Origin of the sequence: Alcaligenes sp. SMD-FA (assembly GCF_025960365.1) — a bacterium.
Classification (GTDB): Bacteria; Pseudomonadota; Gammaproteobacteria; order Burkholderiales; family Burkholderiaceae_B; genus Alcaligenes; species Alcaligenes aquatilis.
Genome location: NZ_CP110108.1, coordinates 2627735 through 2685405 on the forward strand (window position 1 = coordinate 2627735; position 57671 = coordinate 2685405).

Annotated in this window: 55 protein-coding genes (1 of these 55 cut by a window edge); 29 read left to right on the top strand and 26 right to left on the bottom strand. The window is 55.8% G+C overall.

The window, feature by feature from the left end:
- Positions 1–63: 63 nt before the first annotated feature.
- The 4 genes from OKX01_RS12140 to OKX01_RS12155 all read right to left on the bottom strand — a co-directional run bounded on the left by OKX01_RS12140 (position 64) and on the right by OKX01_RS12155 (position 5411).
- Positions 64–1485, bottom strand: coding sequence for an FAD-binding oxidoreductase (locus tag OKX01_RS12140; RefSeq protein WP_108727708.1), 1422 nt, complete (start codon positions 1483–1485; stop codon positions 64–66).
- 26 nt (positions 1486–1511) lie between these two features.
- Entirely contained in the window at positions 1512–2606 is a 1095-nt protein-coding gene (aroG, locus tag OKX01_RS12145; RefSeq protein ID WP_269467009.1) for a 3-deoxy-7-phosphoheptulonate synthase AroG, read from the bottom strand.
- Positions 2607–3091: 485 nt separating this feature from the next.
- The gene (locus tag OKX01_RS12150) at positions 3092–3322 is read right to left on the bottom strand and encodes a YbdD/YjiX family protein (RefSeq protein ID WP_009456207.1); all 231 of its coding nucleotides are present in this window, start codon (positions 3320–3322) and stop codon (positions 3092–3094) included.
- A 1-nt stretch (position 3323) separates the two neighbouring features.
- A complete protein-coding gene (locus OKX01_RS12155; RefSeq protein ID WP_094197224.1) occupies positions 3324–5411 on the bottom strand; it encodes a carbon starvation CstA family protein in 2088 nt (695 codons plus the stop codon).
- Between the two features lie 518 nt (positions 5412–5929).
- On the opposite strand from OKX01_RS12155, the gene ehuB reads away from it, so the two are divergent.
- The 4 genes from ehuB to ehuA all read left to right on the top strand — a co-directional run bounded on the left by ehuB (position 5930) and on the right by ehuA (position 9047).
- Positions 5930–6796 (top strand): ectoine/hydroxyectoine ABC transporter substrate-binding protein EhuB, encoded by an 867-nt coding sequence (gene ehuB / locus OKX01_RS12160; RefSeq protein WP_094197225.1) that lies wholly within the window; start codon positions 5930–5932, stop codon positions 6794–6796.
- Between the two features lie 102 nt (positions 6797–6898).
- Complete coding sequence (ehuC, locus tag OKX01_RS12165) at positions 6899–7570, top strand: ectoine/hydroxyectoine ABC transporter permease subunit EhuC (protein ID WP_094197226.1); 672 nt, start codon at positions 6899–6901, stop codon at positions 7568–7570.
- A gap of 2 nt (positions 7571–7572) precedes the next feature.
- On the top strand, positions 7573–8265 hold the full coding sequence (gene ehuD / locus OKX01_RS12170) for an ectoine/hydroxyectoine ABC transporter permease subunit EhuD (RefSeq protein WP_083053302.1): 693 nt from the start codon (positions 7573–7575) through the stop codon (positions 8263–8265).
- Positions 8262–9047, top strand: coding sequence for an ectoine/hydroxyectoine ABC transporter ATP-binding protein EhuA (ehuA, locus tag OKX01_RS12175; protein WP_094197227.1), 786 nt, complete (start codon positions 8262–8264; stop codon positions 9045–9047). The genes ehuD and ehuA overlap by 4 nt, the downstream gene beginning before the upstream one ends.
- A 373-nt stretch (positions 9048–9420) precedes the next feature.
- Here ehuA and OKX01_RS12180 read toward each other — a convergent pair whose 3' ends face one another.
- From OKX01_RS12180 to OKX01_RS12205, 6 genes are all read right to left on the bottom strand, one after another.
- On the bottom strand, positions 9421–10032 hold the full coding sequence (locus OKX01_RS12180; RefSeq protein ID WP_264671794.1) for a DUF2239 family protein: 612 nt from the start codon (positions 10030–10032) through the stop codon (positions 9421–9423).
- Positions 10033–10403: 371 nt separating this feature from the next.
- The gene (gene thpD / locus OKX01_RS12185; RefSeq protein ID WP_094197230.1) at positions 10404–11327 is read right to left on the bottom strand and encodes an ectoine hydroxylase; all 924 of its coding nucleotides are present in this window, start codon (positions 11325–11327) and stop codon (positions 10404–10406) included.
- Between the two features lie 18 nt (positions 11328–11345).
- Positions 11346–11738 carry an ectoine synthase gene (locus tag OKX01_RS12190; RefSeq protein ID WP_094197231.1) on the bottom strand — a complete coding sequence of 131 codons (393 nt, stop codon included), beginning with the start codon at positions 11736–11738 and terminating at the stop codon, positions 11346–11348.
- A complete protein-coding gene (gene ectB, locus OKX01_RS12195) occupies positions 11738–13045 on the bottom strand; it encodes a diaminobutyrate--2-oxoglutarate transaminase (RefSeq protein WP_094197232.1) in 1308 nt (435 codons plus the stop codon). The genes OKX01_RS12190 and ectB overlap by 1 nt, the downstream gene beginning before the upstream one ends.
- A 97-nt stretch (positions 13046–13142) precedes the next feature.
- Positions 13143–13700, bottom strand: a complete 558-nt coding sequence (gene ectA / locus OKX01_RS12200) for a diaminobutyrate acetyltransferase (protein WP_376913960.1) — start codon at positions 13698–13700, stop codon at positions 13143–13145.
- Positions 13697–14224, bottom strand: a complete 528-nt coding sequence (locus OKX01_RS12205; protein WP_042481944.1) for a MarR family winged helix-turn-helix transcriptional regulator — start codon at positions 14222–14224, stop codon at positions 13697–13699. Before OKX01_RS12205 ends, ectA begins: the two co-directional genes overlap by 4 nt.
- Before the next feature lie 426 nt (positions 14225–14650).
- On the opposite strand from OKX01_RS12205, the gene yddG reads away from it, so the two are divergent.
- Positions 14651–15562 carry an aromatic amino acid DMT transporter YddG gene (gene yddG / locus OKX01_RS12210; protein WP_264671795.1) on the top strand — a complete coding sequence of 304 codons (912 nt, stop codon included), beginning with the start codon at positions 14651–14653 and terminating at the stop codon, positions 15560–15562.
- 163 nt (positions 15563–15725) lie between these two features.
- Here yddG and tldD read toward each other — a convergent pair whose 3' ends face one another.
- Positions 15726–17186 (bottom strand): metalloprotease TldD, encoded by a 1461-nt coding sequence (gene tldD / locus OKX01_RS12215; protein ID WP_094197236.1) that lies wholly within the window; start codon positions 17184–17186, stop codon positions 15726–15728.
- Positions 17187–17713: 527 nt separating this feature from the next.
- On the opposite strand from tldD, the gene OKX01_RS12220 reads away from it, so the two are divergent.
- Positions 17714–18061, top strand: coding sequence for an H-NS family nucleoid-associated regulatory protein (locus tag OKX01_RS12220; protein ID WP_094197237.1), 348 nt, complete (start codon positions 17714–17716; stop codon positions 18059–18061).
- A gap of 93 nt (positions 18062–18154) precedes the next feature.
- Here the strand turns inward: OKX01_RS12220 and OKX01_RS12225 are convergent, their stop codons facing one another.
- Entirely contained in the window at positions 18155–18802 is a 648-nt protein-coding gene (locus OKX01_RS12225) for a DUF4136 domain-containing protein (RefSeq protein ID WP_094197238.1), read from the bottom strand.
- A gap of 163 nt (positions 18803–18965) precedes the next feature.
- On the opposite strand from OKX01_RS12225, the gene pepN reads away from it, so the two are divergent.
- Together pepN and OKX01_RS12235 are read left to right on the top strand one after the other, a co-directional pair.
- Positions 18966–21644, top strand: coding sequence for an aminopeptidase N (pepN, locus tag OKX01_RS12230; RefSeq protein ID WP_094197239.1), 2679 nt, complete (start codon positions 18966–18968; stop codon positions 21642–21644).
- Complete coding sequence (locus OKX01_RS12235) at positions 21641–22666, top strand: class 1 fructose-bisphosphatase (RefSeq protein WP_094197240.1); 1026 nt, start codon at positions 21641–21643, stop codon at positions 22664–22666. The genes pepN and OKX01_RS12235 overlap by 4 nt, the downstream gene beginning before the upstream one ends.
- Before the next feature lie 258 nt (positions 22667–22924).
- On the opposite strand, the gene OKX01_RS12240 is transcribed toward OKX01_RS12235, so the two are convergent.
- Positions 22925–23911: a quinone oxidoreductase family protein gene (locus OKX01_RS12240; protein WP_162496897.1), complete on the bottom strand. Its 987-nt coding sequence runs from the start codon at positions 23909–23911 to the stop codon at positions 22925–22927.
- 149 nt (positions 23912–24060) lie between these two features.
- On the opposite strand from OKX01_RS12240, the gene OKX01_RS12245 reads away from it, so the two are divergent.
- The 3 genes from OKX01_RS12245 (at position 24061) to OKX01_RS12255 (ending at position 26337) form a co-directional block, all read left to right on the top strand.
- On the top strand, positions 24061–24921 hold the full coding sequence (locus OKX01_RS12245) for a DMT family transporter (RefSeq protein WP_094197241.1): 861 nt from the start codon (positions 24061–24063) through the stop codon (positions 24919–24921).
- 325 nt (positions 24922–25246) lie between these two features.
- Positions 25247–25705: a hypothetical protein gene (locus tag OKX01_RS12250; RefSeq protein WP_249459744.1), complete on the top strand. Its 459-nt coding sequence runs from the start codon at positions 25247–25249 to the stop codon at positions 25703–25705.
- 140 nt (positions 25706–25845) lie between these two features.
- On the top strand, positions 25846–26337 hold the full coding sequence (locus tag OKX01_RS12255; protein WP_125276573.1) for a MarR family winged helix-turn-helix transcriptional regulator: 492 nt from the start codon (positions 25846–25848) through the stop codon (positions 26335–26337).
- 127 nt (positions 26338–26464) lie between these two features.
- Here OKX01_RS12255 and OKX01_RS12260 read toward each other — a convergent pair whose 3' ends face one another.
- The 3 genes from OKX01_RS12260 to OKX01_RS12270 form a co-directional block, all read right to left on the bottom strand.
- Complete coding sequence (locus OKX01_RS12260) at positions 26465–27535, bottom strand: tartrate dehydrogenase (RefSeq protein ID WP_264671796.1); 1071 nt, start codon at positions 27533–27535, stop codon at positions 26465–26467.
- Positions 27536–27664: 129 nt separating this feature from the next.
- Positions 27665–28603, bottom strand: a complete 939-nt coding sequence (locus OKX01_RS12265; RefSeq protein WP_264671797.1) for a 2-hydroxyacid dehydrogenase — start codon at positions 28601–28603, stop codon at positions 27665–27667.
- Entirely contained in the window at positions 28603–30105 is a 1503-nt protein-coding gene (locus OKX01_RS12270; RefSeq protein WP_108727719.1) for a helicase HerA-like domain-containing protein, read from the bottom strand. The genes OKX01_RS12265 and OKX01_RS12270 overlap by 1 nt, the downstream gene beginning before the upstream one ends.
- Positions 30106–30244: 139 nt before the next feature.
- On the opposite strand from OKX01_RS12270, the gene OKX01_RS12275 reads away from it, so the two are divergent.
- The 10 genes from OKX01_RS12275 (at position 30245) to OKX01_RS12320 (ending at position 37762) form a co-directional block, all read left to right on the top strand.
- Positions 30245–30976 (top strand): YebC/PmpR family DNA-binding transcriptional regulator, encoded by a 732-nt coding sequence (locus OKX01_RS12275; RefSeq protein ID WP_026483044.1) that lies wholly within the window; start codon positions 30245–30247, stop codon positions 30974–30976.
- A 48-nt stretch (positions 30977–31024) separates the two neighbouring features.
- Positions 31025–32314, top strand: coding sequence for a phosphoribosylamine--glycine ligase (purD, locus tag OKX01_RS12280; protein ID WP_094197245.1), 1290 nt, complete (start codon positions 31025–31027; stop codon positions 32312–32314).
- A 21-nt stretch (positions 32315–32335) separates the two neighbouring features.
- Positions 32336–33241, top strand: coding sequence for an oxygen-dependent coproporphyrinogen oxidase (gene hemF / locus OKX01_RS12285; RefSeq protein ID WP_264671798.1), 906 nt, complete (start codon positions 32336–32338; stop codon positions 33239–33241).
- Entirely contained in the window at positions 33232–33849 is a 618-nt protein-coding gene (gene nadD / locus OKX01_RS12290) for a nicotinate (nicotinamide) nucleotide adenylyltransferase (RefSeq protein ID WP_108727721.1), read from the top strand. Before hemF ends, nadD begins: the two co-directional genes overlap by 10 nt.
- Positions 33850–33857: 8 nt before the next feature.
- Entirely contained in the window at positions 33858–34262 is a 405-nt protein-coding gene (gene rsfS / locus OKX01_RS12295) for a ribosome silencing factor (RefSeq protein WP_094197247.1), read from the top strand.
- A 244-nt stretch (positions 34263–34506) separates the two neighbouring features.
- Positions 34507–34977 (top strand): 23S rRNA (pseudouridine(1915)-N(3))-methyltransferase RlmH, encoded by a 471-nt coding sequence (rlmH, locus tag OKX01_RS12300; protein WP_094197248.1) that lies wholly within the window; start codon positions 34507–34509, stop codon positions 34975–34977.
- A 23-nt stretch (positions 34978–35000) separates the two neighbouring features.
- Positions 35001–35618, top strand: coding sequence for a Maf family protein (locus tag OKX01_RS12305; RefSeq protein WP_264671799.1), 618 nt, complete (start codon positions 35001–35003; stop codon positions 35616–35618).
- A gap of 139 nt (positions 35619–35757) precedes the next feature.
- Positions 35758–36531, top strand: a complete 774-nt coding sequence (gene dsbG / locus OKX01_RS12310) for a thiol:disulfide interchange protein DsbG (protein ID WP_264671800.1) — start codon at positions 35758–35760, stop codon at positions 36529–36531.
- 21 nt (positions 36532–36552) lie between these two features.
- The gene (locus OKX01_RS12315) at positions 36553–36855 is read left to right on the top strand and encodes a hypothetical protein (protein ID WP_264671801.1); all 303 of its coding nucleotides are present in this window, start codon (positions 36553–36555) and stop codon (positions 36853–36855) included.
- A gap of 133 nt (positions 36856–36988) precedes the next feature.
- The gene (locus tag OKX01_RS12320; RefSeq protein ID WP_108727726.1) at positions 36989–37762 is read left to right on the top strand and encodes a MipA/OmpV family protein; all 774 of its coding nucleotides are present in this window, start codon (positions 36989–36991) and stop codon (positions 37760–37762) included.
- A gap of 7 nt (positions 37763–37769) precedes the next feature.
- Here the strand turns inward: OKX01_RS12320 and OKX01_RS12325 are convergent, their stop codons facing one another.
- The 6 genes from OKX01_RS12325 to OKX01_RS12350 all read right to left on the bottom strand — a co-directional run bounded on the left by OKX01_RS12325 (position 37770) and on the right by OKX01_RS12350 (position 43040).
- Positions 37770–38147, bottom strand: a complete 378-nt coding sequence (locus tag OKX01_RS12325; RefSeq protein ID WP_094197253.1) for a translation initiation factor — start codon at positions 38145–38147, stop codon at positions 37770–37772.
- Between the two features lie 238 nt (positions 38148–38385).
- Complete coding sequence (locus tag OKX01_RS12330; protein ID WP_094197254.1) at positions 38386–39840, bottom strand: YdgA family protein; 1455 nt, start codon at positions 39838–39840, stop codon at positions 38386–38388.
- Positions 39841–39918: 78 nt separating this feature from the next.
- The gene (locus OKX01_RS12335; RefSeq protein ID WP_264671802.1) at positions 39919–40824 is read right to left on the bottom strand and encodes an NAD(P)-dependent oxidoreductase; all 906 of its coding nucleotides are present in this window, start codon (positions 40822–40824) and stop codon (positions 39919–39921) included.
- Between the two features lie 86 nt (positions 40825–40910).
- Positions 40911–41558, bottom strand: coding sequence for a maleylacetoacetate isomerase (maiA, locus tag OKX01_RS12340; protein WP_094197256.1), 648 nt, complete (start codon positions 41556–41558; stop codon positions 40911–40913).
- Between the two features lie 34 nt (positions 41559–41592).
- A complete protein-coding gene (gene ispH / locus OKX01_RS12345) occupies positions 41593–42564 on the bottom strand; it encodes a 4-hydroxy-3-methylbut-2-enyl diphosphate reductase (protein ID WP_108727729.1) in 972 nt (323 codons plus the stop codon).
- Positions 42564–43040 carry an FKBP-type peptidyl-prolyl cis-trans isomerase gene (locus OKX01_RS12350; protein WP_223254057.1) on the bottom strand — a complete coding sequence of 159 codons (477 nt, stop codon included), beginning with the start codon at positions 43038–43040 and terminating at the stop codon, positions 42564–42566. Before OKX01_RS12350 ends, ispH begins: the two co-directional genes overlap by 1 nt.
- A gap of 49 nt (positions 43041–43089) precedes the next feature.
- Here OKX01_RS12350 and radC point away from each other — a divergent pair, with 49 nt between their 5' ends.
- From radC to OKX01_RS12390, 8 genes are all read left to right on the top strand, one after another.
- A complete protein-coding gene (gene radC, locus OKX01_RS12355; RefSeq protein ID WP_230017730.1) occupies positions 43090–43761 on the top strand; it encodes a RadC family protein in 672 nt (223 codons plus the stop codon).
- 93 nt (positions 43762–43854) lie between these two features.
- Positions 43855–44697 (top strand): MurR/RpiR family transcriptional regulator, encoded by an 843-nt coding sequence (locus OKX01_RS12360; RefSeq protein ID WP_264671803.1) that lies wholly within the window; start codon positions 43855–43857, stop codon positions 44695–44697.
- A gap of 302 nt (positions 44698–44999) precedes the next feature.
- Positions 45000–46418, top strand: coding sequence for an MFS transporter (locus OKX01_RS12365; protein ID WP_264671804.1), 1419 nt, complete (start codon positions 45000–45002; stop codon positions 46416–46418).
- A gap of 38 nt (positions 46419–46456) precedes the next feature.
- The gene (locus OKX01_RS12370; RefSeq protein WP_108727732.1) at positions 46457–47134 is read left to right on the top strand and encodes an aspartate/glutamate racemase family protein; all 678 of its coding nucleotides are present in this window, start codon (positions 46457–46459) and stop codon (positions 47132–47134) included.
- 29 nt (positions 47135–47163) lie between these two features.
- A complete protein-coding gene (locus tag OKX01_RS12375; protein ID WP_108727733.1) occupies positions 47164–48489 on the top strand; it encodes an MFS transporter in 1326 nt (441 codons plus the stop codon).
- 357 nt (positions 48490–48846) lie between these two features.
- The gene (locus tag OKX01_RS12380; protein WP_009456467.1) at positions 48847–49113 is read left to right on the top strand and encodes a type B 50S ribosomal protein L31; all 267 of its coding nucleotides are present in this window, start codon (positions 48847–48849) and stop codon (positions 49111–49113) included.
- A 302-nt stretch (positions 49114–49415) separates the two neighbouring features.
- Entirely contained in the window at positions 49416–51176 is a 1761-nt protein-coding gene (locus OKX01_RS12385; RefSeq protein ID WP_121739228.1) for an ArnT family glycosyltransferase, read from the top strand.
- Between the two features lie 9 nt (positions 51177–51185).
- Positions 51186–52607: an MATE family efflux transporter gene (locus OKX01_RS12390; protein ID WP_125276559.1), complete on the top strand. Its 1422-nt coding sequence runs from the start codon at positions 51186–51188 to the stop codon at positions 52605–52607.
- 208 nt (positions 52608–52815) lie between these two features.
- Here the strand turns inward: OKX01_RS12390 and OKX01_RS12395 are convergent, their stop codons facing one another.
- The 4 genes from OKX01_RS12395 to OKX01_RS12410 all read right to left on the bottom strand — a co-directional run.
- Complete coding sequence (locus tag OKX01_RS12395) at positions 52816–54105, bottom strand: quaternary amine ABC transporter ATP-binding protein (RefSeq protein ID WP_108727735.1); 1290 nt, start codon at positions 54103–54105, stop codon at positions 52816–52818.
- Positions 54102–54959, bottom strand: coding sequence for an ABC transporter permease (locus OKX01_RS12400; protein ID WP_094197262.1), 858 nt, complete (start codon positions 54957–54959; stop codon positions 54102–54104). Before OKX01_RS12400 ends, OKX01_RS12395 begins: the two co-directional genes overlap by 4 nt.
- Positions 54960–55123: 164 nt before the next feature.
- A complete protein-coding gene (locus tag OKX01_RS12405) occupies positions 55124–56167 on the bottom strand; it encodes an ABC transporter substrate-binding protein (RefSeq protein WP_264671805.1) in 1044 nt (347 codons plus the stop codon).
- A 538-nt stretch (positions 56168–56705) separates the two neighbouring features.
- Positions 56706–57671 carry the 3' portion of a class I SAM-dependent methyltransferase gene (locus OKX01_RS12410; protein WP_094197263.1) on the bottom strand. The gene runs 273 nt beyond the window's last position, so 966 of the gene's 1239 nt are visible here — the last part of the coding sequence; its start codon lies off the right edge, out of view; the stop codon is at positions 56706–56708.

The following is a 57671-nucleotide window of genomic DNA, read 5'->3' on the forward strand; positions in this document are numbered from 1 at the left end:
GACACGAAAGCCCAGACACAAGGTCCGGGCTTTCAGGCCAACTCAAGTGTGACTCAAGCGCGATCAGCCCAGAGGACGCGCAGGCAACATCTTGCCAGGGTTCATGATGTTATGAGGATCCAGCGCATGCTTGATGCTGCTCATCACATCCAGGGCATCCTGACCGTGCTCGGCCAGCATGAACTCCATCTTGTGCAGACCTACGCCGTGCTCACCCGTGCAGGTGCCTTGCATGGCAATGGCACGCTCTACCAGACGATGATTCAGGCGCTCGGACTCGTCCCACTCTTCCTGGCTATCGGCATCGAGCAGCATCAGGACGTGGAAGTTGCCATCGCCCACGTGGCCCACGATGGTGTACGGGAACGGAGCCTGATCCATATCGGCCGCGGTTTGCGCCACACATTCTGCCAGGGCGGAAATAGGCACACAAACATCTGTGGTGCTGGAGCGGCAGCCAGGGCGCAGTTGCAAACCGGCAAAGTAGGCATTGTGTCGAGCCGTCCACAAACGCGAACGGTCCTCGGCCTTATCGGCCCATTCAAAGTCCATCCCGCCGTTCTCGCGGGTAATTTCCTGAACCACCTGAGCCTGCTCCTGCACACCGCTGGGGCTGCCGTGAAATTCAAACAGCAGCAGGGGCGACTCTTTCAGCGTTAGCTTGCTGTAGGCATTGGTGGCTCGCACTGCTGCGGCATCCATGAACTCGACACGCGCAATTGGGATACCCATTTGAATGACCTCGATCACGCTTTGCACGGCAGAGCGCAGATCGGGGAAATTACAGATGGCGGCGGAAATGGCTTCGGGCTGCGGGTACAGGCGGACCGTCACTTCGGTAATGATGCCCAGCGTGCCTTCGCTACCAATGAACAAGCGAGTCAGGTCGTAACCGGCCGAGGATTTCTTGGCGCGATTAGCCGTATCGATAATGCGGCCGTCTGCCGTCACGACCTTCAGAGTCAGGACGTTTTCACGCATGGTGCCGTAGCGTACGGCATTAGTACCTGAAGCGCGGGTTGCAGCCATCCCACCCAGGCTGGCATCCGCACCGGGATCGATGGGGAAGAACAAACCTGTGTCACGGATATGCTCATTCAGGGCCATGCGTGTCACGCCAGCCTGCACTGTCGCGGTGAAGTCCTCGGCATTGATCGCCACGATCTCGTCCATGCCGGACAAGTCCAGACTGACGCCACCTTGAATCGCCAGAAAATGCCCTTCCAGCGAGGAACCAGCCCCGTAAGGAATCAGGGGCACATGGTGCTCATGGCAATGCCGCGCCACCCAGGCGACTTCTTCTGTGCTGCGAGCAAAAACAACCACATCAGGCAGCATGGGTGGATACGGCGATTCATCCCGTCCATGGTGTTCACGCACAGCGTGAGAAAGCGAGCACCGCTCTTGGAACTGAGCCTGCAAGGCTTCTACAAAACCTTCAGGTAAAGGGCGCCGCGCTAGATCGGCATGACCGGGAGCATTCATGAGCATTCCAAAAAGGCAAAACCCTATTATGAGTGGCTAAGTGCCCCCTCTTCAAGAGCGACTCGCGCCTGGCGACGCTGACGTACCGCTTGGGCCAGTTTTTCCAGAACCACCACAGTGTCATCCCAATCGATGCAACCATCGGTAATGCTTTGGCCGTAGGTCAAGGGCTTGCCTTCCACCACGTCCTGACGACCACCGACCAGATGGCTTTCGATCATCACGCCGCAAATACGCATATCGCCGCCTGAAATCTGACCAGCCACATCGGCCAGCACTTCGGGCTGACGGCGGTAGTCTTTATTGCTGTTGGCGTGGCTGGCATCAACCATGACACGTGGCACCATACCGGCCTTGATCATGGCCTGGCTGGTTGCCTCGACGTTTTCAGCATCGTAGTTCGGCGTCTTGCCACCGCGCAGAATCACGTGGCAATCGTTATTGCCCACGGTGGACACAATGGCGGAGTGACCACCCTTGGTGACCGACAGGAAATGGTGCGGCTGCGAAGCGGCCTTGATCGCGTCCAGAGCAATACGAATATTGCCATCCGTGCCATTTTTGAAGCCCACGGGGCAGGACAATCCGGAGGACAGCTCGCGGTGAACCTGGCTTTCCGTCGTACGAGCACCAATGGCGCCCCAGGACACCAGATCGGCAATGTACTGGGGGGTAATCATGTCCAGGAACTCGCAGCCTGCAGGCAAATCCAACTGGTTGACGGCCAGCAGCAATTCACGCGCCGTACGCAAACCCTGATTGATGTTGAAACTGCCATCCATGAAGGGGTCGTTGATCAGCCCTTTCCAGCCTACTGTGGTACGTGGTTTTTCGAAGTACACACGCATCACAATTTCCAGCTCGGGCGCAAAACGCTTGCGCTCCACCGTCAAACGGCGGGCGTAGTCCATTGCAGCTTCAGTATCGTGAATGGAACAAGGGCCCACCACGACCACCAGACGATCATCGCGTTCGTGAAGAATCTTGTGAATGCTGCGACGTGCCTTGTGAACCGTGGTCGAGACAGCAGAGGTACACGGGAACTCGCGCATCACATGGGATGGGGGAGACAGCTCCTTAATTTCACGAATCCGTAAATCATCAGTATTGTGCGACACGATTGAACTCCAGTTGGTTTGCCAGGTCCGGGGGCAAACGAAAAAAAAGCCGCCCGGACAATGCTGGCGGCTTATTTCAGGATTTGGGTCTTACTTGTGTTTGGTGCAACCCGTCCTTTCCTCCACCAGCGGCATCGGAAAAGCATAAAAATAAAAGAAGAAAACGGGGGTTGCGAAAGTCATGGGAAAAATCCTAACACAGTTCCGGACGTGCCGCCAACAAAACCGGCAAGATTCACCCACAAAAACGCAGAATAACAAAATATTTATACCAACAAGCCGCTAAAAAACACCACCAAACGAAACGATCATTTCGTTTAGCATTTTTTATTGGCCCTTTTGTTTCGTGTTATCGCAAAAAATCACGATAAATCTTTTAGCTGGCTTGTTTGTCTTATTTTTACATCTGTATACAAAACTGATCGCTATCTGTCCTGCTCAGATGCGAAAGGGCCAAAACACAAGGTTCTGGCCCTTAGCTGCCTAATTTAGCAACACGCTATCCGTCCTTTTCCGCCATAACGCGCTTGCTGTCGCTCGCGGAAAAATTCGGCGTATTCCATCGGTTTCTGATCGGGGTGATTCACCCGCATATGATTCAAATAGGTTTCGTAATCAGGCACGCCCACCATCAGGCGCAAGGTTGTGGCCAGATAGCGCCCGGTACCCCGCCCTGCCTGGGCACTGCGCGAGATCGCTCCGGTCAATAAGCCTTTCATATCAAGCTCCTGCTGCCGCTTGAGCCGGCAATGGCTGGTAGGGGGTCTGGGCAGAATGCGGCTCTGTGCTGCGGCGCGCTTTCAACACGCAACGTATGCCAAAGAACACCATGCTCAAGACCACGAAAATGAACAGACCACACAAGGTGGAGTTCACGTAATCGTTGAAAATGACCTGCTGCATCTGCTCCAGTGATTTGGCCGGTGCCATGACGGTTTGTTCGGCCAGACCTTGCTGGTACACCTTGGCGTGGGCCAAAAAGCCGATCTTGGGATCGGGGTGGAACATTTTCTGAAAGCCAGCCACCAGTGTGCAAATCAGTAGCCAGAGAGTGGGAACCACGGTCACCCATGCGTAGCGGTCTTTCTTCATCTTAAAGAGCACCACCGTACCCAAGACCAGTGCCACTGCCGCCAGCATTTGGTTGGCAATACCGAACAAGGGCCACAAGGTATTGATGCCGCCTAACGGATCGACCACGCCCTGATACAGGAAGTAGCCCCACGCCGCCACGCACAAGGAAGTGGCAATCAAGTTGGCAACCAGAGACTCCGTACGCCGCAAGCCCGGAACAAAGGTGCCCATCAAATCTTGCAGCATAAAACGACCTGCACGCGTACCGGCGTCTACGGCCGTCAGAATGAACAAGGCTTCAAACAAAATGGCGAAGTGGTACCAGAAGCTCATCATCGCAGGCCCGCCGATGACGTTATGCAAGATGAAGGCCATACCTACGGCCAGAGTAGGAGCACCACCGGCACGAGAAATGATGCTGTTTTCACCTACGTCACTGGCCATTTGGGTCAGGTCAGCCGGTGTAATCAAAAAGCCCCAGCTGGACACCACTTGCGCGGCCTGTTCGGGCGTGGTGCCAATCAAGGCAGCCGGGCTATTCATGGCGTAGTAAATGCCAGGCTCGATAACGCAAGCGGCCACCAACGCCATGATGGCCACAAAGGACTCCATCAGCATGCCACCGTAACCGATGTAGCGCGCCTGGGTTTCGTTCTCGATCATCTTGGGCGTGGTGCCCGAGGAAATCAAGGCATGGAAACCGGACACGGCACCGCAAGCAATGGTAATGAACAAGAAGGGGAACAAGCTGCCGGACCAGACTGGACCGGTGCCATCAATAAACTGGGTGGTGGCGGGCATTTTCAGCTCGGGTGCAACGATCACAATCCCAATGGCCAGCCCCACAATGGTGCCAATTTTCAGGAAAGTGGACAGATAGTCACGCGGCGCCAGCAACAGCCACACGGGCAGCACGGCAGCGATAAAGCCGTAGATAATCAACGCCCAGGTCAGCTCTTCGCCATTCAGGGTAAAAAATGGCCCCCAAGTTGGATGTGCAGCTACGTCCTGACCATACACAATGGTGGCCAGCAGGAAGATCAGCCCAATCACCGAGACCTCGCCAATGCGGCCTGGCCTTAGGAAACGCAGATAAATCCCCATGAAGATAGCCAGCGGAATCGTTGCTGCCACCGTGAAGGTGCCCCACGGCGAGTTGATCAAGGCCTTGACCACAATCAGCGCCAGCACCGCCAGGATGATGACCATAATCAGAAAAGCGCCAAACAGCGCGATCACACCCGGCACCGTGCCCAGTTCGGACTTGATCAAATCCCCCAGCGAGCGCCCGTCACGGCGCATGGAGATGAACAGAACCGTGAAGTCCTGCACCGCCCCCGCAAACACCACGCCGGCCAGAATCCAGAGCATGCCGGGCAAATACCCCATTTGCGCTGCCAGCACCGGCCCCACCAATGGACCAGCACCTGCAATTGCAGCAAAATGGTGCCCAAAGAGCACATGTTTATTGGTCGGTACGTAGTCCAGACCATCGTTATGACGCCAGGCTGGCGTCATGCGGGTAGCGTCCAGCTCAAAGACCTTACGAGCAATAAAACGACTGTAGTAACGGTAGGCAATTAAATAGACGCAGACTGCCGCGACGACGATCCATAGAGCATTGATGCTCTCCCCCCGGCTCAGTGCCACCGTCCCCAGGGAAAAGGCCCCCAGCATCGCAACCAGCACCCAAATCAGATGCTGTTTCATAAAACCGCCCTCTTCTGTGCGCATACAAGCTCCATGATTTGCATTAAGTAAGTCTGTCACCCACTTTTTCTTCTGGCTGCACTTCTGATCTGAAGAAGTTGCCAGCTGCCGGTACAAGAGACGCTACACCGCGCGGGCTTAGCGTTCTTGCTGGGTCAGCACAGTTGCTTGATACCGTGCATTTCCCGCACCAGCAGTGTTGAAAGCGCGCCAAAGCGCACTTTCCAAAAAGGTGTCGGCGCGCCCGAAGGCGCGCCGAACTTATTCATGAATCAACCTGAGGTAGTCACAAGTCAGGCGCTTTTGAGAGGGCAAGCGCTCTTGAATCCTTGGGAGCATAGTGAAAACGCGCACTCAAGACACCGCGCATTTTCCCTAAGATCAACTACTTTGCTTATATAGAAATTCTAATCAGTTCTTTTGATCGATAGTTTCTATCCATTTAATTTGAGTACGAATGATTTTATGCGCTATGATTTCCCTGCAAATCTTTCGTAAAACAAATCATTTATAACGAAATGGTATAGGCGAAAAAAGGACTCATGATGAAACTACAATCCAAGCCCCTCTGCGCGCTGGCCTTTGCCCTGATGGGCACCATGGCCGCCGCTTCCAGCGCCCAAGCTGTCACGCTGGAACAAGTCAAAGAGCGCGGCGTGATTCGCGTCGCCGTTGCTAATGAAATTCCGTACGGATATATGGACATGTCCGGCAAAGCCCAAGGTGCCGGCCCTGAAGTGGCCCAGGCCATCATGGAGCGCCTGGGTGTCAAAGAAATCAAATGGGAAACCGCCAATTTCGGCTCCCTGATTCCCGGCCTGCAAGCCAAACGCTTTGATATGGTGGCTGCTGAAATGGCCATCCTGCCGCAACGCTGCAATACCGTGCTGTTCTCCGAGCCCAACAGCTCTTACGGCGAAGGCCTGCTGGTGGCCAAGGGCAATCCCAAGAACATCCACTCTTACGAAGACTTCGCCAAGACCGATCACAAGATTGCCATCATGGCGGGAGCCGATCAGCTAGAGATGATGCAGGCCCTGGGTGTGCCCGACACGCGCATGGTCACCATTTCCAACAACGCCGATGCCATCTCGACCGTAGCCACAGGTCGTGCCGATGCCTATGCGGCTACCGGCCAGACTGCCAGCGACCTGGCCTCCAAAGGAGATGGCAAGGTGGAACTGGCTGCCGAATTCAAGGATCCCATCATCAATGGCAAGCCGGTCCGTAGCTGGGGCGGTTTCACCTTTGCCAAGGAGTCCGAGGACCTGCGTGATGCCGTCAACAAGGAACTGGCTGAGTTCAAAAAAACCGATGAATGGAAAGCCATCCTGAGCAAGCATGGCTTTACCGAAGAAGACGTCAAGCATTCGTTTGAGAAATCCACGGAACAGCTGTGTAAAGCCTGATCCTTCACCTGCGGGTAAGGCGGCCGCACGGGCCTGCGCGGCTCCTTGCAAGGGCCAACAGAGCATTCAACGTGCGTCGCCTGCCCTTGTCTGGAACCTGATATGGATTGGTTAAGTTACAGCTTGCCCCTGATGGAAGGGGCCTGGGTCACCATACAACTCACCCTGTATTCAACCGTGGTGGGAGCTATCGCCGCCTTTGCTCTGGGCATAGGCCGGCTGTCCCACTCGGTCGCCCTGCGCTCTTTGTCCATCACGATTATTGAAGTTTTTCGCGGCACCTCTTTATTGGTACAACTGTTCTGGCTGTACTTTGCCCTGCCGATTCTGGGCGAGTCCATGGGTCTGGACTGGCGTCTGGACCCGGTCGTGGCTGGCACCCTGGCCTTGGGCCTGAACATTGGCGCCTATGGTGCCGAAGTGGTACGTGGGGCTATTCAGGCCGTGCCACACTCCCAACTGGAAGCCGCCAAGGCCCTGGACTTTACGGAGCGCCAAACCCTGTGGCGCATCAGCCTGCCCCAGGCCATCCCCGAGATGATGCCCAGCTTCGGGAATCTGGCCGTGCAGAATCTGAAAGATACGGCCCTGGTCTCTTTGATCAGCTTGGGGGACTTGAGCTTTAGAGCTGAACAAATACGCAACTTCACCCAGGACAGCACCACCATCTACACCTTGCTCTTGCTGATGTACTTTGGCATGGCACTGGTACTGACCGTCCTGATGAAATTGCTGGAACGCGCAACCGGCCGCTGGCGCGCGCAAAGGAGCTGAACATGCTGTTTGGTATTGAATGGGACACCAGCAGCAACGGAGCATTTGCGCTGTCTATCCTGCCTATCTTACTCAAAGGCTTATGGGTCACCATCCAGGCCGCTGTGCTGGGCTTCGGTGTGGCCGCGGTGTTAGGACTGATTCTGGCCGGCCTGAAAAGCGTACGTTTGCGCCTGATTTCCTGGCCCGCCTATGTACTGACCGAATTCCTGCGCGACACGCCTTTGCTGGTGCAACTGTTTTTCCTGTACTACGTGCTGCCGGACTACGGCATCGTGCTACCCGCCTTTCTGACCGGCGCGCTGGCGCTGGGGGTGCAATACAGCGCGTATCTGTCTGAAGTCTATCGAGCCGGTCTGGAGTCTGTTACTCACGGCCAGACTGAAGCCGCCCGCGCGCTGGATATTTCTCCGCTGCGCACCTTCATGGTCATCACCCTGCCCCAGGCTATCCCACGCATCATCCCGGCTATGGGTAATTACCTGGTGTCCATCATGAAGGACGTGCCCGTGCTCTCTGTCGTATCGGTGCTGGAAGTCCTGAACGTGGCCAAGATTATTGGTGACCGCACTTTTAACTACATCATTCCCCTGTCCATGGTGGGCGGCCTGTACCTGCTGCTGACCCTCCTGGCTTCGGCTGGGGTACGAGCGCTGGACCAGCGCTTGCCCAAGCAAGGAATTCCCCTGCGATGACTGACACTACAAACCCCATCATTCAATTTGACAATGTCACCAAGAAATTCGGTGATGTCACTGTCCTGGATGCCTTGAACTTCCAAGTAGAGCCTGGTGAGAAAGTCACCATCATCGGCCCTTCCGGTTCTGGTAAATCCACAGTGCTGCGTATCCTGATGACGCTGGAAACCATCGACGAAGGCGTCATCACGGTAGCAGGCAAACCTCTCTGGCACGAACGAGTTGATGACAAGCTGGTGCCCGCCAGCCAAAACCATTTGCGCGAAATGCGCAAGGAAATGGGCATGGTGTTCCAGCAGTTCAACCTGTTCCCGCACATGACGGTGATGCGCAACGTCACCGAAGCGCCCACCCATGTGCTGGGCCTGTCCAAAGAACAGGCGCGCGAGCGGGCCACCAAATATCTGGATCTGGTGGGTCTGATCGACCATGCGGACAAATTCCCCAGCCAGCTCTCTGGCGGGCAGCAACAGCGCGTCGGCATTGCTCGAGCCCTGGCCATGGAACCGAACATTCTGCTATTTGACGAGCCAACCTCGGCCCTGGACCCGGAACTGGTGGGCGAAGTGCTGGGCGTGATCCAAAAGCTGAGTCAGGAACAGGATCTGACAATTTTGCTGGTGACCCACGAAATGCAATTTGCCAAGGAAGTCTCAGACCGCGTCTGCTTCTTTGATAAAGGCGTGATCGTGGAATCCGGCCCGCCCGAACAAGTCTTCTGCAACCCGCAGGAAGCACGAACTCAAGCGTTCTTGAGCAACTTTATCCAGGCGGCGTGAACGCTAACACTGCGTCACTTGAGCGTGGCTCTCCCCTGAACCGCGCTCAAACGGCTTTTTCCAAAAAAATAGTCAATCTCCTGCAAAGGCTCCGTAGAGGGAGCTCTCCAAACCTGCACGGCGACGGGCCAGCCCTCCCAGGTAATCCGCCTTATTAGCAAAAGCCAAAAACGAATCTGTGCTTTGTCGCTAAACCAGCATAGCCAGATCCCGTCGCCCCTGTTTCGGACCAATCAAGAATGGGCCGCCTGAACCCAAAAACTGGCCGCCGCTTGCGTGCGTCGCGCATGACAAAGGCACGACCTGATGCCTGAGTCGGCTCCAGATACACATGTGGCTGAGGCTTGGTGCTCATGCTCTCTGTCCCCAAGTCTTATTCAAGCAAGGATGTCGCCGGAGCTTCAGCCAGTTTGATAGCATGCTCACGCACATCTTCCGGCCAGGCTGCCAGCAGTTGTTTGAATCGCTCCCACTCATCGGCAAACAAGGCTCGCATGGCTTCTTCAAAGCCGGGCAAATCGCCACCGATTGCCGTCATGAAGTTATAGACCCGCTCTTGCGCCTGACGACGCTGATCTTTGGCGGCACTGGCTCGGCGGGCTTGTTCCACCAGTTTGCGTAGGGCAACCGATGCACCTCCAGGCTGGGTTGCCAGCCAATCCCAATGTCGTGGCAACAAGGTCACCTCGCGGGGAACGACGCCCAGCTTGGGGCGACCACGGCCTCGTGGGGCCTCTCCTTTTATCTGCTCAAACTCAGGTTCAGGGACGTCCACAGACGCATAGCGTTGCGCCAGCTCTTCGTCCGTCCCGTGCGTATTCACATCCACGAAGCGGCCCGTCTCATCGTCAAAGATCAACACGGGATCGTTAACCCGGCTTTCCAGCATTTTTTTCACGGCCAGCACATTGACCAGCATGGAACCGTGCACGATACGGCGGTGGCCCATAAAGCTGGTGTAAGTATGGGGATAAGTCGTTTTCATAGCAAAACCAATGCGTCAAGTAAGAAGGCTCTATTTTTACCCGGGTATTATTAATCAGTCAATATTACCCGGGTATAAATAAAAAAATGGGCCAATTAGGTCCATTGAAGCCACTGATCCTGGCCAGCAAGCATCTCAAATGATTCCGACCTAAGCCATGACCAAAGAATTGTCTGCGCTCACTGCTTTCCTGGGCCCAGACCCGTCAATGCGATCAAGACCAATAGTCCGCCCACAACTCGGTCCTAGAGACTGGCCGCCTCATCCCCTTATGCAAAGTCTTGAATACACAAAAAACGCCCCCTGGAAACAAATCCAGGGAGCGTTTTATCCGGCCAAATCTGCACGCAAGGTACAGACCTTCTTCGTGCTTAGGACTCCAGCAACGGCCCACTCAATGGCGTCAGGACAGGGAACTGTCCGCGAGTCGCCACATGAGCAGGACGGGGTGTCAGCCCCTGCTTGGGATCGCCCACGCAGTTCTCCATGCTGTTATAGACCGTAAACACATTGGCTCGTGGCCAAGGCGAGATATTGCTGGCCGAGCCATGCAAGGTATTGCAGTCAAAAAAGATCACCGAACCGGCCTTAGCCGTAATGGCCTCAATGCCGCCTTGATCCACCAGCAAACGCAGGCTGATCGGATCGGGCACGCCATACTCCTGCTTGCGCAAGGATTCCTTGTAATGGTTGTCCGGTGTCTGCCCCGTGCACGAGATGAACTGGCGGTGCGAGCCCGGCACCAGCATCAAGGGGCCATTGCACACATTATTGTCCGTCAGCAGCACCGAACAACTTAATGCGCGCATCTGCGGCATGCCATCTTCGATATGCCAAGTCTCGAAGTCCGAGTGCCAGTAAAACTCCTTGCCGGTAAAGCCCGGTTTCAGGTTGGCACGGGACTGATGCACATACACCTCCGAGCCCAGAATCTGGCGAGCCACATCCAGCACACGTGGATCCCGCACCAGGCGGGCAATCAACTCGCTAAGTTCATGCACCCGGAAGATCGAGCGCACGGCCTGACTGCCTTTTTCCACCACGGCCTCTTCACGGGACAAGATGCCGGGATCCGCACTCATCGCCTCCACATTGCCCAGCAAGGCTTGCACTTCCTGCGCATTGAACAAATCGGGCAGAAGCAAAAAGCCGTTGTCCTCATACTCCCGCAGTTGGGACTTGTTCAAAGGCTGGCTACCTACCGGGTCCGGATACACCACCGGCTCCTGGCGGCTGACGATGGCCGCCGTTCGTTCTGTACGGGATGTGTACAGATCGCTCATGGTCACTGTCATCATGCTCTCCTTAGGTCTTCAGTCTTCCACGATGGCTGGGTAAACCCCTTTCTCATCGTGAACTTCCTGACCGGTCAAGGGCGGATTGAATACGCAGATCACTCGCAGCGGCTCTTTACCACCACGCAGATAGTGTTCGTCGTGCTGGTCCAAAGCGTAGACCACGCCTGGGCCCAACTCGTATTTCTTGCCGTCGGCAACGGTTTCGATTTCACCATCGCCCTCGATGCACCATACCGCTTCCAGGTGATTCTGGTAGTGGATGTGCGTCTCGGTGCCAGGAAAAATAACGGTTTCATGAAAGGAAAAACCCATGCCGTCTTTCTTGAGCAAAACACGGCGGCTGACCCAGGTGTCTGTACGCACCTCGTCGCGGGTTCCAATCACATCCTGTACGTTCTTCACCAACATTAGCGTGCTCCTCCAATCTTCAGAATCTTGGCTTGGCTGCCACGCTTGGACAGGCACTGCGCCACGCTGCGTTCAATAATGTCCAGCCCTTGAGTCAGCTCTTCATTGCTGATCGTCAGCGCAGGCAGCAGCTTCAGAACTTCGTCATGGGCGCCCGACGTTTCAACCACCAAACCCTGCTTGAAAGCCTGTGCGGCAATTTCATTGGCCAGACCGGCACCGGGTGGGGTTACCAGACCTTGGATCAGGCCGCGACCACGTACACTCAAGCCACGATCGGGGTAGCTGTGCACCAGATTTTCCAGCCAATCGCGCACTTGGCGCTCTTTACCCTGGATCTCGGCTTCAAAGTCCTCGTTGGCCCAGTAACTTTCCAGGGCTTGAGCGGCGGTCACGAACGCCAGGTTATTGCCACGGAAGGTACCGTTATGGGCGCTGGGCTTCCACACATCCAGCTCAGGACGCAGCAAGACCAGGGACATGGGCAAGCCAAAGCCGGACAAGGATTTGGACAAGGTAATAATGTCAGGGCTGATACCGGCTTGCTCGAAACTGAAGAAACGGCCAGTACGCCCGCAGCCGACCTGAATGTCATCGACAATCAGCAACATATCGTGCTCGCGGCACAGACGTTGCAGCTCACGCAACCAACGCTGTGTGGCAACGTTCACGCCCCCTTCACCTTGCACGGTTTCCACGATGACCGCGGCAGGATGGTCCAAACCACTGCTGGGATCTTCCAGCAAACGTTCCAGATAAGCCATCGTATTGACGTCCGGGCCCAAGTACCCGTCGTAGGGCATGAACGAGGTATTGCCAAGAGCGACACCTGCTGCACTACGAAACTTGGAATTCGCCGTCACTGCCAGGGAACCCGTGCTGACGCCGTGGAAACCGTGCGTAAAGGAAATCACATTCTGGCGACCCTTGACCTGGCGTGCCAGTTTTAACGCCGCCTCCACGGCATTGGTGCCCGTCGGCCCGGTAAACTGCAAGCGGTAGTTCCACCCGCGTGGTTTGAGCAGAATTTTATCCACCGTTTCAAGAAAATACTTCTTGGCGCTGGTGGCCATGTCCAAACCATGTACCAAGCCGTCGGTGTTCAGGTATTCAATCAGCTTTTCTTTCAGATGGGGGTTGTTGTGCCCGTAGTTGAGCGTACCGGCCCCACTGAAAAAATCGATGTATTGCCGACCTGACTCGTCCTCCAAAACCGAGCCTCGGGCTTTGTTGAAAATGACCGGGAAGGACCGGACGTAGCCCCGTACTTCAGACTCCATCCGGTCGAATATTTTTAAATCAGTCATATTTCCTCTCCTGGTTATAGAACGGCGTGTCTTTTGAGCCGACAAACAACAATCAGCGAACCAGACCGGCTCTACCGTTCTTTTGCGTAAAGTCCCCTTATCCAGAGTCCAAGGGGCCGATTCGTAATAGAGGTTCTGCCTCGTGAGCCTGATCGGCAAACAAGGCGGTATCAAAAAATTCCTGTTCCTGCATGGGCACACCCCAACGCCGTGCCATGGCCGCAAACAAGCCGCGCGAAGCCCGGTTCCCGGGGCTGACCGTCGTTTCCAGATAGCGCAGGGAACGACCACGCAAACGCTCTCGTAAGTGCTCCAGCATGGCCTGCCCCAGACGACGCCCGCGGGCGCGCTCATGCACGGCAACTTGCCACACAAAGAGCACATCGGGACGGTCGGGGAGAAAGTAGGCAGAGATGAAACCGTCTATTTGTTCCCCACGCTGCGCGATAACGCAGGTCTGGGAAAAGTGCTCGCTGAGCAGCAAATAGAGATATTCAGAATTCAGATCCAAGGGCGGACTGTCGGCAATCAGTTGATGGATTGCAGCAGCATCGCGCAATTGAGGCGCTCGCAGGATCAGCGCCGGGTCACTGGGGGCAGGATCGGCGGCAGTCACACTGCCGGCCGAGCTGCCCGGACTGGGTCGGTCCGTCAAACCACCAACCCGGATTCAGGGGGAACATCCCCTTCCGGGACCTCAAGAATAGGCGAGGCCGTCTCATCGGCCTCCAGCACAACATCCGGGTCAGCGTCGAGCAAGCGCACAATGCGCTCCAGGGACAAGGTCATGGTGGCCTGTTCCAGCTCGGGCAACTCTTTCAAGGCGTCCGACAGCTTCTTTTGCAAAGGGGATGGCGTATCGTGTGCCAAGGTCTTACCCTCTGGTGTCGCACTGACAAAAACAATGCGCCGATCTTCACGACCGCGCTCACGCAGCACCAGTTTCTTGTCTTCCAGACGATCCAGAATACCGACCACGGTGCTGGGGCTGACGTGCATTTCGCGACTGATGGCTGTAGCCGTCAGCGGGCCTTTTTCAATAATGGTGCGCAGGCAGATCAACTGAGGCGCGGTGATATTGCTGTACGCCGACAACTGCCTGGAATGCAGGGCAATCGAGCGCGTAATCTGGCGCAAAGCCCGCAAAATTCGTAAATCGTAGTGTTGATCTGTGGTCATTTAATTAGCCAAACAAAATAATTCAGCACGATTAATTCGTGTTGAAATGATATGCCTAGAAAAGATCTAAGTCAAACCGATTTACACTCAAAATCATACGGAGCGTAAACACGCAGAGCCGACTTAAAACCCCAAAAAGTAAGCACCCGCCCCCTATTGAGCGGGCCAGCAAAATGTGGAAAATACCCTGCCCTATCCCTTTATTCGCCCTGATCGCGCCAAGACGATACACAGCTTACAGTACACTGTCATGCGCCTTTACCGAGGCGGATCGGTCTGTCTTTAAGCAAGGCAGGGGTGCTGCATCAGAATCCTGCTTGCAAACTGCCACAGCCTGATACAGACCCAGCCCATTAACCCATCACCGTCTCGGCCAAGTAAAGCCACGACCTGCCCACGGTGCGCCTGGCAGACAGTAAAACCAGCATGAAGCAATCTGATAAGGCCACCCTGACCGGACTGATCGCCATTGTCCTTTGGAGCACGATTGTCGGTCTGATACGCAGCGTCAGCGACTATCTTGGCGTCACCGGTGGCGCTGCCCTGATTTACACCCTGGCTACCGTCTTTCTGCTGTTATCGGTGGGCTGGGTGCGCCTGCGAGACTTCCCGCGCCGCTACCTGCTTTGGGGCAGCATCCTGTTTGTCTGTTATGAGCTGTGCCTTGCCCTGTCGATTGGCTATGCTCATAACAGCCAGCAGGCTATTGAAGTGGGGATGGTCAATTATCTGTGGCCCACCTTCACCATCGTGGCCGCTATTTTGTTCAATAAGCAAAAAGCCAACTGGCTGATTGCGCCTGGCCTATTCTTGTCCATGATGGGTATCAGTTGGATTCTGGGCGGTGAACAAGGCTTGGGTCTGCACAACATCTGGCTGAATGTGCAGGACAATCCCTTGAGCTACGGCCTGGCCTTTAGCGGTGCACTGATCTGGGCCGGCTACAGCACCATGACCGCCCGCATCGCCCAGGGCAAAAATGGCATCACCTTGTTTTTCATGCTGACAGCAGCGGCCCTGTGGATGAAATACCTGATCCAAGGCGCGCCTGCCATCACGTTCACAGTGCCCGCTTTACTGTATTTGCTGCTGGCTGCCATTGCGATGGGCTTTGGTTATGCCGCCTGGAACGTGGGCATTTTGCATGGCAATGTCACCATACTGGCCGGCGCTTCTTACTTTATTCCGGTCATTTCAGCCGCCCTGTCCACCTTTTTGCTGCAAGCCCCCTTGACGCTGACTTTCTGGCAAGGCTCGGCCATGGTGTGTTCGGGGGCCCTGTTGTGTTGGTGGGCCATTCGCGTGCGCAAACCCAGGCCGGTGACACGCACTGTCTGAAAAACCATACTCATTAATCCCAACACCGTTGTGCCTGCCGCGCAAAAATCAAAACTAAAAGCAATGTGCTGCGCTGCAATAAAAGCGGCATCAAAAAAGACCGTCCCCGTTAATTCAACTTCGGGCGGTCTTTTTATTGGTTTTGATTAGCCAGCAAATTAAATCAGGCGGTTCCACCCACAGTCAGGTTTTCCATCCGCACGGTAGGAATCCCTACCCCAACCGGAACACTTTGACCTTCTTTACCGCAAGTACCCACTCCTGAATCCAACTGCATGTCATTACCGATCATACTGATTTGATTCATGGCATCGGGTCCGCTACCAATCAGGGTGGCCCCTTTAACGGGGTACATCAGTTTCCCATTTTCAATCACCCAGGCTTCCGAGGCGGAGAAAACAAACTTACCGCTAGTAATATCAACCTGGCCGCCACCGAAGTCTACGGCATATAAACCTTTTTTAACCGAGGCAATAATTTCCTGAGGATCCTTATCGCCGCCCAACATAAAGGTGTTGGTCATACGCGGCATGGGCAGGCTGGCGTAGGATTCACGGCGGCCATTACCCGTAATGGCCGTCCCCATCAGGCGCGCATTATGGGTATCTTGCAAGTAGCCTTTCAAAATACCGTCTTCAATCAAAACCGTACGTTGCGTGGTATTGCCCTCGTCATCCATATTTAAGGAACCACGGCGGTTTTCCAAGGTGCCATCATCAATGACGGTCACGCCTTTAGAGGCCACGCGCTGGCCAATACGGCCCGAGAACAAGCTGCTGCCTCGCCGGTTGAAATCGCCCTCCAAACCGTGGCCTACCGCTTCGTGCAGCATGACGCCTGGCCAGCCCGGCCCCAGAACCACCGTCATCTGCCCAGCGGGTGCCGGTTTGGCTTGTAGATTGGTCATGGCAGAACGCACAGCCTTGTCCACGTAACTGCGCAGCATATCGTCAGAGAAATAGGACAGGTCAACCCGCCCGCCACCGGCTGCCGAGCCGCGTTCACGACGGCCATTTTGTTCAACAATGACCGACAAGGACAAATGCACCAAGGGACGTACATCGGCTGCCAACCGGCCATCGCTACCAGCGACCAGCACCACATCGTATTCCGCCCCCAGACTGGCCATGACCTGCACCACGCGCGAATCTGCCGCACGCGCCAAAGCATCCAGCCTTCCCAGCAAAGCCACCTTCTCAGGGGCAGGCAAACTGGCGATAGGGTCCGTGCCGGTATACAAGGGGGGGCGCGGTGAATCGGTCGGCACCAAAATGCCGCTTTTACCCGAACCGCCCTGGCGTGCAATCGAACGCACCACACGGGCCGAGGACAGCAACGCCTCGGGACTGAGGGAGTCCGAATAGGCAAACGCGGTTTTCTCGCCGCTTAATGCACGCACACCCACGCCCTGCTCGATTGAAAAGCTGCCGCTTTTGACGATCCCCTCATCCAGCGCCCAGCCTTCGCTACGGGTGTACTGAAAATACAAATCGGCGTAGTCGGCCTGATGGGTGAAGATCTCACCGAGCGCGCCAGACAAATGACTTTCGTCCAGACCCCAGGGGTCAAGCAACAGTCCACGGGCACATTCCAGAGCATTGATAGCCGGATCAACTAACTTCATCGTTTATTCCTACTGACAGATCCCCGGCAAGCCCATGGCTGCAAGGGACGAAAATGGGTACCAATAGACGTGCTGACATCAACTTGGCTTCCGTCCATCTGAGCATTAAAACAGAATGTGCCACCGTATGCGATGCCCACGTACGGATCAGGCCATTTACGCCCCTCCCCCCCCCAAATCAGCCGATTGAAGCAATCGGTTCAAATATTCTACTTACGACATTTTCTGATACGGAATTAAAACTATTTAAAAACCCGTCTAATTAGAAATGAACCCATATGGTTTTGGTATAAACCCATTCGGTTTTATGATAACCCCTGATTAGATTAATTAATCAAGAGCCATAGAATCGTCTAATACCCTTAAATAATTACAAAAACCAAACACCTTTTTGATTAAGGGTTTATTTTTTATCCAAACCACTTATCTTTTCAAGAAAATCAAAGTACACTGCTTTCACATGATAAACATGAGCTTGTGCAGGCAGGGTTTATCAGATAACTACAAACATGAAACAGGAATCCTATATGTCAGTCGAAACTTACAGCTCCGCAAAGCAGAAGATCGAAAAAGAGATTCTGCGTCTGCAAAAGCAGATGAAATCCCTTAGAGTTAAACAGCGTCGTCCTGTCATTGCGTCTATCGTCAAGTCCATGCAAGACAACGAGATCACGATTGAAGAAGTTGCTGAAGCTCTGGAAAACTCTGCCCGTCGCGGCGCTGGCGCTAGCTCCAATGGTCCCAAAACCAGCCTGCCTCCCAAATACCGCCACCCCGGCACCCAAGACACCTGGACGGGCCGTGGTCGTCCACCACGCTGGATCATTGATGCAGAAGCCAATGGCCGCAGCCGTGAAGAGTTTCTTATCAAATAAGCTTGGAAACCAAACAAAAGAAAGGGACCGCTTTTCAAGCGGTCCCTTTCTTATTGATCTAAAACCCCTACATAATATCGGGGTTCTAGCGACTCAATCTCGAGGTAATGGATATCGGATATCAATCACTTGTCCATTATTACCGGGAAAACCATCAAATATGGCCTGGGACAAAAAAGGCATCTGCTGGTCCAGATTGTCAGAATGGCTATACGACACAGCGGTGGCGCGATACACTTCCGCGCCCGAGTTTTGATTATCCGTAATAATTACATTTAGATAATTTTTATACATAGTGACAGGAACATTCACTACATTCGGAGAATAAAAGAAACCGCCGCCCCAGCCATCATTTGGCGCATAATAGCCGCGACCAATTCCCCATGCGGATGGGCCATAAAAGCTATCTGCAAATTGCGGCACCCAGCTTTGCTCCTGCGGATTGCCATAATCCATTTGCACCACGAAACGCGCCGATTTCAGATCAGGGGCTTGCACCAGTCCTGTCACCCCAATAGAAGCCCGCACAGAATCAGCAAAAGACTGGTATTGCAAACTGCCGCTTTTGTCTGGCGAGGACTTGATGTAATACGTATCGCCACTGGTGGTGGTGGGCCATTGCTGATAACGCGTCAATTTGGCAGACCAGCTAGGCGCAGCGCAAGCCGTAGTCAACAACGCGAATGCCAGGCCCATCAGGCGTAGGGCGCGCCAGGAAGCCCCTTCAGAAAATAAGCTCATCGTTTCACCTTTGCTTGTTTTTCGCTTGCACGTTCAAGCCCGATTAATGGCAGCGCCACAGCGCTGGCGAACAATTAGTGTACTGCCTGTTTCTGGCGCTCAGTGTGGGCGTTCAAACAACATTACAATAGACCATCTTTTTCGATTGTCGGACCAGGATCACATGCGCACAGACACCTTACCCACGATCTCCCGCCACGATTACCAACCTTACCCCTATCAAATAGAAAAGGTACGGTTGGAATTTGATTTGGCGGCCGAGCAAACCTTGGTTCGTCTGGCTTTTCGAGCCAGCAGCCGGGATGGCCAGATCCGCCCCCTGGTGCTGGATGGCGAAGACATTGAACTCATTGAAATCAGTCTGAATGGCGTCGCCCTGAACGCCCAGGATTACCAGCTTGATGAGCAGGGCCTGACGCTCTCGCCGGCGGCCACAGAGTTTGACGTGGTACTGGTGAGCCGCTGCCGCCCCCAAGAGAACACCATGCTGATGGGCCTGTATATCTCGGGCCAGAACCTATTTACTCAATGCGAAGCCCAGGGCTTTCGCCGTATCACTTTCTTTCCGGACCGCCCCGATGTGATGTCCCGCTATGAAGTGGTGCTGCGTGGCGATGCCAAGCGCTACCCGTATCTGCTCTCCAATGGCAATTTGCTGGAAAGCACCACACTGGACGATGGCCGTACTCAAGCTATCTGGGAAGACCCCTTTCCAAAACCTTCTTATTTATTTGCGCTGGTGGCCGGCGATTTTGATGTACGCGAGCGTGAAATCAAAAAGGCCAATGGCCAGCCTGCCCTATTGCAGGTTTATTGCGATCGTGGTGACGGCGATAAAACAGAATGGGCCATGCAATGCCTGGAGCATTCAGTACGCTGGGATGAGCAACGCTTCGGCCTGGAACTGGATCTGGACCGCTTCATGATTGTGGCCGCTCGCGACTTCAATATGGGCGCGATGGAAAACAAGGGCCTGAACATTTTTAATTCCGCCTATGTGCTGGCCGATGCACAAAGCACCACCGATGCGTCCTTCAACGCCGTCGAAGCCGTTATTGGTCACGAATATTTCCACAACTGGACGGGCAACCGCGTGACGTGCCGCGACTGGTTCCAGCTCTCCTTGAAAGAAGGCCTGACGGTGTTCCGCGACCAGGAGTTCTCGGCAGACATGTTGGCGCAAGGACTGGACGGCCCTCAAGCTGCCAGCGCTCGTGCCGTCAAACGCATTGATGATGTCAGCGTCTTGCGCGCGGCCCAATTTCCTGAAGATGCCGGCCCGATGGCTCACCCTATCCGTCCCGAGAGCTATCAGGAAATCAGCAACTTTTATACCGCCACGATTTACGAGAAAGGAGCTGAAGTCATTCGCATGCAGCACACCTTGCTGGGCGAAGAAAACTTTCAGGCTGGCATTCGTGAATACTTCAAGCGCCATGACGGCCAAGCGGTCACGTGCGATGATTTCGTGGACAGCATGGACAGCGTGTATCGCCAAGTCAAGCCTGGCCGCAGCCTGGAACAGTTCCGACGCTGGTATCAGCAGGCCGGCACTCCCCGCGTTCAGGTCAGCCTGCAACACGACCCCGCCACCCAGACCGCTACGCTGACCCTGCGCCAAAGCAATGCCCCCGCTGGGATTGAAAACAAATCCACGCCCAAACCCCCTTTGCATATCCCCTTTGCCCTGGGCATGCTGGATCAACAAGGCGCTCCCTTAACCCTGCACCTGGATGATCAGCAAGGCGATACGCTGGTGCTGGATTTCACTGAAGCGGAACAAAGCTGGACCTTCACGCAGATTCCCGACGCTCCGGTTCTGTCCCTGCTGCGCAATTTCTCTGCCCCCGTGCGGGTGGACTACTACCGTCCGGATTCCGAGCTGGCTTTGCTAGCCCGCCACGACACGGATCCATTTGCACGCTGGGAAGCGGCGCAGTTGCTGGCTACCCGTCTGATTTTGTCCTCGGCCTCGGGACGCACTCCTTCGGCCACACAATTGGCGACCGTGGTGCAAACCTGGCATGCGCTGGTACAAGACCCCGCCTTAAGCCCTGCTTACAAGGCCCGTATCCTGTCCCTTCCCAGCGAGCGTGAATTGCTGGAACAGACCCAGCCCATGACCCCGCGTGCCGTTGTTCAAGCCCGCCGTCAACTCCAACGTGAACTGGGTCTGGCCCTGACTCCCTACTGGCAAGAGCTGTACCAGTACCTGAGCCTGGAACAGGCTCCTTACAGCCCAGACGCCTTGCAGGCAGGCCAGCGCTCCTTGCGCAATCTGGCTCTGAATTATCTGCTGGTTGCCGGTGTGAGTACCGGCCCACGGTTGGCACGCAATCAATACGATCAGGCCACCAATATGACTGATCGCATGGGTGCCTTAAGTGCGCTGGTGAACTACGGCGACCAAGAAGATCGCCAAGACGGCCTGGATGACTTTTTCCAGCGCTGGCAAGACAATCCCCTGGTGCTGGACCGCTGGTTCAGCTTGCAGGCCACCGCCCCCAGCACACAAGTTGCCCAAGTGCGCGCCTTGATGCTGCATCCGGCTTTCTCGATGCGCAATCCCAACCGCGCTCGCTCTCTGATTTTCCAGTTTTGCATGAATAATATGCAGGCGGTACACACGCCCGAAGGCTATACCTTCTGGGCTGAGCAAGTCATTGCCCTGGACAAGCTCAACCCGGAAATCTCTGCCCGTCTGGCCCGTGTGTTTGATAACTGGGCCCGCTTTGAACCCGAAGCCCGCGACCTGCTCAAGGCAGCGCTGGAGCGTATTCAGGCCGAACCCGGCCTGTCGGGCAATGTGGCCGAAATCGTACATAAAGCATTAACTCTTTGACCTCGGAGTCTGTCTTGAAGAAAAACCTTACTCAGTATCTGGTGGAGCAACAGCGCCAGAAAAAAACGGTCACCGCCGACGTGCGCCTACTGCTGGAGACCGTGGCTCGCGCGTGCAAGGCCATTGGCCATGCCGTCAGCAAAGGGGCGCTGGGCGGCGTTCTGGGTTCTCTGGACTCCGAGAACGTCCAGGGTGAAGTTCAGAAAAAACTGGACGTCCTGTCCAATGAAATTCTGCTGGAAGCCAACGAATGGGGCGGCAATCTGGCTGCCATGGCCTCCGAGGAAATGGACACCCTGCACCGTATCCCCGACTACTACCCCAAGGGCGAAAACCTGCTCTTGTTCGATCCGCTGGATGGCTCGTCCAATATTGACGTGAACGTGTCCATTGGCACGATCTTCTCGGTGCTGAGCGTACCGCCTGAAGCGCGTGACCGCGTCATCGAAGAGCAAGACTTCCTGCAGCCCGGCGTGCGCCAGGTTGCGGCCGGTTATGCCATTTACGGCCCACAAACCATGCTGGTACTGACTGTGGGTGACGGCGTTGCCGCGTTCACGCTGGACAAGGAAATGGGCTCCTGGGTATTGACCACTGAGCGCGTCACCATCCCTGAGGACACCGCTGAATTTGCCATCAACATGTCTAATATGCGTCACTGGGAAGCTCCGGTAAAACGCTATATCGACGACTGTCTGGCAGGCCCAGAAGGCCCACTGGGTAAAAGCTACAATATGCGCTGGATCGCCTCCATGGTGGCCGATGTACACCGCATCCTGACCCGTGGCGGTATCTTCATGTATCCCCGTGATGCCCGCGCCTCCGGTCGCAAAGGCAAGCTGCGTTTGATGTACGAAGCCAACCCCATGAGCTTCCTGGTCGAGCAGGCCGGTGGCCTGTCGATTGACGGCACACAGCGCATTCTGGACGTGCAGCCTACAGAACTGCATCAGCGCATTGGCGTGATTCTGGGTTCGCGCAACGAGGTCGAGCGCGTGCGCCAATACCACGAGCAAGGGTGACTTCTATCCGCTGCTCGCCAGCGGACACCGTTGCTTTGCTGAAATGAAAATGGCCTCCAGATTGGAGGCCATTTTTTTAGAAGGCAAACTATTCAGGCTGACTGCTGAGCACGTCTTTTCAACTACCAGATAGGTAAATTGGAAAATGACGTAAAGCCAACAAGGGCAGATGAGTGGTTCATAAGCACACCTCTGGTCTCAAGCACAGCGCTGAACAAAGACTATCTGCTCATCACTCTCTACACCCGATAATCCGCTTTAATCCAGTGTCAAAACGGTAGACCCCGTCGTGCGACGACCCGCCAAAGCCTCATGCGCCTGGGCAACCTGATCCAGTGCAAAGCGTTGGCCAATCAGCGGCTTGATCTTGCCTTGCAAAACCAGCTCGAACATCTCATCTGCCGCGGCCTGCATGGTTTCCTGCGTCGGCACATAAGCCCCCAGCACAGGACGAGTCACATACAAGGAACCCTTGGCGGCCAGAGTCGCCAGATTCACACCGGTTACCGGGCCGGAGGCATTGCCAAAGCTGACCATCAAGCCACGCGGTTGCAAGCAATCCAGCGAACGCTCCCAGGTGTCTTTACCCACACCGTCATAAACGACCGGCACTTTTTGGCCATTGGTCAGTTCCAGTACACGCTGCACCACATCTTCATAGGAGTAATCAATCACTTCCCAAGCACCATTCGCTTTCGCCAGTGCTGCTTTTTCGGGGCCGGAAACCGTACCAATCAATTTCACACCCAAGGCACGCGCCCATTGGCAGGCATACAAACCCACGCCACCGGCAGCGGCATGGAACAGAATCGTCTGGCCTTCATGCACACGATAAGTCTGGCGCAGCAAGTACCAGCAAGTCAGACCTTTCAGCATCATGGCTGCGGCCTGTTCAAAAGAGACGGCATCGGGAATACGCACGACACGGTCGGCAGGTACATTACGTGCTTGGGCATACGCCCCCAGGGGACTTTGACCGTAAGCGACGCGATCACCCACTTTCAGGTGCGTGACACCCGAACCGACTGCTTCCACAATGCCAGACGCCTCAAACCCCAAACCATGGGGCAAGGGATGGCTGTAGAGGCCATTACGGAAATAAATATCGATAAAGTTCAAACCCACCGCCTTTTGCCGTATGGTGACTTCTTGTTCCTGCGGAGCAGGTAACTCTACCGAAGCCCACTGCAATACCTCCGGGCCTCCATTACGTTCAATCCGTATCGCCTTAACCATCTGCGTCATTGTTTTACTCCTTTGATGAGGGGGCCCGTTGCAATGTCTTAGAATAATGCCTTACACGTATTGCCTGCCCGACCCCGCTGCCCTATCGCTGGCTGATCTAAAGCACCAGAATAGCGTAAATTTCACTCTTTTTTCTCGGATCGCTTTCCATGACGCATGGACGTGCTCTGGCAGCCATTCATGTGGCCGCCGTTCTGTTCGGACTGACCGGTATTTTTGGTGAACTCATCCAGGTCGGCGCCATGCTGATCACCGCTGGCCGGGCCAGCTTTGCGGTCCTGGCCTTGTTTATCAGTATCCGCTCTCAAGGACGCGGTTTGGGGCAAGGCATGAAAGCCGCGGACTTTCGTACCCTTCTTATGGCTTCCATCATGCTGGCCATTCACTGGGCCACTTTTTTTGTGGCCGTCAAAGTAGGCGGCGTGGCCATTGCCACCTTGGGGTTTGCCAGCTTCCCGGCCTTCATTACCCTGTGCGAATGGGCCGTATTGCGAGAGCGCGTCACGGTATCGGAATGGATCATTCTGGCTTTGGTCACCGTCGGTTTGTTGCTGGTTACCCCCTCTTTCGACTTTCAGGATCAATCGACTATCGGCTTGGCCTGGGCCATTGCCTCCGGCTTTACCTTTGCCATGTTCACCCTGATCAACCGCCGCGCTGCCAAACATTTGTCGGCACAGCAAGTGGCCTGGTGGGAGAACCTGTTTGTCGCCCTGATGTGCTGGCCTTTTGCCATACCGCTGCTGGGCGATAGCACATTATTAGACTGGTTCTGGATTGCCCTGCTGGGAGTGTTTTGCACAGCGCTGTCGCACTACCTGCTGGTCTCTGCACTCAGCGTTCTGAATGCGCGCAGCGCCGGGATTGTGATCGCCCTGGAGCCCGTCTACGCCATTGCCTTTGCGGCACTGCTCTTCGCTCAGTACCCCAGCAGCCGTGCGCTGCTGGGCGGTGCGATCATGATTGGCGCCATCACTTGGGCAGGCCTGCGCCCACCCAAGTCCAACTAAGGATTTAGGCCATCGCTTCCAAAGTCTGGGCGATGGCCATTCTTGCCTTTTCCCTACTTATTGGCCCGATGGCGCAATACCAATCGGGCCAGAACATCAAATAGCTGGGCTCACCTAAGCCTTCATCCAGCACCCTCACTGAGAAAGAGCCCCCCCCCCAAAGAGCGCCCTTTTCTGTCGATACTCAAAAGCGCTATGACTCAATTGAGCCACCTCAAAATGACAACCAATTTCCACACTGGAAATCAGTTACCATTATAATGAACTGTACAGCAATGACTGACGCTCTATCTTTCTCAACGCACAAGCACCTCGGAAGGTAACCATGGTAAAAAAATCACCTGGGATAAAACCTAAAATTCATGCGATTGCTGGCGGCCTTGCCGGGATCGTAATCTTCAGTTTTCTGCTTTCCACGACGCTGGTCGAGATTCTTGGCAGCCAGCAAGAAATCGCTTTCGTAAAACGTATGATCGTTTTTCCAGGGCTATTCATATTGGTTCCGCTGCTTGCCCTCACAGGCGGGCTAGGGAAAGCGATGGCAGGCTCCGCCTCGCATCCCACACTGGCAATCAAAATCAAGCGTATGAAAATCATTGCCGCGTTCGGTATCGTGATTTTGATACCCAGTGCATTGGCGCTATCCAAGCTAGCAGCATCAGGCTCCTTCGGGCCAATGTTCACCCTCATCCAAACCATAGAAATTTTGGCTGGCGTCACAAACCTAAGCCTCATCATCTTGAATGCTAAAGATGGTGCCGCTCTGTCAAAGCCGGGGTACTGAGACTGCTCAGCAGGAAATATCAAACGCCACAACATTTGAAACCGGTACTATGGGATGCCACTCAACTTACGGCGGCAACCGGTATCCACGAAAGGAGCTTAACGATTAGCAACTACTCTGATAGCAGTCAAAAGCAATCATTGACGGAAATCATTCTCGCCATTTTCCGCTTGAAAACTGCACTACTTGAAAATGGGAATGAGCTGGTGCGGACTATCGTGACAGATAGCACCAACTGGCAAGTCTTGGGCGCTCTCGCACTCGCCAACCACGCCATGACCGCTCCCATGGTGGCTGAAAGTATGGGGATGACGCGCCAGGGAGCACAAAAGCGCTTGAACAAGCTCGCTGAAGACGGATTGGTGAAACCACATTCCAATCCTCGCCACGATCGCTCGCCAATTTGGGAACTCACTGATACCGGGCAGGAAGCCTATCAACAGATCATGAGCCGCTATGATGTCTGGCTCCAATCCCTACTTCCACAATTTCAATCCGCAAGCGCTGACTTAGTTACGACTCGTCAGGTGCTGACAGAGCTGGAAAAAGCACTCAATCACACTGATATCAAAAACGACGTCCTACCCAACATTGATGGTGGGCACCCGATATCCAAAACCAACACACCGTAGCGCACGTCATCGCCACAGCGGCCTTGTGATGTTCCGTGGTCGCTAGCTTTGAGCACTACTTCATGCAATCACTACAAGTACAAACCAACTTGGGCAGGCCTGCGCCCACCCAAGTCCAGCTAAGGGTTTAGGCCATCGCTTCCAAAGTCTGGGCGATGGCAGCACCGACTTCTGAGGTGCTCGCCTGGCCGCCCAGATCGGGCGTACGCGGACCATTAGCCAACACCTGCTCAATGGCTTGCACTACTTCGGCCGCTGCCTGTGGGTAGCCCAGAAAATCCATCATCAAGGCACCACTCCAGATTTGACCGACTGGGTTGGCAATACCCTTGCCGTAGATATCCGGTGCCGAGCCATGCACGGGCTCGAACAAGGATGGAAACACACGTTCAGGGTTCAGGTTGGCCGACGGCGCAATACCGATGGTGCCGGTACATGCCGGCCCCAGATCGGACAAGATATCGCCAAACAGGTTGGAAGCCACCACCACATCGAACCAGTCCGGGTGCTGCACAAAGTGAGCACATAGAATGTCGATGTGATACTTGTCCCACTTCACATCCGGGTATTGCTCGCCCATGGCGGCCACGCGGGAATCCCACCAAGGCATGGAAATCGAAATACCGTTGGATTTGGTCGCGGCGGTGACGTGCTTGCCTCGTTTTTTAGCCAGTTCAAAAGCGAACTTCAAGACACGGTCTGTACCGGTGCGGGTAAAGACGCTTTCCTGAATGACCACTTCACGCTGCGTGCCTTCAAACAAGATGCCGCCGCTATTGGAGTACTCGCCCTCGGTATTCTCGCGCACGATAAAGAAATCAATATCACCAGGTTCACGACCTGCCAGCGGCGAACGCACACCAGGCATCAAACGCACGGGACGCAAGTTGATGTACTGATCAAATTCACGACGGAATTTAAACAAGGACTCCCACAGAGAAACATGGTCAGGCACCAGATCAGGCCAGCCCATGGCACCAAAGAAAATGGCCTCGGTATCCATCAACTGGACTTTCCAATCTGACGGCATCATGGTGCCGTGCTTCTGGTAGTAGTCCGAGCTCCAGTCCAGCACTTTCCAATCAAAATGGATGGCGTGACGACGAGCAGCCACTTCCAAAATACGCAGCCCTTCAGGCATGACTTCCTTGCCGATCCCGTCTCCCGCGATCACGGCAATGCGATGAACTTTACTCATTCCTCTATCCTTGTGGTTTTAGCTGGCCGCAATGGCCTTATTTTGAAAAAGCACTGCTTCGTTCACGAAACAGCAGGCAGCCTGTCAGCTTCCACCGTGCTGGCAGACTGGCCCTCAATTTGAAAACGCTTAATAACCCTGACTATGATCCACTCGTCCGGCCGCTGGTTTACCTTGCTGCAAAAGCTCGATACGTGAGCCAATTTGCTCCAGCGCCAGCTCTCGCACGGTGATGCCCGAAATATGCGGCGTAACCATCACAGAAGGAATGCCCCAATACGGATGATCCGCAGGCAGCGGCTCCTGGGTGAAGGCATCCAGCAAAGCGCCTGACAGATGACCGCTTTTGAGCGCGTCCAGCACATCCGCATCGACCAAATGTCCACCACGAGCCACGTTGATCAAAAAACCACCGGGCTGCAAATTGGACAACAGGTCGCGGTTGATCAGCCCTTCCGTTTGCGGCGTCAGTGGCAAAGCGTTGACCAGGATACGGCTGGCAGAGACGCACACTTTCAGGCCCTCTTCACCCGCATAGCAAGGGAAGTCCGCTTCATGCAGACGACGCGACCAGCCACGCACGGGATAGCCCAGGCTGGCGATGACCTTGGCAATCTTGCTGCCAATTGCGCCCAGCCCCAAGACGGCTACCGGCCACTGCCGACGATCAATCGGGCGATAGGCTTTCCACTTGCCCTCGCGCGCCTGCTCTTCGTAGGGCTGAAAACGACCCACGGCACGCAGTACACCATACAAGGCATATTCGGCCATTTGCTCGGCCATGCCCGCGTCCTCCAGACGGTACAAAGGCATCTCGGCTGGGATACGGCCTGCCACCGCATCCACGCCCGCCCCCAGATTGAAAGTGGCGCGCAGCGTAGGTTCCTGCTTGAACAAGGCCGTATCCGGTTGCCACACCACGGCGTAGGTCGCCCCGGTGCTGGGCTGACCCGCTACGAACTCGTCAACTTTCCAATCAGGGTAGGCCTTGCGGAATTCGTCCGCCCAACGTGTGGTTTCTGATGGCCGTGCGGTGGCAATAATTAAATGCGGCAGTTGCAAGGGCATTAACGTTTTCCTCCAAATAAAGAGCCCAATACCCCACGCAGCACTTTAGTGGCAGCCCGTTTGGTCTCGGTTCTAATCATGCTTTGCACCAAACCGTCTTTCTTGCCACCGCGCGGCCCTGTTGATCCAAATAGAAAGTCATTGACCACGCCCATCAAGCCATCGTCCTTGTTTGCTGGCGCGCCGACCTGTGTGGCGCCTGCTGCACCATTGGCGGCGGCGTCCGCTGTTTTCTTGGCCAGCACCTCGTAGGCGGATTCGCGGTCAATAGCCTGGTCATATTTCAAGCCGAACAAGGAGGCTTGTCGAACCGCCTGTCGCTCGGCATCAGTGGCCGGGCCAATCCGGCTACCTGGAGCCACTAGCCAGGCACGCTCGGTAGGCGTGGGAATGCCCTTGGCATCCAGCATGGACACCAAAGCCTCCCCCACCCCCAGCTCGGTAATCGCCGCTTCAATATCCAAACCGGGATTAGGGCGCATCGTTTGCGCTGCTGTCTTGACAGCCTTCTGATCACGCGGCGTAAAGGCGCGCAAAGCGTGCTGAACCCGATTACCCAACTGGCCCAGAACGGTATCAGGAATATCCAGCGGGTTTTGTGTCACGAAATAAATACCCACGCCTTTGGAGCGGATCAGACGCACGACCTGCTCGACTTTTTCCAGCAAAGCCTTGGGGGCACCTGTAAACAATAAGTGGGCTTCGTCAAAAAAGAAAACCAGACGCGGTTTGTCCAGATCGCCCACTTCCGGCAGGCGCTCGTACAGATCAGCCAGCATCCACAACAGAAATACCGCGTACAAACGAGGCGATTGCATCAGCTTGTCAGCGGCCAGCACATTGATCATGCCGCGCCCGGCAGAGTCGGTACGAATCCAATCCATCACATCCAGGGCGGGTTCCCCAAAGAAGCGATCCGCCCCTTGGGTTTCCAGGCGCAGCAAGGCGCGTTGAATGGCCCCTACACTCGCGGCAGCAATATTGCCGTACTGATTACGCAGCTCGGCAGCACGATCCGATATGTCTTGCAGCAAGGCACGCAAATCCTTCAAGTCCAGAATCAGTTGTCCCTCATCATCAGCCACCCGGAACAGAATGTTCAATATTCCTTCCTGGGTGTCATTGAGCTCCAGAATCTGGGCCAACAGCAAAGGCCCCATGTCGGAGATGGTGGCCCGCACTGGATGGCCCTGCTCGCCAAAAATGTCCCAGAAAGCAACCGGATTGGCGCCCCAGGCCGGTTCAGGCAGCCCCAGCTTTTGCAGACGCTCCTGCAATTTGGGATTGGGCTGGGCAGCCTGAGAAATTCCGCTCAAGTCTCCCTTGGCATCGGCCAGAAAAACCGGGGTTCCCTGCCGGGAAAAAGCCTCGGCCAGTACTTGCAAGGTGACAGTTTTGCCTGTCCCTGTCGCCCCCGTAATACAACCATGCCGGTTGGCCAGAGCAGGCAACAGGTAAATGGGAGTATTGCTGTTTTGAGCAAGCAAAATTGGATCGGCCATGATTGTTTGTTCTCTTCCGGATAGAATGCCAAGTGCCTAGATTCTAGCGACTTTCGCCCAAGCTCGGGCCTTGTCGCACAGACAGGTTAAAATAGATCTGTTTTTCTTTGAACGTAGTCTACTGAATTGGTAATACTTTATGGCCGGACATAGTAAATGGGCGAATATTCAGCACCGTAAAGGTCGTCAGGACGCAAAACGGGGCAAACTTTGGACCAAGATCATTCGTGAGGTCACCGTGGCCGCGCGTGCCGGCGGCCCTGACCCCGAGTCCAACCCACGTTTGCGCATGGCCTGGGACAAGGCAACTGCGGCCAATATGCCCAAAGACAACATTCTGCGCGCCATCCAGCGCGGCGCAGGCGGGGCAGACGACGCCAACTACGAAGAAATTCGCTACGAAGGCTATGGCATTAACGGTGCTGCCGTGATTGTGGACTGCATGACTGACAACCGTCAGCGCACGGTCTCGGATGTGCGTCACGCCTTTACCAAAAATGGCGGCAATCTGGGTCTGGACGGCTCGGTCGTGTTTCAATTTCGCCACTGCGGTCAGTTTCTGTTCGCCCCAGGCACCTCGGAAGACACGATTATGGAGATCGGCCTGGAGGCCGGTGCCGACGACATCGTGACGGATGAAGAAGGCCTGATCGAAGTGCTATGCGCTCCCACGGACTACCCGGCTGTGCAAGCAGCGTTCCAGGCAGCCGGTCTGACCCCCGAAGTAGAGGGTGTCGTCATGAAAGCCCTGAACGAGACCGAACTGAGCGGCGATGATGCCGTCAAAATGCAAAAACTTCTGGACGCACTGGAAGGCCTGGACGATGTCCAAGAGGTCTACACCACCGCTGTCATGGACGAAGCCGAATAACCTGATTCCTGAAAACTCCTCTTTGCGGGCCCTGCCCGACTCATCACTATGAAGCTACTTGTTGTCGGCAGCGGCGGCCGTGAACACGCCTTGGCATGGCGCCTGGCCCAATCTGCACGCGTACAGACTGTCTACGTTGCCCCGGGCAATGGCGGTACCGCACGTGCCGAACGTATTGAAAACCTGGCGATCACCGATATCCAGGAACTGATTGCCTTTGTGAAGCAAGAAAAAATTGCCTTCACCGTCGTTGGCCCGGAAGCGCCTCTGGCCGCTGGCATTGTGGACGCCTTCCGTGCGGCCGGCCTGAAAATCTTTGGTCCCACCCAGGCTGCTGCGCAGCTCGAAAGCTCCAAGGACTACGCCAAGGCTTTCATGGTGCGCCACAACATTCCAACAGCCGCCTACGCAACCTTTACCGACCCGGACGCCGCCAAGGATTACATCCGCCAGCAAGGCGCACCCATTGTGGTCAAGGCCGACGGCCTGGCCGCTGGCAAGGGTGTGATCGTGGCTACCACGCTGGAAGAAGCACTGAGCGCCATTGACGATATTCTGGGCGATGGCCGCTTTGGTGCTGCCGGTGCCCGCGTGGTCGTGGAAGAGTGCCTGACCGGCGAGGAAGCCAGCTTCATCGTGATGTGCGACGGCAAGCATGTACTGCCGATGGCCACCAGTCAGGATCACAAACGTCTGAAAGACGGCGATCAAGGCCCGAACACGGGTGGCATGGGCGCTTACTCCCCTGCCCCTATCGTCAGTCCTACGCTGCACAACCGCATCATGCGCGAAGTCATTCACCCCACCATGCAAGGCATGGCCAAGGAAGGCTTGCCCTACTCCGGTTTTCTGTACGCTGGCGTGATGATTGACGATGGTCCGGACGCAACCCGTCCGATCAAAGTGCTGGAATTCAACTGCCGCATGGGCGACCCTGAAACCCAGCCCATCATGATGCGCATCAAAAGCGATCTGACCGAAACCTTCGAGCTGGCTCTGGCTGGCAAGCTGGACGAGGCCACTATCGAATGGGATCGTCGTACCGCGATTGGCGTAGTACTGGCTGCGGCCAACTACCCCGAAGAGCCTCGTACCGGTGATGCCATCACCCAGTTTGCGAAAGACACCGACGAGTGCATCACCTTCCATGCGGGCACTCAAATGAAAGACGGTACCGTCGTCACCTCTGGTGGTCGCGTACTGTGCGTGACCGCCATGGCCGACTCCATCCGTCGCGCTCAGGAAGCCGCTTACGAGGCCATTTCCCAAACGCATTTCGACGGCAAGCAATTTCGCACCGATATTGGCTGGCGCGCCCTGCCCAGCAACGAATCCTGATTGTCGCAGCAAGGTCTTTTCATGTCTTTACCCATTGATACCGTCCAGGCTTATTTCCGTCAGTTGCAAAGCCACATCGTGGACACTCTGGAGCAACTGGATGGTACGCCTTTCGAGTCGGACCAGTGGGATCGTCCAGAAGGCGGTGGCGGTCTGTCCCGCCTGCTGGAGAACGGCCCCGTGTTCGAGCGGGCTGCCGTTTTGTTCAGCCATGTCAAAGGCCACACCCTGCCTCCTTCGGCCAGCGCCCACCGCCCTGAATTGGCCGGACGCCCCTGGGAGGCCATGGGTGTTTCGCTGGTGATACACCCGCGTAATCCCTTTGTGCCCACCACGCACATGAACGTGCGCATGTTTGTGGCCCAGGCCCAGACAGCGGATCAAGACGATGTATTCTGGTTTGGCGGCGGTCTGGACTTGACGCCCTACTACCTGCACGAAGACGATGCCCGCCATTTCCATCAGGTGTGCCACGATGCCCTGGCACCGCACGGTACGGATTACTACCCGCGCTACAAGCGCTGGTGCGACGAATATTTTTATCTCAAGCACCGCAACGAAACCCGTGGTATTGGCGGCATTTTCTACGACGATTTGAACGAGTCCGGCTTTGAAGCCAGCTTTGCCCTGACCCGCTCCGTGGGCAACTCCTTTACCGATGCCTACGTGCCCATCGTGCGTGCCCGCATGGATCAGGAGTACACCCAGGAAAATCGGGACTTCCAGGCCATTCGTCGTGGCCGCTATGTCGAATTCAATCTGGTCTTTGACCGCGGCACCCTGTTTGGTCTGCAATCGGGGGGGCGTACGGAATCCATCCTGCTGTCCATGCCTCCCCAGGCAAACTGGCGCTACAACTGGTCGCCCGAACCTGGCACACCGGAAGCGGCGTTGGCGCAATACCTGGTGCCTCGCGAATGGATTTAAAGCGAGTCGGGCTCTTGGGTGGCAGTTTCGACCCCATCCATAAAGCCCATATAGCACTGGCTCTTGCTGCATTCGAGCAATTGCAGCTGGATCAGGTTCAACTGCTGCCCGCTGCCCAGCCCTGGCAACGCGACGCCCTGGGTGCCAGCACCCAGGACCGTCTGGCCATGGCCGAGCTGGCCACCCAAAGCCACCACGGGCTGCAAGTGAACCCCGTAGAGATCGAACGCGGCGGCCCCACCTACACCATAGACACGGTGCGCAGCTTGCCTGCCGGGTCGCGGTACTACTGGATTTTAGGCAGCGACCAACTGCATAATTTCTGCAGCTGGAACGACTGGCAGGAAATTCTTGAATACGTCGAGCTGGCGGTGGCCCAGCGCCCCGGCAGTCCTGTGGAAACGCCCGCAGCCTTGCAACAGGAGCTGAGTCGACTTCAGCGCCGTTTACATCAGATCGACTTTCTGCCCATGGACATCTCGGCCACCCAAATTCGGGAGCGAGTGCAGCGCGGTGACAACATCACCGCCCTGGTCCCGGAAGAAGTCGCTCAATACATTGACAAAAAACGGCTCTATCTTTCCCACCCACAGGTGCGCCCTGTATAGTTCTTTTTATGAATATAGAAACACTTCAACGACTCGTCATCGATGCCCTCGAAGACGTCAAAGCTCAAGACATCAAGGTCTTTAGCACTACCCACATGACCGGCCTGTTCGATCGTGTGGTCATCGCCAGTGGTACGTCCAACCGGCAAACCCGCGCTCTGGCCCAGAACGTGTTTGATAAAGCACGTCAAAACAAAGTCGACGTTCTGGCCCATGAAGGCGAGGACACCGGCGAATGGGTATTGCTGGATTTGGGTGACATTGTGGTGCATTGCATGCAGCCCGCCATCCGCCAGTATTACAACCTGGAAGAACTTTGGGGCGAGCGCCCTGTCGAAGTGGAACTGCTGCCGCAATCGCGCCAGGTTCCACCCACTGGCTTTTTCGCCAGCGCCGACGAAGACGAAGACTAAGCTCTTTCTCCTGCCCGTCGGCAACACCCAGGCCGCAGCTTATGATGCGGCCTTTTTTTTACCGCCGGGCCACCCCAAGGCTCGGCACCCCCGGTAAAAAACGCCCCCTCGAGGATGAGCCCGGACACACAGAAGCCCATTGGGAACGGCTGTGTATCAGGCAAATCCGAGCGGCATACAGGCCGCGAGGGGGAGCGCAAGCCGAAGGCGCAACGTGGGGGCTTTTTTTCTTGTACGACATTTCATGAAACTCATTGTCATTGCCGTCGGTCAGCGTATGCCCGACTGGGTAGAACAAGGCTGGCAGGAATATGCTCGCCGACTGCCCCAGGACTGCGCCATAGAACTGCGTGAAATCAAGGCTGAGCCCCGTACCAGCGGCAAAACACCTGCCCAGATGATGCAGGCTGAAGCCAAACGTATTGAAGCAGCCATCCCCGCCCAGGCAATGCGTATTGCTCTGGACGAACGCGGCAAGGACCTGACCACCGTCAAGCTAGCCCAGGAACTGGAACGTTGGCGCAGCAGTGGTCAGGATATTGCGATTCTGGTCGGAGGCCCGGACGGGCTGGACGCAACCTTGAAGCAAAGTTGCCACGGCATGCTGCGCCTGTCCTCCCTGACGCTGCCCCACCCTCTGGTACGCATTTTTCTGGCCGAACAACTGTATCGCGCCTGGTCCGTCATGACCGGGCATCCTTATCACCGCGCCTGAATCTTCTTGAGCTCTGATTTTCTATGCCTTTTCAGCCCATCTACTTGGCCTCTGCCAGCCCGCGCCGCCACGACCTGCTCAACAGCATCCAGATTACTCATGAAGTCCTGAATGTACCCAGCCCTCCAGGCGAGGATGAACCCCGTCTGGAACAAGAGGCCGTGCTGGACTATGTTCGGCGTACCGCCCGCGACAAACTGCTGCGCGCGCTGGAATGGCGTGTACAGAACAGCAGCCTGGATCAGGAACGCGCTATTTTAAGTGCCGACACCACGGTCTGCATGGGCGAAGACATTTTTGGCAAACCTGCGGATCTGGACGACGCCGCACGTATCTTGCGCGAGCTCTCGGGCCGCCGTCACAAAGTGATGACAGCCTTGTCCCTGGGCGTAGGTGGAGTGGAATTTGAAAGCATCAGCATTAGCGAAGTCAGCTTCAAAACCCTGAACGAACAAGAAATTGCAGAATACTGTGCCAGCGGTGAACCTATGGGCAAAGCCGGAGCCTATGGCATTCAAGGTCTGGGTGGCGCATTCATCAGCCATTTGAGTGGCAGCTATACCGGCGTGATGGGTTTGCCTGTACACGAAACCTATCGCTTACTGGAATTGGCTAACCTGAAAATCCGCGCCCCCGGTTGAACCAGAGAAACGACCGAATCAGAACAGGCATGGGGAACTATCCAGGCAAGGCCCAGTCCCATCCTTTTATTCCATTTTGATCTTAGTATATATTTTCTTGGTATATACACTCACCGACTGTTTTGCAGGAATAACTACCATGTCGCTTTCTTCTTTTTCGATTCGTTTTGCCCTGGCCGGTTTGCTATGTGCAAGCACGGCCGCGCAAGCCGCCGACCGTCCCGCTGCACTGAAAGCCCTGGAAGAACAAGGGCTGTCTATTGTGGGCGAGTTTGATGCCCCCGGTGGCCTGAAAGCCTGGGGTGCCTATAGCGGAAATCGGGCTCTGGCTATCTACAACTTGCCCGATGGGCAGCATATCATGGTCGGCACCATGATCGATGCCAAAGGCGAAGAGGTACGTCCTGCAGGCCTGGACGAGCTGGTGCAACCGGCTATCGCCAAAGACATGCTGGGCAAGCTGGAAAAGTCCCGCTGGATCAAAGATGGCGACGATAAGGCCTCACGCGTGGTCTACGTCTTTACCGACCCCAACTGCCCTTACTGCATGCAGTTCTGGCAAATGGCCCGCCCCTGGGTTGAGTCCGGCAAGGTGCAACTGCGTCACATCATGGTGGGCATACTGGCTCCCAGCAGCAGTCTGAAATCGGCCGCCATCCTGGCCGCCAAAGACCCAACCAAGGCCTTGAACGAGCACTCCCTGGCCATGCTGAAAGACCGCAGCGCCGGTGTGAAAGGACTAGACAGCATACCCAGCGACATCGAGGCCGACCTGACCCGCAATGAAGATCTGATGATGGGCTGGGACTTGCGTGCCACCCCCGCCATGGTCTGGCAAGATGAGCAGGGCCGCATTCAAATGCAGACCGGCGCTTCGCCCGACATTGCCGAACGCGTTTTTGGCCCACGCTAATATCAAGCAGGACGTTTATTCATGAGTACTCGTGTTCTTTTGCATGCTCCTACTGTCGATGCCCTGGAGCGTGCCCGCAGCAATGCGCGCAACTTGCTCAAGGACATCGCGGATGCTCAGATTCGTATCATCGCCAATGCCCAGGCCGTTAAAGCCTGCGTAGAAGGCGCTGAACACGATTGCGACACCTACACCTACCTGTGTCCCAATACACTGCGCAATCAGGGCCTCAATGCACCAGAACGCTTCCAGACGCTGGAGCACGGGGCTATCACCGCGCTGGTGAAACTGCAGGCAGACAACTGGATTTACATTCGGGCCTGAGCAGATGTAGGCCTGGGACAACAGACCATACAGGCCGGTCATTATTTTACCTAAGCCTGTTCAAACCTTGATACGATAGCTAGGCTCGCGACAAGCGGGCCTGTTTTTACCCCGTATCACAAGGAAATCTGTTATGCCCACCCTCGCCCGTTCTGCTCTGCGCCCCTTCCTGCTACTGGCTGCTTTATGTGCTTTAGGAACCAGTCAGGCACTGGCGCAGCAAACCACGGTGGGTGTCGGTGTGGGTTTCGCCCCAAAATACGAAGGGGCCGACAGTTACAGTGGCCGTTTCTACCCTCTGCTGTCGCACCGTAACGGCCACTTTTTCCTGGCCCCAAAAGCAGGCATGCCTGCCATCGGCCTGCAAACCAATCTGACAGACAACTGGACTATCGGCACCTACGCCGCCCTGGCCCGCGCACGTAAATCCGGTGATGCCGACCGCCTGTACGGTACGGACGATATTGATCGTCACGGCAATCTGGGTGTATTTACTGCTTACCGACTAGGCAATGCCAAGATCGAAGGCAGTTACTACCAGGCACTGAAAAGCGGCTACGGCGCCACTGCCGTTCTAGATCTGAGTTACCGTCTCTGGAACGATCAGGACAGCAGCTTCTCGCTGGGTGCGGAATTGAAATGGTCCAACGAAAAAGCCATGCGCACCTACTTTGGCGTGAAATCGCATGAAGCTGCTGGCAGCAATGGCCAACTGCGCACGTACCGCCCTGACGCTGGTTTGCGCTCTTATGCCTTGTACGGCCAGTACACCCACAAGATCAGCGAAAGCTGGTCCCTGCAAGGTCTGCTCGGTGTGAACACTTTGGGTGAAGAAGCCAAGGACAGTCCGTTAGTCGAAAAGAAAAGCAGTGTCTTTGGTGGCGTAGGCTTGGGCTACAGCTTCTAATTCCCTATCAGGGTCTGCCAACCCGCTTGACCGTCAAGCCGTTGTGTTCCAGGCGTGCCTGCACAACGGCTCGATGATCACCCTGAATCTCCAGCGTTCCCTCTTTTAACGTCCCACCCGCCCCACACGCACTCTTCAGTTCTTTGACCAACGCCTTGAGCTGCTCTTCAGGCATCACCAGACCTGTTACCACGGTCACTCCCTTTCCTTTGCGTCCCTTGGTTTCCAGACTCAAGCGCACTGGCCCCTGAACCTGAGACAAGGCTTGTTCGCGCTTGTTTTCTTCGCAACGACACTGGTTCTGAGGCTGTCCGCAATCCGGACACACGCGTCCTTGTTCTGTGCTGTATACCAGCCTGGATAGCTGGTCCGATAAACTGGCCATGAGCTGGCTTCCTTCCAATTACTGAATCAAGACAAGCCTTCGGCTTGCGCTCCACTTCGCGGCCTGTATGCCGCTCGGATTCGCCTGGCACACAACACTCCGCAATGGACTGCTGTGTGTCCCGGCTCATCCCCAAGGGAGATTTCTGACCAGGGGCGCCCAACCTTGGGGCGGCCCGGCGGTAAAAAAAAGCCCACCGAAATTCGGTGGGCTTTACGCTGGACAAAGCCCAGATAAATTACATCATGCCCATCAGGACCAGACCCAGCAATTGCTCGGAGGTAAAGCGCTGGCCGTTGATATCGAACACGCGATCCTGACCATCGTACTTGATAACGGTAGAGATATCGTTTTCGTCATTCTTGATCATATTGGACTTGGCGTAAGGCGCCACAGCAGCATCCAGCATCATGTCCAGCATGGCAGCGTTACCTTCCTCAGGCGTCAGGCCTTCGGCCTTGTCCATATCGGTAGCCAGACCACGCAGCATGGGCTTGGAGATCGAGACATCCAACTGAGCAGCAGGAATCGCTTCAACCCACAGCTCTGGGCTTTCTTTCAACTGTTGCAGCGTTGCATCAGGCTTTTGGAAGTCCACGCGCAAAGTGGCTTTGGACTCGCCAGCGGCAGTGTACCAACGCAGCGGCTCAATACGCAGCACAGGTTTTTGCTCCAGCGCTTGCAGAACCAGTTCCATTATCTTCTGAGCAGTTGGGCCATCCACCGAATCCATATCGTTTTGCAAATTGGAGTCGGAAATCAGCTTGGAGAGCGCAGAAATAGCAGGTGCATAGACGCGATCAAAGTTCATGGACAACTCAATCGAACCCAGATTGACCTTGTCCTCAAACACCAGATCACTGACCGTGTAGATGACCTTGGTATCGCTGATGGAGTCTTTGGTGACAGCGTCCGAGTTGACAGCGATTTGCTTGAAAGTGATGCCATCGGTCTCGGCGGTTTGCATCTTCACGTTATCCACGCTTAGCTTGCCAACCTGGGTGCCGTTTACATTGATGTCGCCATCTTGCTTGAAATCCACCACAAAGTTGGAGGCTTCCAGCTTCAATGGATCTTCGCTGATGTCATCGACGAACAGCTTGGGGAAGCTGCCAGTCACAACAATATCTTTGCTCTTGCCACCGGCTTTGGTGCGCAACTGGCCACCACTGAAATCCACACTGATTTCATTGCCTTGGTGCTTGATGGCTTCAAAGTGCACGTTGGTGTCCACGGCACCGTCAAAACCAACCAGGCTGTCTGCCCACAAAGGGGTCTTGTCACCAGTCAGCTTGTACCAGCCTTCCGTGTCCTTGGTCTTGACCAGGGTGCTGCGCGACAAGGCGGCAACAGGAGTGAAGTTACCCAGAGCCATTGCCGACATAGGAAGCGGACCATGGCTGATCTTGTCATCAAAAGTCAGCTCCAGAGGCGCATCTTCAGCATCAGAAGGCTTGATAGTGATGGTGTAACGAGCGGTAGAGGAAAATACGCCACGCTGGTAATCCAGCACATTCATGACGACTGACTCGCTCAAGCCCATTTGCTGCATCTGCTCGGCAGCCAGGGTATTGAACTGGGCCACTTTCTCACTGACCAGCGCTTCAGTTTTCTTACCGGTATACCAAGTCGAACCGCCGTATGCAGCCGCTAACACGACAACCAGTGTGACTAGCCCTGTACTTTTTTTCATGACTTCCCTTTTGTTGATCTACAGTCCCAACTTTAAACAGCCGACATAATACCGAAACTAAGTTTGACTGAAGATGGTTTATTCCCCGTAATTGTAACTATTCACGTGCGTAATGCGAGCGACATCTTGTTCGCCCAGTCCCAAACGATGAGCCACACGGTAACTTTGCTGGGCTGCATGGGCCACGGGCATACTGGTATGACTGGCACTGGCCAACTCTGCCACCGTGTTCAAGTCCTTCAACATGGTGTCGACCGACGCTTTTACTTGATTGTCGCGCTGCGTCATGCGCGGCACGAACAATTGCAGCAGCACCGAATCGGCCCAACCACCCCCCAGAGCCTCACTGATTTTAGAAGCATCCACACCATTATCATTGGCCAGGCTCAAGGCCTCGGCGATGGCGGTCAAGGTGGTGGCCACAATGGTCTGATTGCATAATTTTGTTACTTGGCCAGCCCCGACCGCCCCCATCAAGGTGATGCGCTGCGAATACGCCGCCAGTGCGGGGCGCACGCGCTCTAGCTGTGCCGCTTGTCCACCCACCATGATGGCCAAGGTGCCTTGTTCAGCCCCACCGACACCACCCGATACAGGGGCATCCAGCCAGTCAGCCCCGCAACGCTGCTGCAATTGGGCAGCCATCTCGCGCGTCGCCCGAGGTGAAATCGAGGAGTGGTCTACCACAATCTGCAAGGTTCCCTGCACAGTGGCCAGGCCCTGCTCACCCAGGACGGTATCGTGCACTGCTTGGGCATCGAACACGCACAGGAATACGGCTTCACACTGCTGGGCCATTTGCGCTGGAGTATCACACCAGCTTGCTCCTGCTTCCAATAGTGCAAGTGCCTTGTCTTTGGAGCGATTCCAGATACTGACCTGATAACCCGCCCCCAACAGGCGGCGCACCATCGGTTGACCCATACGACCCAATCCACAAAAACCAATCTTCATGTTTTGTCCTTTACGCCCCCAGGCCGCCACATCAACGGCAATGAGGCAAGAAAAACCCGCCTATCAGGCGGGTGGATTCCGGCCAGCCCAGCTTCGGGCGGCCTTCACGCTTGGCGTCAGGCCGCATCAGGCTGACGGTCAGGAGCGGCTTCTTGAAACGCGGATAGTTCCAGACATTTTTCTTCCACCGCCAACAGGCGAGGAAAAGCAGTCAGGTCAATCTCAAAGCGACGCGCATTGAACATCTGGGGAATCAGGCAAATTTCAGCCATACCGGGCATATCACCAAAGATGAAGGCGTGACCTTTTTTGCCATGGCGTTGCACCAAGGCCTCCAGACCCTCCAGTCCTACGCTGACCCAATGGCGATACCACTGATTGCGCGCATCTTCTTGGGCATGCAACTCGTTCTTCAAGTACTGCAGCACACGCAGATTATTCAATGGATGAATATCACAGGCCACGGTTTGAGCCATGGACCGCGCCCAGGCCCGCTCTGCTGAGGTTTTAGGCAAGAACGGCAGTTCAGGATAGCGCTCGTCCAAATATTCCAAAATAGCCAGGGATTGCGTGATGATCAAACCATCATCGTCCAAGGCAGGCAACAACTGGACAGGGTTGATTTGCACATAATCTGGCTGATGCTGCTGACCGCCATCTTTAAGCAGATGCACAGGCTTGATCTGGTAATCCAGTCCCTTGAGGTTCAGACCAATCCGCACCCGGTAAGCGGCGGAACTGCGAAAGTAGCTATATAGAATCATCTTGTCTCCTGTCCACCCTGCAAAATTCGTTTTTTTATTTGTTCAGGTTTTCAATCTTGCGCGACAGCTCTCGGGGCAGCGGGAAGGCAATGTTTTCCTCCACCCCATCCAGGGCTCGTACACGACCCACGCCTAGTTCCTGCAAGCGCTGAATCACCTGATTGACCAGAACCTCCGGTGCCGATGCGCCGGCCGTCACACCCACGCGCTTTTTACCCACCAGCCAGGCCGGATCAATCATTTCCGGTTTATCCAACAGATAGGCTTCAGCGCCTTTGCGTTCAGCCACTTCGCGCAAACGATTCGAGTTCGAGCTATTGGTACTGCCCACCACCAGAACCAGGTCGCACTGAGGGGCCATGATCTTGACCGCATCCTGACGGTTCTGGGTGGCGTAACAGATATCGCTTTTCTTGGGTTCCACGATATTGGGGAAGCGTTCACGCAAGGCCTGGGCCACAACCGCCGCATCGTCCACGGACAAGGTGGTTTGCGTCACAAAGGCCAACTTGTCGGGATCAGCCACTTTCAGATTGGCGACGTCCTCGGGCGTTTCCACCAGGTACATGCCGCCATCGGCCTGCCCCAAGGTGCCCTCAACTTCAGGGTGACCGACGTGACCAATCATGATGATTTCCCGGCCTTCGGCGCGCATGCGAGAGACCTCGATATGCACTTTGGTCACCAGCGGGCAGGTGGCGTCAAAGACTTTCAGGCCACGTTTTTCGGCATCGTCACGCACCTGACGCGAGACGCCGTGGGCCGAGAAAATCACGATCGCGCCCGAGGGAGCTTCGTCCAGCTCTTTAATAAAGATCGCCCCTTTGTTGCGCAGGTCTTCGACCACGTAACGGTTATGGACGATTTCATGACGCACATAGATTGGTGCGCCGTGCAATTCCAAGGCGCGTTCGACAATATCAATCGCGCGGTCGACCCCAGCACAGAATCCACGGGGCTGGGCCAGAACAACCTCAGCGTTCTGAACGGGAGTAACTTGACTCATTACAGAATCCCCAAAATATGAACATCCAGACGCAAGGCCACACCGGCCAAAGGATGGTTGAAATCGAACAAGGCCGTCTTGTCGTCGATTTCCTTGAGCACGCCCGAATAGCGGCTGCCATTCGGGGCGGCAAACTCCACCATGTCACCGGGTACGAACTCCACCCCTTCGGCGGCATTGCTGGCCAGCATTTCACGAGTGATGCGCTGCAAGAGGTCCGGGTTACGGGCACCGTAGGCATCCTCGGGGGTGATGTCGAGCTGAAAGCGCTCGTCCTCACGGTGACCCAGCAATTTTTCTTCCATACCGGGGGCCCACTGACCATTGCCCAGTTGCAAGGTCGCCGGACGACCCGTAAAGGTATCCGCGAACACAGAGCCTGCCGCCGGGCCACTGGCCAGCTCTATACGATAGTGCAAAGTCAGGTAGGAATCCTGACGGACAATTCCAAGCTCGGAACTAGCAGAGTTACTCACGATCGCTCACTATAGAAAATCATTCAATTACCGCATTTTAACGTTTCTTATGGCCACATCCACTTTACGCCGCCAAGGGCCCCGCGAGCGCATGCTGTCGCACGGCCCTGCATGCCTGAGCACCCCGGAACTGCTGGGTATTGTCCTGCGCACCGGTACACGCGGGCGCAATGCTGTCGAGCTCGGTCAGATGTTGCTGGAACATTTTAACGGACTCAAAGGATTATTATCGGCCGATGCGTCTGCCCTGCGTCAGCTGGACGGAATCGGGCCAGCCAAATGCGCGGAACTGTTGGTTATCCGGGAACTGCAACGCCGCTGTGCCCTGGAATCCCTGACCGGATTGCCAGTACTGAATCAGGCGGACAAGGTACGCGACTATTGCCTGGCCCATATTGGACATTTGCCCGTGGAGCACTGCCTGGCCCTGTTTCTGGACAATCAACTGCGCCTGATCTGCGCCGAGGAAATCAGCCGGGGCACCGTCAATCAGGCCTCGGTCTACCCACGGGAGATCTTGCGCGCTGCCCTGCGCCACCATAGCTGCGCCATTATTCTGGCGCACAATCACCCTTCTGGCGCTGCCTATCCCAGCTCGTCCGACATCAGGCTGACCCGGCACATACGTCAGGCACTGGCATTGGTAGATATACGTTTGTTGGACCATATTATTGTCACGCCCAGCCAGACTGTCTCCATGGCCGAACGCGGGGATCTGTAGCCGACCGGGTCCGGCGGAAACTGCCGGATTTTTGATACAGTTCCATGAGCTTCCCCGTAAAATCCTGAACACACTACAAGAGTACGGAGCGCCATGTCTGATCCCGCCGTGAAGTCCTTTGTTGGACGCGTACGTGACATTCTTCACGATCTATCCCCATCAGAGCGACGTCTGGCAGAATTTGCCCTGGATTTCCCAGGCGATCTGGCCGGCTACAGCGCGTCTGAGCTGGCATCTCTGGCCAATGTATCTAACGCCACGGTTACCCGCTTTATTCGGCGCCTGGGTTATAGCAATTACGAAGCGGCTCGCAAGCAAGTGCGCTCCGAAAAGAAAGCGGGCTCCCCCCTGCTGCTGGCCGCGACCGAGACAGAAGCCGAACGCTCGCTGGCCACACACCTGCAACAGAGCCAGAACAATCTGGCCTCCACCTACCGACGCATTCCCGACTCACTACTGCTAGAGATTGCCCAGGCCATTCTGGGCGCACGCAAAGTGTGGGTACTGGGGTTTCGATCCAGCCATGCTCTGGCCAATTACTTTCGCTGGCAGTTGCTGCAAATCGTCCCTGAAGCCCATCTGATTCCCGGCCCTGGCGAAACCATGGGGGAGCATCTGGCCGGCATACACGCCGACGATGTGGTGGTGATCTTTGCCCTGCGTCGCCGGGTGCGCAATATGGATCAGCTGATTAGGCAAATAGCTCAGCTGAACCCGAATGTGCTGCATATCACCGATCAACTCAGCGCCCAGAAAAGTGCCAGTCGCTGGACGTTGCGATGCGATGTCCAGTCGCCCGGTGTGCTGGACAACCACGTGGCGGTGATCGGCTTATGCCATTTGATTCTGAGTCAGATAATGGATCAGGCCGGCCCGGTCGGGCGTCGCCATTTGGGCATGGTGGAAGCTTTCCACGACAGTTTTCTGGAGCTGTAGACCGCTGAAACTGGCATCACAAACCCATCCACTGCTCATGCAGCCAAGAAGGTAAGTCAGTCCAGCACAAGTCAGGCTGCCAGAGGCTATCCCAAGAATCGAATAAGGATCATATGCAAAATGCGATGATCCTTTTTTTATTAAAACCCCTTTTTTATCAATGAATTAAAGAACAGAATAAAAAAACTGCAAAATCTTTCTCGTTAACCCTAGTTTTGAAAATATTTTTTCATATTAATAATGGCTGAAAAAATAATGTTATGGGCGGACGTGCCAAGCATGTCCTGAAACGAGGAGAAACCATGTCTAGCAAGCAGCAAACCTTGCCGGCCGACACCGAGCAGGCACAGGCCAGTTCTACGGCCAACAATCACACGGTTCAGCAGCAACTGGAAAACTCGCTGGAAACCATAGGCGTCACCAACTCACACCGCAAAGTGCTGGCCCTGATTTTGCTGGGCGTGCTGTTTGACGTGCTCGAGCAAAATGCCGTGGGCCTTGTAGGCCCGCTTCTACAGCAACACTGGGGGCTGACGCCTCGTGATGTCGGGTTTCTGAACACCTTGACCTTTGCCGCTGCGGCCCTGGGGCGCTTGCTATCTGGTTATATCGCCGACCACTATGGTCGCCGCGTCATGCTGACCATCAATCTGGCCCTGTTCACGCTGGGCGCGCTGATCTGCGCCCTGGCCCCCAGCTACTGGGTACTGGGCCTGGGTCGCATGATTGTGGGCTTTGGTCTGGGTGGCGAGATCTCGATTGCCGTCACTATGCTGGCCGAGTTCTGCTCCTCGCGCTTTCGCGGCACCGCCGTCGGTACGATCAACGTCGCGGGTGGCGGTCTGGGCAATATGCTGGCTCCGGCCTTCGGCTTGCTGGTCTTTACCCTCTTTCCCGGCCCCGAGAGCTGGCGCTGGGTGTTTGGCCTGCTGGTCATGCCCGCCTTCATGGTGCTGTTCTACCGTCGTTATATTCCTGAAACACCTCGCTTTCTGGTGTCGCAAGGCCGTATCGACGAGGCCAATCAGGTTTTGAATATTCTGGCCTCGGGCAAGCTGGGCCGACACGTTGCCAACCCCTACCCTTATCTGCACAGCGGCCCACAAGCGCAAAAAGCAGAGCGCGTACGCTTGAGCGAGATTTTCGAAGGCCCGCTGGCCATGCGCACGCTGGTCACCGGTATTGCCGTGTGCATGACCTACGGCGCGCAACTGACGGTTCTGACCCTGATGCCGACTCTGCTGGTAGAGCAAGGCTACTCCCTGGTGAAAAGCTATACCTTCACCATCCTGATGCAGTCGGGCAGCTTGCTGGGTGCCTTGACCGCCTCTTACCTGGGCTCCCGCGTGCCTCGCAAACGCGTCTTCACCTACGGAGCTTTACTGGCCTGCGCCAGTGGTCTGGCCTTTGGCTTTCTAAGCTTCAATATCTACCTGGTGTTGCTGTTCGGTGCGGCCTTCCAGTTCTGCGTACTGTTGCTGAACACCACGATCTGGATTTTCTCTCCCGAGCTGTATCCCACCCGCGTCCGCGCCTTTGGTACCGCCTTCATTCTGGCGCTGGGCACCTTGGCGGGCGCATTTATCCCCACGCTTAGCGGCTGGGTGCTGGAAGGCTACGGTGTCGCCGGCATGTTCACCTTAATGGCGGGCATGTATGTCACCTTTGCCGCCGTCCTGCAGTTGGCGCCCGAAACCTTTGGCTGCCCCCTGGATACCTGATTCACTTGATAAGCCGCATTACAGCGGCTCCTGTATTTATGTCTCATACCGTACTGCTCATCAACCCCAATACTTCCCGCCCCACCACCGACATGATGGTTGCGCTTGCCCAGGCTTGCTTTCAGAGCCTGCAGCGCAGCGACATCCTGGTCCGGGGGCTGACCGCCCCCGAGGGACCGGGCATGTTGACCGAAATGGAGGAACTGGAGCAAGCCGCCGCCATCGCCAGGCACCCGCTGATACTGGCCCAGGCGCAAGGCTCGGACGGCATCATCATCGGTGCTTTTGGTGATCCCGGCCTGCAGGCCCTGACTGAGCACGTAAAGGTGCCAGTCATCGGCATAGGCCAGGCTTCCATGCTGCAGGCCACCCGAGCAGGCACCCCTTTTGGCATTGCCACCACGACGCCCGGCCTGGAGCAATCCATTCTGGACCAAGTACAGCGCTATGGCTGGAGCAACCAGTTCTCCGGCCTGCGCCTGACCCCTACCGCCCCGCTGGATCTGGCCCAGGCCCCTGAACGTCAGGATCAGGAGCTGGCCGACAGTGTCGTGGCATGTATCGAACAGGACGGTGCTCGCGCCGTCATCATCGGCGGCGGCCCGCTGGCTCAAAGCGCCCAAGCGCTGCAAAGCAGGCTGGCTGTGCCGGTGATCAACCCCATCATTGCTGCCTGCGAGCTTATGGCCGAGCGCCTGCCCCCAGATCAGCCATAACACGCTGTACCACACAAGGAGACACCCTCATGACGAGCAGCACCCTTGCGGACGGAGCCCAGGCCCCATCCGCCAGCAAACAGGAACTGGATCAGATTTACAAAAAAGTGATGTGGCGCATTTTGCCCTTCATCTTTTTGCTTTGGATGCTGGCCTGGATAGACAGGCTCAACATTGGTTTTGCCAAGCTGCAAATGCAGCCCGAACTGGGGTTCTCCGAAACCGTTTACGGCATAGGCGCCGGCATTTTCTTTTTGGGCTACTTCTTTTTTGAAGTGCCCAGCAACTGGTTGCTGCTGCGTATTGGCGCGCGCAAGACCCTGGCCCGTATCGCTTTTGGCTGGGGCCTGATCTGCGTGCTGATGATGTTTACCAAAACGGCCGCCTACTTTTATGTGATGCGCTTTTTGCTGGGCGCTTTTGAGGCGGGTTTCCAGCCCGGTGTATTGCTGTTCCTGACCTTCTGGTTCCCGGCCCATCGTCGCGCCAAAGCGTTTGCGGTCTTTATTTCCGCCTCGGCGGTGGCTTCGGTTGTGGGCGCACCACTGGCCGGTTTCATCATGACGCGTCTGGATGGCGTCAATGATTGGTCCGGTTGGCAATGGTTATTCCTGCTAGAAGGCCTGCCGACGATTTTCGCAGGCATTCTGGCAGTGATGTTCATTGTGGACAGCCCGGAAAAAGCCAGTTGGTTAAGCCTGCGAGAGAAAGACCTGATCAAACAGGAGTTAGTGCTGGACGCCAAGGCCGCAGGCCCGCGCGAGCACAGCTTCAAGAAAGCCTTGGGCAATGCCGATCTGTGGACCCTGACCCTGATGTTCTTTGGCATCGTGGCCGCGAACTCCACGTTGGCCTTTTTTGCCCCCACCCTGGTACGCTCGCTAGGCCCGACCGATCCGCTACAAGTTGGTTTACTGGTAGGCCTGGTCTATGTTTTTGGAGCTATTTTCCAGTTGACGCTGGGCTTTAGTGCCGACCGTCGCCGCGAAGCCCGACTGCACACGGGCATTCCCGTCATCATCGGCGCGATCGGTCTGGCTGGTGTGGGTCTGTTCCTGGGCAACAATACGACGATGGCTTTTATCAGCCTGATTGTGGCCGTATCCGGCACCATGGGCTGCATTCCGGTGTATTGGCAATTGCCTAATGCCGTACTGGCTGGCTCGGCAGCCGCTATCGGTGTGGCCTTCATCAACTCCGTAGCTAATCTGGCCGGCTTCGGCGCCCCCTTCATGTTGGGTGCGCTGAAAGATTCCAGCGGTAACTTCCAAAGTGGTTTGTGGATTATTGCGGCGCTGGAACTGGCCGTCGGTATCTGGATTCTGTCTTTCCGCAAGCGCAGGCAAACCACCTGAACTCCTTGAAAAGCAAGGATCAGGACCGCGAAAAGGCTGGCAAACTGGCCGTTTTCGGGGCCTGTCCACCCGCCAGCGAGCGAGACCCTGTTGCACTTGTGCCGCGCTTTGACGGAGTTTTCTTTGAAAAGCGGCGGCTCGATGCTAAAATCTCAGGCTTCATCGGATACGTGGCAAAAAGTCTTTAGGCATTATTCAATCGGGCGGGATGTAAAACCCAAACCCGGTTAAAAAAACAGCCCTCTAGCTTTTTAGTGCCGGTAGTTACAAGAAAGATTGAAAATCTGCCCTGTGCAGCTTTGTTTTTGTAAATACGTGCCTTGCTGGCGGTCCTTATTTGTCAAAACAGGAATCATCATGAAAGAAGGCATTCACCCAGAATACCGTGACGTGGTGTTTCTGGATCTGCAAACGGGCAACTCCTTTATCACCCGTTCCACTGTCCAGACTCGCGAAACCACCGAAAAAGACGGTCAGACTTACCCGCTGTTCAAGTGTGACGTGACGTCCGAGTCGCACCCCTTCTACACGGGCGCTCAAACCCGTATCGTGGAAACTGGCCGCGTTGAAAAATTCCGCGCCCGTTTTGCCCGTACGGCTGGTACCGTCAAGAAAGGCGAATAAGCTCTCTTTCTCGACATACCGCGTTCAGCGCAAAAAAGGCAGCTTCGGCTGCCTTTTTTACCGCCAGGCCGCCCCAAGGCTCGGCGCCCCCGGTAAAAAGCCCCCCTCGGGGATGAGCCCGGACACACAGCAGTCCATTGCGGACTGTTGTGTGCCTGGCGAATCCGAGCGGCATGCAAGCCGCGAGGTGGAGCGCAAGCCGAAGGCGCAGCGTGGGGGTCCTTTTTTAGCGTACATTTCCCGGCCAAGGCGCCCCCTTTGCATTAAGATAGGGCGAATCAACAGACTGTTTTACCCTAGACGTGTCATCTAGCCTCATACCCACCTCCACCCCTGCCCGCCTGACTGCTACCGCTGCCGTCAAACTTCCCCGACTGGTCCTGCTTGTTGTGGGGACAATTTACATTCTTGCGGGTCTGTTTTTCCGTGACCCCTGGAAGGCAGACGATGTCATCGGGCTTGCAACCATGCTGACCGCCTTGTCTGATCCCAGCGGTCAGGCTTTGCTGTTGCCGCAGGTAGGGGACCTGGCGCATGCCCAGGACGGGCCGCTGACGACCTGGCTGGGGGCGCTGTTCATTACGCTGTTTGCGCCGCTGCTCAAGCTGTTCACCTCCGAACTGAACGCCAATATTGTGGCGTCCCGCCTGCCCAATTTACTGTGGTTCGGCATGCTGGCAGCCTCGGTCTGGCACAGTGCCTACTGGCTGGCCCGTCGTCCCGAAGCCCAACCGTTACGCCTGCCCTTTGGGGGGGAGCCCTCGCCCACCGCCTATGGGCGCATGATTGCCGACGCCACTTTGCTGCTGACAGTGGCCACAGTGGGCATCATCTGGCGCATGCATGAAACGTCGGAAGTGCCGGCCATCATTGCTTTCCAAGCCCTGGCCTTGTACAGCCTGGTACGCATGTTCGACCGCCCAGCCTCAGGTGCAATCATGCTGGGCCTGTCTTTGGGTGCCTGCTTTCTGACCCGTGGCTGGCTGGGCGCTGGCCCCATTATGCTGGCCACTGCGCTGTGCTTTATTCCACGCGGCCCCTTGCGCCAGCACAGCCAATGGCTGGCCCTGAGTGCCGTGCTGACCCTGGCCATCATCATGGCCTGGTGGATCCCGGCCAAGCGTGTCAGCGTGTACTGGACTGAACAGTGGCGTCTGTGGCATCTGGCAGCCTGGGGCTGGGCCGGATTCAAGGAGCAGTTGAATAATCTGCGCGACTTGCTCTGGTTCCTCTGGCCTATCTGGCCGTTGGCATTGCTGGCGCTGTGGCAATGGCGCAGCTGGCTCAAAGCCCCGCATATTTACGTACCTGCCATCAGTTTTCTGGTTCCGCTCATCAGCCTATTATTCATGCGCGATGCCTTCGAGCCCGAATACGCCTTGCTGGTCGTGCCTTGCGCCATCCTGGCTGCTTTCTCGCTGCCCACCCTGCGTCGTGGCGTCATCAACACGCTGGACTGGTTTGCCATCATGTGTTTCTCGCTGACAGCGGCAACCGTCTGGCTGGGCTGGTTTGCTCAGCAAACCGGATGGCCACGGCAGATTTCGCAAAATATTGCCCGCCAGACACAAGGCTATGACACCTTTATCTCCTGGCCGGTCATGATTATTGCCGTGCTCGGCACCGTCGCCTGGATCGCACTGGTGCGCTGGCGCTTGTCCTCCAACCCGCCAGGGCTGTTGCGTGGCACAGTCTTGTCTGCAGGTGGCCTCATTACCACCTGGCTCTTGCTGGTGACTTTATGGATGCCCTCACTGGACTACGTACGTAGCTACCGCGATGTATCCGGCGAACTGTCTGCCGCCCTGCAGGCGCACAAGCAACCCGGTGAATGCCTGCGCTCCTGGGGGCTGGGTTCGGGGCAACGAGCCTCCTTCCTGGTATTCAACAACATCAATATCAATTTTGATAACCGCTGCTCCTTGGTACTGGAACAGTTTTCCCTGCGCGACCTGAAAGATGGCAAGGCCCCCATTCCCGATAATGCGGTCCAGCTCTGGCAAGGTAAACGCGGGCCAGATCGCCACGAGGCTTTCCGTCTGCTGCGAGTGCAAGCTCAGTAAGTTTCAATCATGTCCTCCGTGTTTCATCGCAACTGGAAAGGCCAGGCAGGTCAGATCCTGCGTCAGGCCTGGCCTGTGCTCGTTGGCTCCTGGGCAGGTATCGCCTTTGGTGTCCTAGATACCGTTATGGTCGGCCACAGCAGCCCGATCGACCTACAGGCCATGGGCCTGGGCGTATCCATTTACATCACCGTTTTTATTGGCTTGATGGGCGTCATCCACGCTCTGATTCCTATCATTGCGCAGCAATTTGGCGCGCGCCGCCTGACAGAAGTGGGCCGCTGGTGGGGGCAAGGCGTGTGGCTGGCCCTTTTGCTGACCTTGATCGGCACCCTGGCGCTGGCCTTTCCCAATATATGGTTACGCTGGTCGGGCGACTTAAGCCCTGAGGTTCACGACCGGGTGACCTGGTATTTACGCAGTCTGATCTTGGCTCTACCCGCCGCCCTGGTATTCCGAACCATTTATTGCCTGGGTACCGCCACATCGCGCCCCAAGGCCGTCATGCTGATCAATCTGTTCAGCGTGGCCTTCAAGGCCCTGTTCAACTGGGTGCTGATTTTCGGGAAATTTGGACTACCGGCCATGGGCGCCGTCGGCTCAGGTTTGGCCACTACGGTAGTGTCCTGGCTGATGCTGGCGGCAGGCCTGTGGTTGCTGCGTACCGACCGCTACTACAAGCCGTTTACGCTGCGACTGGGGCTACCCAACTGGGCGGCCCAAAAAGAACTGCTGCGTCTGGGTCTGCCTATGGGCGGCTCCTACCTGATCGAGATCTGCGCCTTCAGCTTCATGGCACTGCTGGTCGCCCGCGAGGGAGTCTTTGCATCGGGTGCGCACCAGATCATGGCCAATCTGGCCGCCGTCTGCTTTATGGTGCCGATGGCCGTGGGCGTTGCCGCTGCCTCAGTCAGCGCTCAAGCGATTGGTGCGAGGCAATATCATCGCGCCCGCCAAGTGGGAATGCTGAGTCTGGCAATCGTGCTGGCGGGGGTAACCTTAACGATTACCCTATTGGTGCTGCTGCGTCCGACCTTGGCCCATGCCTACACCGATGATGCCGATGTCGCACTCCGGGCTTTGCTGTTGCTGCAACTACTGCCCTTTTTCCACTTTTTCGATGCGTTCCAGTGCCTGATTTCCTATCTGCTGCGCGCGTATAAAGTGGCTTTTGTCCCCATGCTGCTGCAATTCTTTGCCTTGAGCGTACTGGGTTTGGGTGGGGGGTGGTGGCTGGGTTTTGGACCTGCAGCCGGATCGCTGGAAGGCGTCATTCAACGGCTGGCACCGGGAGCACCTGTGGGGGCGGCCAGCTTATGGACCATGTCCAGCCTGGGCCTGGGGGCTTCGGCCTTGTTGCTGCTGTTCTGGTACGTTCATATTTTGCGCATCTACAATCCGACAAGGCGCAAGACGCAGGCGTCCCAATAAGCCAGACCTGGGGCACTGACACTCACTCAGTCCACGGCAAACTCAGACGCTCCGATACTGACTACCCTGTGCTTTTTTACTCTTTGCTCAGCCTCAAAAGCCCAAGGCCGAAATACGGTAAATCTTCAACGCGCAAACATATAAAAAAAACGGGACCAGTTGAATAACTGGTCCCGTTTTTTCTGTTGCCTTACCAAGACAAGGAAACTCAGGCAGCAGGCTTACTGCCTTCAATAGCTTCCGCAAGCTTGACGGTATCGTCTGTAGTTGAATCCGAGGACGCATCCGCCTCTGCCTGCGCCGACTCCTCAACCGCATCAATCAATGGGCTGACCAGGTCCACGACCTTGCTACGCGATAGCAGGCCCAGGAACTCATCATTCTCCCCAGTCACCGCCAAAGGTTCGCTGCTACGCAGCAATTGCCCCAAAATTTCATCCAGCCCCATGGTCGCGGGCACTGAACTCATTTCATCCACAAAGCCGGAGATGTCCCGTGCGCCTTGCTGCACCGCTTCCTGGGCACTGGAACGCATCAAGACACCGGCCAGGCGCTTGCCATCTAGCACAGGTGCATAACGCACGCCCCGTTCGCTCAAGCGCTCCAGCGCATGAACAGCACGGGTACGCATGGTGAAGGTCAATGTCTTGCTGGAATCGCGCACCGCATGGGCCGCATTCAGCACCTTGCTGCGGTTCACGTCTTGCAAGAAAGCCTGTACATAATCGCTGGCGGGCGAGAGCAAAATATCTTCGGGCGAACCTTCCTGGACCAGCTCACCATCTTTCAGAATGGCGATCCGGTTACCCAGGCGCAGGGCCTCATCCAGATCATGCGTAATAAACACAATGGTCTTGTTCAGACGGGCCTGAAGCTCCAGCAACTGATCCTGCATTTCACGTCGAATCAGTGGATCCAACGCCGAAAACGCTTCGTCCATCAAGAGGATGTCCGCATCGGTGGCCAAAGCGCGTGCCAGGCCCACACGTTGCTGCATACCGCCAGATAACTGATGGGGATACTGTTTTTCAAAACCCTGCAGACCCACCTGCTCCAGCCAATAAGTGGCCTTCTCTTCCCGAGCGGCGCGGCCCATGCCCTGCACCTGCAGGCCATAAGCGGCATTTTCCAGCACGGTACGATGCGGAAACAGGCCAAAGCGCTGAAAGACCATGCTGATCTTTTGCTGACGGAACTGCATCAGAGCCTTGCCATCCAGACTCATCACGTCCACATCATCCACCAGAATTTGCCCTGCCGTCGGTTCAATCAAACGGTTGAAGTGGCGAATCAAGGTGGACTTGCCTGAACCGGACAAGCCCATGATGACGTAAATACTGCCAGGCTCGATAGACAGGCTGATATCGCGCAGACCCAGCGTATGACCGCTTTTGGCCAGCAGCTCATCTTTGCGAACACCGTCACAAGCCTCTTGCAGCCAGCGCTCGGGTTGCGAGCCAAAGATCTTATAAATATTGCGAACTTCAATCTTGCTCATGAGGCCTCCCGCGTCTGAAAGCGGCGACCGAACTCTTGCGTAATACGGTCAAACAAGATTGCCAACAGCACAATACCCAAACCGGCCATCAGGCCACGGCCCACTTGCAGGCGGTTAATGCCTTGCAGCACTTCGTAGCCCAGCCCTCGCACACCGATCATGGAAGCGATCACCACCATGGCCAGGGCCATCATGGTTGTCTGGTTAATACCGGCCATGATGTTAGGCATGGCCAGGGGCAGTTGCACCCCGTAGAGCTGCTGCCAACGATTGGACCCAAAAGAACGCGAGGCTTCCAGCACTTCACTGTCGACCAGACGTATTCCCAGATCCGTCAAACGAATGACAGGCGCAATGGCATAAATGATGGTGGCAATCAGGGCGGCGATCTTGCCCAGATTGAACAGCATCACCACCGGAATCAGATAGACAAAGCTGGGCATGGTTTGCATCACATCCAGGATCGGCATCATGATGCGGCGCAGCCAGTTAAAGCTGGCCATCAACAAACCTAGTGGTATGCCTATCAGGACAGACAGGAAAACGGCCACGATCATCAGCGCCAGGGTCTGCATGGCAGCATCCCACAAGCCAATCAAACCGATGGCGAACAACATCGCCCCCATGGCGACGGAGAACAGAACCCGACGACTGGCAGCCCAACCCAGCACCACCACCACCAACACAACCGCCCACCAAGGGCTGCTGCGTAAGACGGACTCCATAAAAACCAGCATATCCAGCAAAGGCTGGGTCATGGCGCGCAAGGCACTGGAATAATTGTCAACCAGATCACCCACAAACTGATCGATGGGCAAACGTAAGGCGCGCGGATCAATCAACTCAGGAAACATAAAAAACACTCCGTAAAACTCGTGCATGTGGCGCGGGCGTGCCGCCCGGCCATGAGCCTGCCGGCCACAAACTGACCAGGCACAAAAGCGAGGTACGGCTCAGTGCCCACACCCCGAAGGATGCCGATACCGAGGCCGGCCTCGCTTACACAACAACACGAATACTAAAGAGCGGCTTTTACGCGCTGAGCCACTTCCATAGGCACCCACTTGGACCAGGTATCCTGGTGCTCTTTCAGGAACCAGTGCGCCACATCTTCGGGCTCACCCTCGGTTTTTTCCATATGAGCCATGGTGTCGTTCATCAACTCCAAAGGCACGCTGACATTGGCCAGGAAGGCCGTCAACTCGGGAGCCTGCTTGGAGAACTCCGTATTAACAGCGGTGAACACCGGATTTTCGGGGTAGTCGCTAGGCTCCGGATTGGCACAATTGGGGTCCGTCAAACAACCATGCTTTTTCGCGTCATAGGCTGGCAACTCCAGCTTGACCAGATCCATGGAGCCCACCAGCGGTGTCGGGTACCAGTAGTAGAAAACGATGTTTTCCTTGCGCTGGTAAGCGGAGGTCAAGGCAGCCTTCTGCGTGGCACCGGTACCGGGCGAGAACAAGGTGTAGGTATCACCCAGCTTCAGGGCATTGAACAGATTGCCACTGACCACTTCACACCCCCAACCTGCCGGGCAGCCATAGAAACGGCCTTTACCGGGCTCTTCAGGGTCTTTGAATTTATCTTTGAACTTGGGCAAGTCCGCGGCGGACTTCAGCTCTGGCAAACGCTCGGCCGTGTAGCGTGGAATGAACCAGGCTTCGCCACCCATGTAGATATCACCAATACGTTTTACTTTCCCTGTAGCTTGCGCCTGTTTCCAGGGGTCTGCCACACTGTTGAGCCAGATTTCCGTGTTGACATCCAGGTCGCCTCGCTCCAATGCAGCCAAAGCCGGAAGCGTCTCGACCGAGATGACCTCAGTCTTGCAGCCATAGCCCTTGTCAGCAATAAAACGCTCGACTTCAGTCAGGACCAGGTTGGATTCCCAATTCATACCGCCAAAGCGGACAGCACGATCCAGTTCGCAGGAAACCGGGGTAGCGGCTTGTGCGGCGGACGACAAACCCAGCAAAACGCTGGTCAGCACAGAGGCTTGAATCAGGGGAAAGCGGTGCAAGCGCGACTTGGCACCGGCGTGAGGGAAGTATGAAGACATGATGCTCCTCCTTGAGTTACTGTGGACGCGTCCTGCATGATCAGTCGGCGCCAAGGCTAAAGGGGTGTGCGGAAGACGATGCTTTTATCGCCAATACATACCTACGTATAGACGAGTGCCAGGCACTCACGAAAAACCCGGAACGATGCGTATGGGTAAACACCCTTTTTTATATCGTTCTGCGCCCTGACCGAAACAAAACGGCTGGGGCCGGGTCACACCGCGCGGGGCGATGATTTGGTGCGAATAGAACACGCTGCACGAGCGGTTCTGGATCGAATTGATGAATAAGACAAGGAAGCCATTCTACGGGTCTTTGCAATCAAAAACAAATTATTACCACGAAAAACCAGTAAAATCCAAAAATATGTCAATGGTTAAAACACAACAAAACCCTTGTTTGACGTGGTTTCAGCGATTTTCTAAATTTTTTTTTGTTACTTAATGATTCAGGGCGAATCGAGGGATGTAGAAACCGGGCCCAAAAAGGCAAATGACAAGGCCTAACACCTTGTCATTTGCTCTTTGGATGACTCACTTAAGGCTGGTACATGTAATCCCGTCGCCATGGATACACGATGCCAGGCGCATACTCCAGCTCCTGGGTCCGCCCTACACTTTGGGCCTGAGCCAGAACCTGATGCAAGGCGATCCAGCCATGCTCAAAGCCCATGGCACAACCGGCCAGATACACCCGATAAGCACGCAGGGATTTTTGGCCCTGCTCCGAATCCAGCGTCGCCTTGGCCTTGTCCAACTGACTTTCCAGTGCATCGCTCCAGGCCCACAAGGTACGCGCATAGTGGGGACGAAGATTTTCAATATCCAGCCCTTCCAGACCACCTTCCGCCAAATGACGCAATACATGGCTGATATGAGTCAGCTCTCCACCGGGGAAAATGTATTTCTCGATAAAGTCGCCCATCCCGGCGCCCAGTTGGCTATTGTCCACACCACCGGCCGTAATACCGTGATTCAGAATCAAACCACCGGGTTTGACCAAACGACGCAGCTTGTCAAAATAGGCCGTCAACTGTGCTCGCCCCACATGCTCGAACATGCCCACCGAGGCCAGCTTGTCATAAGGCTTGAGTTCATCGAGCTCACGGTAATCAAGCAGCATCATACGGGCGCGGCCCGACAGACCCTTTTGCTCGATCAGCCCGTTCACATAGGCATGCTGGTTACGGGACAAGGTAATACCTGTCACGTCCACATCGTAGTGTTCAGCAGCCCACATCAACAGCCCCCCCCACCCGGCCCCGACATCCAGAAAACGCTCGCCGGATTGCAGACGTAGCTTGCGACAAATGTGCTCCAGCTTGGCTTCCTGAGCCTGAGCCAGCGTCATGTCCGGCTCGCGGTAATAGGCGCAGGAATAGACCCGACGCGGGTCCAGCCACAAGGCGTAGAAATCATCCGACAAGTCGTAGTGAAACTGGATCTGCTTGGCGTCCTTTTCCTGGGAGTGACGCCAGACAGAAGTCAGGTGCTTGATGATGGA

Bases quoted from the DNA above. Each gene is read 5' to 3' on its own strand.
- OKX01_RS12140 (WP_108727708.1), bottom strand. From the start codon at position 1,485: ATGAATGCTCCCGGTCATGCCGATCTAGCGCGGCGCCCTTTACCTGAA.
- OKX01_RS12150 (WP_009456207.1), bottom strand. From the start codon at position 3,322: ATGAAAGGCTTATTGACCGGAGCGATCTCGCGCAGTGCCCAGGCAGGG.
- OKX01_RS12155 (WP_094197224.1), bottom strand. From the start codon at position 5,411: ATGCGCACAGAAGAGGGCGGTTTTATGAAACAGCATCTGATTTGGGTG.
- ehuB (WP_094197225.1), top strand. From the start codon at position 5,930: ATGATGAAACTACAATCCAAGCCCCTCTGCGCGCTGGCCTTTGCCCTG.
- ehuC (WP_094197226.1), top strand. From the start codon at position 6,899: ATGGATTGGTTAAGTTACAGCTTGCCCCTGATGGAAGGGGCCTGGGTC.
- ehuD (WP_083053302.1), top strand. From the start codon at position 7,573: ATGCTGTTTGGTATTGAATGGGACACCAGCAGCAACGGAGCATTTGCG.
- ehuA (WP_094197227.1), top strand. From the start codon at position 8,262: ATGACTGACACTACAAACCCCATCATTCAATTTGACAATGTCACCAAG.
- OKX01_RS12180 (WP_264671794.1), bottom strand. From the start codon at position 10,032: ATGAAAACGACTTATCCCCATACTTACACCAGCTTTATGGGCCACCGC.
- thpD (WP_094197230.1), bottom strand. From the start codon at position 11,327: ATGACAGTGACCATGAGCGATCTGTACACATCCCGTACAGAACGAACG.
- OKX01_RS12190 (WP_094197231.1), bottom strand. From the start codon at position 11,738: ATGTTGGTGAAGAACGTACAGGATGTGATTGGAACCCGCGACGAGGTG.
- ectB (WP_094197232.1), bottom strand. From the start codon at position 13,045: ATGACTGATTTAAAAATATTCGACCGGATGGAGTCTGAAGTACGGGGC.
- OKX01_RS12205 (WP_042481944.1), bottom strand. From the start codon at position 14,224: ATGACCACAGATCAACACTACGATTTACGAATTTTGCGGGCTTTGCGC.
- yddG (WP_264671795.1), top strand. From the start codon at position 14,651: ATGAAGCAATCTGATAAGGCCACCCTGACCGGACTGATCGCCATTGTC.
- tldD (WP_094197236.1), bottom strand. From the start codon at position 17,186: ATGAAGTTAGTTGATCCGGCTATCAATGCTCTGGAATGTGCCCGTGGA.
- OKX01_RS12220 (WP_094197237.1), top strand. From the start codon at position 17,714: ATGTCAGTCGAAACTTACAGCTCCGCAAAGCAGAAGATCGAAAAAGAG.
- OKX01_RS12225 (WP_094197238.1), bottom strand. From the start codon at position 18,802: ATGAGCTTATTTTCTGAAGGGGCTTCCTGGCGCGCCCTACGCCTGATG.
- pepN (WP_094197239.1), top strand. From the start codon at position 18,966: ATGCGCACAGACACCTTACCCACGATCTCCCGCCACGATTACCAACCT.
- OKX01_RS12240 (WP_162496897.1), bottom strand. From the start codon at position 23,911: ATGACGCAGATGGTTAAGGCGATACGGATTGAACGTAATGGAGGCCCG.
- OKX01_RS12245 (WP_094197241.1), top strand. From the start codon at position 24,061: ATGACGCATGGACGTGCTCTGGCAGCCATTCATGTGGCCGCCGTTCTG.
- OKX01_RS12250 (WP_249459744.1), top strand. From the start codon at position 25,247: ATGGTAAAAAAATCACCTGGGATAAAACCTAAAATTCATGCGATTGCT.
- OKX01_RS12260 (WP_264671796.1), bottom strand. From the start codon at position 27,535: ATGAGTAAAGTTCATCGCATTGCCGTGATCGCGGGAGACGGGATCGGC.
- OKX01_RS12265 (WP_264671797.1), bottom strand. From the start codon at position 28,603: ATGCCCTTGCAACTGCCGCATTTAATTATTGCCACCGCACGGCCATCA.
- OKX01_RS12270 (WP_108727719.1), bottom strand. From the start codon at position 30,105: ATGGCCGATCCAATTTTGCTTGCTCAAAACAGCAATACTCCCATTTAC.
- OKX01_RS12275 (WP_026483044.1), top strand. From the start codon at position 30,245: ATGGCCGGACATAGTAAATGGGCGAATATTCAGCACCGTAAAGGTCGT.
- purD (WP_094197245.1), top strand. From the start codon at position 31,025: ATGAAGCTACTTGTTGTCGGCAGCGGCGGCCGTGAACACGCCTTGGCA.
- hemF (WP_264671798.1), top strand. From the start codon at position 32,336: ATGTCTTTACCCATTGATACCGTCCAGGCTTATTTCCGTCAGTTGCAA.
- nadD (WP_108727721.1), top strand. From the start codon at position 33,232: ATGGATTTAAAGCGAGTCGGGCTCTTGGGTGGCAGTTTCGACCCCATC.
- rsfS (WP_094197247.1), top strand. From the start codon at position 33,858: ATGAATATAGAAACACTTCAACGACTCGTCATCGATGCCCTCGAAGAC.
- rlmH (WP_094197248.1), top strand. From the start codon at position 34,507: ATGAAACTCATTGTCATTGCCGTCGGTCAGCGTATGCCCGACTGGGTA.
- OKX01_RS12305 (WP_264671799.1), top strand. From the start codon at position 35,001: ATGCCTTTTCAGCCCATCTACTTGGCCTCTGCCAGCCCGCGCCGCCAC.
- dsbG (WP_264671800.1), top strand. From the start codon at position 35,758: ATGTCGCTTTCTTCTTTTTCGATTCGTTTTGCCCTGGCCGGTTTGCTA.
- OKX01_RS12315 (WP_264671801.1), top strand. From the start codon at position 36,553: ATGAGTACTCGTGTTCTTTTGCATGCTCCTACTGTCGATGCCCTGGAG.
- OKX01_RS12320 (WP_108727726.1), top strand. From the start codon at position 36,989: ATGCCCACCCTCGCCCGTTCTGCTCTGCGCCCCTTCCTGCTACTGGCT.
- OKX01_RS12325 (WP_094197253.1), bottom strand. From the start codon at position 38,147: ATGGCCAGTTTATCGGACCAGCTATCCAGGCTGGTATACAGCACAGAA.
- OKX01_RS12330 (WP_094197254.1), bottom strand. From the start codon at position 39,840: ATGAAAAAAAGTACAGGGCTAGTCACACTGGTTGTCGTGTTAGCGGCT.
- maiA (WP_094197256.1), bottom strand. From the start codon at position 41,558: ATGATTCTATATAGCTACTTTCGCAGTTCCGCCGCTTACCGGGTGCGG.
- ispH (WP_108727729.1), bottom strand. From the start codon at position 42,564: ATGAGTCAAGTTACTCCCGTTCAGAACGCTGAGGTTGTTCTGGCCCAG.
- radC (WP_230017730.1), top strand. From the start codon at position 43,090: ATGGCCACATCCACTTTACGCCGCCAAGGGCCCCGCGAGCGCATGCTG.
- OKX01_RS12360 (WP_264671803.1), top strand. From the start codon at position 43,855: ATGTCTGATCCCGCCGTGAAGTCCTTTGTTGGACGCGTACGTGACATT.
- OKX01_RS12365 (WP_264671804.1), top strand. From the start codon at position 45,000: ATGTCTAGCAAGCAGCAAACCTTGCCGGCCGACACCGAGCAGGCACAG.
- OKX01_RS12370 (WP_108727732.1), top strand. From the start codon at position 46,457: ATGTCTCATACCGTACTGCTCATCAACCCCAATACTTCCCGCCCCACC.
- OKX01_RS12375 (WP_108727733.1), top strand. From the start codon at position 47,164: ATGACGAGCAGCACCCTTGCGGACGGAGCCCAGGCCCCATCCGCCAGC.
- OKX01_RS12380 (WP_009456467.1), top strand. From the start codon at position 48,847: ATGAAAGAAGGCATTCACCCAGAATACCGTGACGTGGTGTTTCTGGAT.
- OKX01_RS12390 (WP_125276559.1), top strand. From the start codon at position 51,186: ATGTCCTCCGTGTTTCATCGCAACTGGAAAGGCCAGGCAGGTCAGATC.
- OKX01_RS12395 (WP_108727735.1), bottom strand. From the start codon at position 54,105: ATGAGCAAGATTGAAGTTCGCAATATTTATAAGATCTTTGGCTCGCAA.
- OKX01_RS12400 (WP_094197262.1), bottom strand. From the start codon at position 54,959: ATGTTTCCTGAGTTGATTGATCCGCGCGCCTTACGTTTGCCCATCGAT.
- OKX01_RS12405 (WP_264671805.1), bottom strand. From the start codon at position 56,167: ATGTCTTCATACTTCCCTCACGCCGGTGCCAAGTCGCGCTTGCACCGC.